Annotated in this window: 54 protein-coding genes and 2 tRNA genes (1 of these 56 only partly in view); 29 read left to right on the top strand and 27 right to left on the bottom strand. The window is 62.3% G+C overall.

Annotated elements, in window-relative coordinates; all coding sequences use genetic code 11:
- Positions 1–125: ATP-binding protein (locus ABMA59_RS18560; RefSeq protein WP_349007100.1), on the top strand; the 125-nt coding region annotated here is incomplete at its 5' end.
- A gap of 47 nt (positions 126–172) precedes the next feature.
- On the opposite strand, the gene ABMA59_RS18565 is transcribed toward ABMA59_RS18560, so the two are convergent.
- The 5 genes from ABMA59_RS18565 to ABMA59_RS18585 all read right to left on the bottom strand — a co-directional run bounded on the left by ABMA59_RS18565 (position 173) and on the right by ABMA59_RS18585 (position 7,941).
- Positions 173–2,731, bottom strand: coding sequence for an McrB family protein (locus ABMA59_RS18565; RefSeq protein WP_349006874.1), 2,559 nt, complete (start codon positions 2,729–2,731; stop codon positions 173–175).
- Positions 2,732–3,844: 1,113 nt separating this feature from the next.
- Positions 3,845–4,735 (bottom strand): hypothetical protein, encoded by an 891-nt coding sequence (locus ABMA59_RS18570; RefSeq protein ID WP_349006875.1) that lies wholly within the window; start codon positions 4,733–4,735, stop codon positions 3,845–3,847.
- Between the two features lie 932 nt (positions 4,736–5,667).
- Positions 5,668–6,219, bottom strand: a complete 552-nt coding sequence (locus tag ABMA59_RS18575) for an aromatic-ring hydroxylase C-terminal domain-containing protein (RefSeq protein WP_425475950.1) — start codon at positions 6,217–6,219, stop codon at positions 5,668–5,670.
- A gap of 541 nt (positions 6,220–6,760) precedes the next feature.
- Positions 6,761–6,836, bottom strand: a tRNA-Val gene (locus ABMA59_RS18580).
- A gap of 193 nt (positions 6,837–7,029) precedes the next feature.
- Positions 7,030–7,941 (bottom strand): alpha/beta fold hydrolase, encoded by a 912-nt coding sequence (locus ABMA59_RS18585; RefSeq protein ID WP_349006876.1) that lies wholly within the window; start codon positions 7,939–7,941, stop codon positions 7,030–7,032.
- Positions 7,942–7,988: 47 nt separating this feature from the next.
- Here ABMA59_RS18585 and ABMA59_RS18590 point away from each other — a divergent pair, with 47 nt between their 5' ends.
- Positions 7,989–8,441 carry a MarR family winged helix-turn-helix transcriptional regulator gene (locus ABMA59_RS18590; RefSeq protein WP_349006877.1) on the top strand — a complete coding sequence of 151 codons (453 nt, stop codon included), beginning with the start codon at positions 7,989–7,991 and terminating at the stop codon, positions 8,439–8,441.
- Between the two features lie 27 nt (positions 8,442–8,468).
- Here ABMA59_RS18590 and ABMA59_RS18595 read toward each other — a convergent pair whose 3' ends face one another.
- Together ABMA59_RS18595 and ABMA59_RS18600 are read right to left on the bottom strand one after the other, a co-directional pair.
- Positions 8,469–9,080 carry a pyridoxamine 5'-phosphate oxidase family protein gene (locus ABMA59_RS18595; protein ID WP_349006878.1) on the bottom strand — a complete coding sequence of 204 codons (612 nt, stop codon included), beginning with the start codon at positions 9,078–9,080 and terminating at the stop codon, positions 8,469–8,471.
- Between the two features lie 15 nt (positions 9,081–9,095).
- Positions 9,096–9,446: a gamma-butyrobetaine hydroxylase family protein gene (locus ABMA59_RS18600; protein ID WP_349006879.1), complete on the bottom strand. Its 351-nt coding sequence runs from the start codon at positions 9,444–9,446 to the stop codon at positions 9,096–9,098.
- Between the two features lie 239 nt (positions 9,447–9,685).
- Here ABMA59_RS18600 and moaA point away from each other — a divergent pair, with 239 nt between their 5' ends.
- From moaA to ABMA59_RS18655, 11 genes are all read left to right on the top strand, one after another.
- The gene (gene moaA, locus ABMA59_RS18605) at positions 9,686–10,675 is read left to right on the top strand and encodes a GTP 3',8-cyclase MoaA (RefSeq protein ID WP_349007101.1); all 990 of its coding nucleotides are present in this window, start codon (positions 9,686–9,688) and stop codon (positions 10,673–10,675) included.
- 138 nt (positions 10,676–10,813) lie between these two features.
- Positions 10,814–12,166: an adenylate/guanylate cyclase domain-containing protein gene (locus ABMA59_RS18610; RefSeq protein WP_349006880.1), complete on the top strand. Its 1,353-nt coding sequence runs from the start codon at positions 10,814–10,816 to the stop codon at positions 12,164–12,166.
- Positions 12,167–12,265: 99 nt separating this feature from the next.
- Complete coding sequence (locus ABMA59_RS18615; RefSeq protein ID WP_349006881.1) at positions 12,266–12,622, top strand: hypothetical protein; 357 nt, start codon at positions 12,266–12,268, stop codon at positions 12,620–12,622.
- Between the two features lie 134 nt (positions 12,623–12,756).
- Positions 12,757–13,677, top strand: a complete 921-nt coding sequence (locus tag ABMA59_RS18620) for a DMT family transporter (RefSeq protein ID WP_425475943.1) — start codon at positions 12,757–12,759, stop codon at positions 13,675–13,677.
- A 40-nt stretch (positions 13,678–13,717) separates the two neighbouring features.
- Complete coding sequence (mobA, locus tag ABMA59_RS18625) at positions 13,718–14,353, top strand: molybdenum cofactor guanylyltransferase MobA (RefSeq protein WP_349006882.1); 636 nt, start codon at positions 13,718–13,720, stop codon at positions 14,351–14,353.
- Positions 14,350–14,862 (top strand): molybdopterin-guanine dinucleotide biosynthesis protein B, encoded by a 513-nt coding sequence (gene mobB, locus ABMA59_RS18630; RefSeq protein WP_349006883.1) that lies wholly within the window; start codon positions 14,350–14,352, stop codon positions 14,860–14,862. The genes mobA and mobB overlap by 4 nt, the downstream gene beginning before the upstream one ends.
- Positions 14,863–15,091: 229 nt before the next feature.
- On the top strand, positions 15,092–15,883 hold the full coding sequence (locus ABMA59_RS18635; RefSeq protein WP_349006884.1) for an ABC transporter substrate-binding protein: 792 nt from the start codon (positions 15,092–15,094) through the stop codon (positions 15,881–15,883).
- Positions 15,884–15,961: 78 nt separating this feature from the next.
- On the top strand, positions 15,962–16,672 hold the full coding sequence (locus ABMA59_RS18640) for an ABC transporter permease (RefSeq protein WP_349006885.1): 711 nt from the start codon (positions 15,962–15,964) through the stop codon (positions 16,670–16,672).
- Positions 16,669–17,496, top strand: a complete 828-nt coding sequence (locus tag ABMA59_RS18645; RefSeq protein ID WP_349006886.1) for an ABC transporter permease — start codon at positions 16,669–16,671, stop codon at positions 17,494–17,496. Before ABMA59_RS18640 ends, ABMA59_RS18645 begins: the two co-directional genes overlap by 4 nt.
- 48 nt (positions 17,497–17,544) lie before the next feature.
- The gene (locus tag ABMA59_RS18650; protein ID WP_349006887.1) at positions 17,545–18,414 is read left to right on the top strand and encodes an NAD(P)-dependent oxidoreductase; all 870 of its coding nucleotides are present in this window, start codon (positions 17,545–17,547) and stop codon (positions 18,412–18,414) included.
- Positions 18,411–19,136, top strand: a complete 726-nt coding sequence (locus ABMA59_RS18655) for a DNA alkylation repair protein (protein WP_349006888.1) — start codon at positions 18,411–18,413, stop codon at positions 19,134–19,136. The genes ABMA59_RS18650 and ABMA59_RS18655 overlap by 4 nt, the downstream gene beginning before the upstream one ends.
- Positions 19,137–19,161: 25 nt before the next feature.
- Here ABMA59_RS18655 and ABMA59_RS18660 read toward each other — a convergent pair whose 3' ends face one another.
- The 4 genes from ABMA59_RS18660 to ABMA59_RS18675 all read right to left on the bottom strand — a co-directional run bounded on the left by ABMA59_RS18660 (position 19,162) and on the right by ABMA59_RS18675 (position 21,755).
- A complete protein-coding gene (locus ABMA59_RS18660) occupies positions 19,162–19,653 on the bottom strand; it encodes an Lrp/AsnC family transcriptional regulator (RefSeq protein WP_349006889.1) in 492 nt (163 codons plus the stop codon).
- Between the two features lie 109 nt (positions 19,654–19,762).
- Positions 19,763–20,392, bottom strand: coding sequence for a uracil-DNA glycosylase family protein (locus tag ABMA59_RS18665; protein ID WP_349006890.1), 630 nt, complete (start codon positions 20,390–20,392; stop codon positions 19,763–19,765).
- Complete coding sequence (locus ABMA59_RS18670) at positions 20,379–20,990, bottom strand: glutathione S-transferase (protein ID WP_349006891.1); 612 nt, start codon at positions 20,988–20,990, stop codon at positions 20,379–20,381. Before ABMA59_RS18670 ends, ABMA59_RS18665 begins: the two co-directional genes overlap by 14 nt.
- 132 nt (positions 20,991–21,122) lie before the next feature.
- The gene (locus tag ABMA59_RS18675; RefSeq protein WP_349006892.1) at positions 21,123–21,755 is read right to left on the bottom strand and encodes a pyridoxamine 5'-phosphate oxidase family protein; all 633 of its coding nucleotides are present in this window, start codon (positions 21,753–21,755) and stop codon (positions 21,123–21,125) included.
- Positions 21,756–21,908: 153 nt separating this feature from the next.
- Here ABMA59_RS18675 and ABMA59_RS18680 point away from each other — a divergent pair, with 153 nt between their 5' ends.
- A complete protein-coding gene (locus ABMA59_RS18680) occupies positions 21,909–22,859 on the top strand; it encodes a LysR family transcriptional regulator (protein ID WP_349006893.1) in 951 nt (316 codons plus the stop codon).
- Here ABMA59_RS18680 and ABMA59_RS18685 read toward each other — a convergent pair.
- A complete protein-coding gene (locus ABMA59_RS18685) occupies positions 22,851–23,462 on the bottom strand; it encodes a thermonuclease family protein (RefSeq protein WP_349006894.1) in 612 nt (203 codons plus the stop codon). The two genes, ABMA59_RS18680 and ABMA59_RS18685, sit on opposite strands and share 9 nt — an antisense overlap.
- A gap of 84 nt (positions 23,463–23,546) precedes the next feature.
- Between ABMA59_RS18685 and ABMA59_RS18690 the strand changes: the two genes are divergently transcribed.
- Complete coding sequence (locus tag ABMA59_RS18690; protein ID WP_349006895.1) at positions 23,547–25,073, top strand: sensor histidine kinase; 1,527 nt, start codon at positions 23,547–23,549, stop codon at positions 25,071–25,073.
- Between the two features lie 145 nt (positions 25,074–25,218).
- A complete protein-coding gene (locus ABMA59_RS18695) occupies positions 25,219–25,662 on the top strand; it encodes a cupin domain-containing protein (RefSeq protein ID WP_349006896.1) in 444 nt (147 codons plus the stop codon).
- Between the two features lie 42 nt (positions 25,663–25,704).
- Here ABMA59_RS18695 and ABMA59_RS18700 read toward each other — a convergent pair whose 3' ends face one another.
- A complete protein-coding gene (locus tag ABMA59_RS18700; RefSeq protein ID WP_349006897.1) occupies positions 25,705–26,916 on the bottom strand; it encodes an MFS transporter in 1,212 nt (403 codons plus the stop codon).
- A gap of 141 nt (positions 26,917–27,057) precedes the next feature.
- Positions 27,058–27,927 carry a glutathione-dependent disulfide-bond oxidoreductase gene (gene yghU, locus ABMA59_RS18705; protein WP_349006898.1) on the bottom strand — a complete coding sequence of 290 codons (870 nt, stop codon included), beginning with the start codon at positions 27,925–27,927 and terminating at the stop codon, positions 27,058–27,060.
- A 199-nt stretch (positions 27,928–28,126) separates the two neighbouring features.
- On the opposite strand from yghU, the gene ABMA59_RS18710 reads away from it, so the two are divergent.
- The 4 genes from ABMA59_RS18710 (at position 28,127) to ABMA59_RS18725 (ending at position 30,304) form a co-directional block, all read left to right on the top strand.
- On the top strand, positions 28,127–28,405 hold the full coding sequence (locus ABMA59_RS18710) for an acylphosphatase (RefSeq protein ID WP_349006899.1): 279 nt from the start codon (positions 28,127–28,129) through the stop codon (positions 28,403–28,405).
- Between the two features lie 136 nt (positions 28,406–28,541).
- Entirely contained in the window at positions 28,542–29,048 is a 507-nt protein-coding gene (locus tag ABMA59_RS18715) for a DUF992 domain-containing protein (RefSeq protein WP_349006900.1), read from the top strand.
- Between the two features lie 51 nt (positions 29,049–29,099).
- Positions 29,100–29,699, top strand: coding sequence for a YdeI/OmpD-associated family protein (locus tag ABMA59_RS18720; protein ID WP_349006901.1), 600 nt, complete (start codon positions 29,100–29,102; stop codon positions 29,697–29,699).
- 161 nt (positions 29,700–29,860) lie between these two features.
- The gene (locus ABMA59_RS18725; RefSeq protein ID WP_349006902.1) at positions 29,861–30,304 is read left to right on the top strand and encodes a hypothetical protein; all 444 of its coding nucleotides are present in this window, start codon (positions 29,861–29,863) and stop codon (positions 30,302–30,304) included.
- Between the two features lie 95 nt (positions 30,305–30,399).
- Here ABMA59_RS18725 and ABMA59_RS18730 read toward each other — a convergent pair whose 3' ends face one another.
- Together ABMA59_RS18730 and ABMA59_RS18735 are read right to left on the bottom strand one after the other, a co-directional pair.
- Positions 30,400–31,437 carry a glycoside hydrolase family 25 protein gene (locus ABMA59_RS18730; RefSeq protein WP_349006903.1) on the bottom strand — a complete coding sequence of 346 codons (1,038 nt, stop codon included), beginning with the start codon at positions 31,435–31,437 and terminating at the stop codon, positions 30,400–30,402.
- 162 nt (positions 31,438–31,599) lie between these two features.
- Positions 31,600–33,114, bottom strand: a complete 1,515-nt coding sequence (locus tag ABMA59_RS18735) for a protein adenylyltransferase SelO (protein WP_349006904.1) — start codon at positions 33,112–33,114, stop codon at positions 31,600–31,602.
- 265 nt (positions 33,115–33,379) lie between these two features.
- Here ABMA59_RS18735 and ABMA59_RS18740 point away from each other — a divergent pair, with 265 nt between their 5' ends.
- A complete protein-coding gene (locus ABMA59_RS18740; RefSeq protein ID WP_349006905.1) occupies positions 33,380–34,006 on the top strand; it encodes a glutathione S-transferase family protein in 627 nt (208 codons plus the stop codon).
- A gap of 56 nt (positions 34,007–34,062) precedes the next feature.
- On the opposite strand, the gene ABMA59_RS18745 is transcribed toward ABMA59_RS18740, so the two are convergent.
- Positions 34,063–34,230, bottom strand: coding sequence for a hypothetical protein (locus tag ABMA59_RS18745; RefSeq protein WP_349006906.1), 168 nt, complete (start codon positions 34,228–34,230; stop codon positions 34,063–34,065).
- Positions 34,231–34,392: 162 nt separating this feature from the next.
- Between ABMA59_RS18745 and ABMA59_RS18750 the strand changes: the two genes are divergently transcribed.
- The 3 genes from ABMA59_RS18750 to ABMA59_RS18760 all read left to right on the top strand — a co-directional run bounded on the left by ABMA59_RS18750 (position 34,393) and on the right by ABMA59_RS18760 (position 37,051).
- Positions 34,393–34,468 (top strand) — tRNA-Thr (locus ABMA59_RS18750).
- Between the two features lie 109 nt (positions 34,469–34,577).
- Positions 34,578–35,357, top strand: a complete 780-nt coding sequence (locus tag ABMA59_RS18755; RefSeq protein WP_349006907.1) for an NAD kinase — start codon at positions 34,578–34,580, stop codon at positions 35,355–35,357.
- Between the two features lie 182 nt (positions 35,358–35,539).
- Positions 35,540–37,051 (top strand): DEAD/DEAH box helicase, encoded by a 1,512-nt coding sequence (locus ABMA59_RS18760; RefSeq protein ID WP_349006908.1) that lies wholly within the window; start codon positions 35,540–35,542, stop codon positions 37,049–37,051.
- 364 nt (positions 37,052–37,415) lie between these two features.
- On the opposite strand, the gene ABMA59_RS18765 is transcribed toward ABMA59_RS18760, so the two are convergent.
- The 5 genes from ABMA59_RS18765 to ABMA59_RS18785 form a co-directional block, all read right to left on the bottom strand.
- The gene (locus ABMA59_RS18765; protein WP_349006909.1) at positions 37,416–38,075 is read right to left on the bottom strand and encodes a YiaD family glycine zipper/OmpA-like lipoprotein; all 660 of its coding nucleotides are present in this window, start codon (positions 38,073–38,075) and stop codon (positions 37,416–37,418) included.
- Between the two features lie 143 nt (positions 38,076–38,218).
- Positions 38,219–38,608: a hypothetical protein gene (locus ABMA59_RS18770; protein ID WP_425475944.1), complete on the bottom strand. Its 390-nt coding sequence runs from the start codon at positions 38,606–38,608 to the stop codon at positions 38,219–38,221.
- Positions 38,609–38,934: 326 nt separating this feature from the next.
- Positions 38,935–40,066, bottom strand: a protein-coding gene (prfB, locus tag ABMA59_RS18775; RefSeq protein WP_349006910.1) for a peptide chain release factor 2 whose coding sequence is annotated in 2 segments (ribosomal slippage) — positions 38,935–39,999 and positions 40,001–40,066 — 1,131 coding nt in all. Because the reading frame shifts where the segments join, the coding sequence is not laid out codon by codon here.
- Positions 40,067–40,193: 127 nt separating this feature from the next.
- The gene (locus tag ABMA59_RS18780; protein WP_349006911.1) at positions 40,194–42,635 is read right to left on the bottom strand and encodes a penicillin-binding protein 1A; all 2,442 of its coding nucleotides are present in this window, start codon (positions 42,633–42,635) and stop codon (positions 40,194–40,196) included.
- A 208-nt stretch (positions 42,636–42,843) separates the two neighbouring features.
- Positions 42,844–44,094: an N-acetylmuramoyl-L-alanine amidase gene (locus ABMA59_RS18785; protein WP_425475945.1), complete on the bottom strand. Its 1,251-nt coding sequence runs from the start codon at positions 44,092–44,094 to the stop codon at positions 42,844–42,846.
- A 383-nt stretch (positions 44,095–44,477) separates the two neighbouring features.
- Between ABMA59_RS18785 and ABMA59_RS18790 the strand changes: the two genes are divergently transcribed.
- Together ABMA59_RS18790 and ABMA59_RS18795 are read left to right on the top strand one after the other, a co-directional pair.
- A complete protein-coding gene (locus ABMA59_RS18790; protein ID WP_349006912.1) occupies positions 44,478–44,876 on the top strand; it encodes a RidA family protein in 399 nt (132 codons plus the stop codon).
- A gap of 674 nt (positions 44,877–45,550) precedes the next feature.
- Positions 45,551–48,613, top strand: a complete 3,063-nt coding sequence (locus ABMA59_RS18795) for an Rne/Rng family ribonuclease (protein ID WP_349006913.1) — start codon at positions 45,551–45,553, stop codon at positions 48,611–48,613.
- Between the two features lie 132 nt (positions 48,614–48,745).
- Here ABMA59_RS18795 and ABMA59_RS18800 read toward each other — a convergent pair whose 3' ends face one another.
- From ABMA59_RS18800 to ABMA59_RS18820, 5 genes are all read right to left on the bottom strand, one after another.
- Positions 48,746–49,696: a glutaminase gene (locus tag ABMA59_RS18800; RefSeq protein WP_425475951.1), complete on the bottom strand. Its 951-nt coding sequence runs from the start codon at positions 49,694–49,696 to the stop codon at positions 48,746–48,748.
- The gene (locus tag ABMA59_RS18805; RefSeq protein ID WP_349006915.1) at positions 49,696–50,841 is read right to left on the bottom strand and encodes a pyridoxal phosphate-dependent aminotransferase; all 1,146 of its coding nucleotides are present in this window, start codon (positions 50,839–50,841) and stop codon (positions 49,696–49,698) included. The genes ABMA59_RS18800 and ABMA59_RS18805 overlap by 1 nt, the downstream gene beginning before the upstream one ends.
- A 286-nt stretch (positions 50,842–51,127) precedes the next feature.
- The gene (gene ldtR, locus ABMA59_RS18810; RefSeq protein ID WP_349006916.1) at positions 51,128–51,643 is read right to left on the bottom strand and encodes a transcriptional regulator LdtR; all 516 of its coding nucleotides are present in this window, start codon (positions 51,641–51,643) and stop codon (positions 51,128–51,130) included.
- 224 nt (positions 51,644–51,867) lie between these two features.
- A complete protein-coding gene (locus ABMA59_RS18815) occupies positions 51,868–52,290 on the bottom strand; it encodes a DUF6163 family protein (protein WP_349006917.1) in 423 nt (140 codons plus the stop codon).
- A complete protein-coding gene (locus ABMA59_RS18820) occupies positions 52,287–53,333 on the bottom strand; it encodes an enoyl-CoA hydratase/isomerase family protein (protein ID WP_349006918.1) in 1,047 nt (348 codons plus the stop codon). The genes ABMA59_RS18815 and ABMA59_RS18820 overlap by 4 nt, the downstream gene beginning before the upstream one ends.
- A 192-nt stretch (positions 53,334–53,525) precedes the next feature.
- Here ABMA59_RS18820 and ABMA59_RS18825 point away from each other — a divergent pair, with 192 nt between their 5' ends.
- From ABMA59_RS18825 to dinB, 3 genes are all read left to right on the top strand, one after another.
- A complete protein-coding gene (locus ABMA59_RS18825) occupies positions 53,526–54,353 on the top strand; it encodes a DUF2066 domain-containing protein (RefSeq protein ID WP_349006919.1) in 828 nt (275 codons plus the stop codon).
- Positions 54,354–54,428: 75 nt separating this feature from the next.
- Positions 54,429–55,460, top strand: a complete 1,032-nt coding sequence (hemB, locus tag ABMA59_RS18830; protein WP_349006920.1) for a porphobilinogen synthase — start codon at positions 54,429–54,431, stop codon at positions 55,458–55,460.
- Positions 55,461–55,642: 182 nt separating this feature from the next.
- Positions 55,643–56,394, top strand: the 5' portion of a protein-coding gene (gene dinB, locus ABMA59_RS18835; RefSeq protein WP_349006921.1) for a DNA polymerase IV. 496 nt of this gene lie beyond the right edge of the window; 752 of the gene's 1,248 nt are visible here — the first part of the coding sequence; its start codon is at positions 55,643–55,645; the stop codon falls past the right edge of the window.

Below are 56,394 nucleotides of genomic sequence, written 5' to 3' on the forward strand. Positions count from 1 at the left end.
TCGATCGCCTAACTCACCATTGCCATATCCTGGAGACCGGAAACGACAGCTTCCGCTTCAGGAACAGTTCGGCAAAACCCGTCAAACCCGCGAAGGAGAAAACCAAAAACTTGACCCCGACCTGACCCAGACCCATCATCCACCCGGGTCAGTTCTCAGTGGAAACCCCGGGTCAGTTCTTCGCGGAAATCAACAGGATCACCTGGTGCCGCATTACTTCGTCCACATCGGCGCGGGTTTCGCAGCCGATGAAATAGGCGTGGCCGATCTGATGCTCGCGATCGAAAAGATACTCGATCCGATCATTGATGGTCGCAAGGAGTATGGCTAGGTCGATCCCGTCGACCGGCTTGAGCAGTGACGGGTCCGGCATCAACTCGCGGAACTCGAACCGACGCCGGAGTGCGGTGTCGAGGAGCGCAATTGATCGGTCGGCGGTGTTCATGGTGCCGATTATGTGGAGGTTTGCGGGTACGCCGAACCTCGCATTGCTGTAAGGCAAGGTGAGTCGCATGCCCTCGTCCATCCCGAGGCGCTTGTTCGGCTCGATCAACGTGATGAGCTCACCGAACACTTTGGAGATGTTGGCGCGGTTGATCTCGTCGATGACGAGGACATGCTCCTCGGCGCTAGTCTCCGCCGCCTCGGCCATCTGGCGGAGGATGCCGGGCTGTGCCTTCAGGGTGAAGCCGACGCCATCGGTTAGCGGCTGAGGGCGCAGCCCCTCAACGAAATCTTCGTACGCGTAATTCTGGTGGAAGGTGACGAAGCCGATCTGCCCCTGACCCTTCAACTCCTCATAGGCTTGGCGTAGTTCCTGCCGTCGCACTGGGTCGTTCAGCAGCGCATCGTTGTCAGCAAGACCGCGGCACAAGCGTACCGCTTCGGCCATCGTGCGGTAGGTTTTGCCCGTGCCGGGCGGACCGTAAATTATCAGGTTGAGCGGCGAGCGTTTGACCGGATCCGGTGGCGGTGCCTCATCGGCCGGTAGCCCGCCCCAATGCGACAGGTTTCGCAGGAACCAGGCATAGTCCTGCTCCTCGCCGTAGAATGCGAAGCGGATCAGCCGCTGCGCCATTTCGTTGGTAGGATACACCTCCCAGATCGTTGGTTGATAGGTGTAATGATACCATTCGCGGGCTTCTAAACCCGTCTCCCAGGCGATCGAAATCCGCTCTCCGTCGCCAGCATTCGCCGCGATCGTGCCGATGGCCTTGATTGACATTACAGATACCGAGCGACCACGATTGTCAAACGGCAGACCGTTCTTACGAACATAGGTCGCCTTGATCGCAATCCGGTCGCCCGGCTGCATCCGCAGCACTTGCTCACGATGACGATCGCTGGGACTGTCTATCTCCCAGACACCCTCCGCGATGAAGCGATCGAACTGATCGCTGGTTCGGCCGAAGGATGCTCCCACGAACCAGTAAGGTCCGTCTTGAAGTATCTCGGCTTGTTCGGCGGCGGGTTGCGGTGCCGCAGACGGCGCCTCTTCCTCGCCATCCCACTTGTACTCCAGCGCAACCCAGACGAAACCCTGCACGTCGAACAGGTCGGCGGGATTCCAGCCCAACTCGCCCGCAAATAGTGCGAACATGGCGCGCATGAGCTGCAGGAACTCGTCGAGGTCAGTCGAAGTGAAATCGTTGTGGGCGAAGAGTTTGCGACCGAAGAGCCGTTGACCCATCGCCTCGATGCGGCTGACCTTAAACCAGCTCGCTGCCTCGGGATGAACAGTACCGACGACGCTGATGGCGACCGCCAATACCTCGCCCCTCCGAAGGCCGGCGATGCCGTCAACCTTTAGTTTCTCCAAGGCTTTAGCGCCGTCAACGATTGTGGCGAGCGGATCATCATCGCTCCGCGCCATCCGCGCGACGACCTCATAGAACCGGTCGCGCAGGGCGGGATCTGCCTTCTGGACCTCGTCTAGCGTTCGCCAGCTAAGTGGTGCGCCCTGTACTTCTACGCTCAGTGCGCGATAAATCTGCTCGCCGGCAGCGCGATGTTCGACAGGCGATGCTGCAATAGTGCGAACCTTATCGATCATCTTGTCTTTATAGCGACGCTCGACCGTCCAATAATCCCCGTCCTCCCGGCGAAAATCCTCGAACCCCTTCATGCGGGAGAGGAAGGTATCGCGCAGCGCCTTAAAGGCAGGCCAATCGATCACGACGAAGCCGAGCGCATCAAGCGCGACCTTGCACTGAGCGCCGCCCGGAAGCGCATCGCTCCTGATATAGCCTAGCGCATCACGAACTATCGCTTTGCTGGGATAGCGCTTGCCGCGATGGAGCAGCCAGAATTTCGCCGGGCTGCCGAGCCCTTCATGGCTGGCGATGAAGGCTTCTACCGAACCCGCGGCGTCGCAGCGATCGATCGCCGCAAGGATGTCCTGGGTGGTCAGGCCGTGCGTCGTGTCTCCATGCGGGACGGTCTTTGCATCTAGGAAACGCTGATAGAAATTTAGCGTTGCCCGAAAATGAGCAAGATTGTCGTAGAGATTTCCGTCGACCTCGAACGGGGAGGGATTGGGACGATCTGCTCGTTCGTCGGCTTTTGAGTATCGCAGCGAGGCTCGAAGGGTCGCCAACGTTTGTCCATCCGGCAAGCTATCGATGTTGCCGTATGCCTTCTCGATCCGCCGCATATCGGTCATCTGCGTACTGACCGTTGTCTTCGAGTAGCCTCTGGCTTCCATCCACGCCTTAAATTCAGCCTCTCTCACGTCGTACTCCTATCCTGCGTGAGCCCGGCTCGAGGAGTTCCACGAGATCGAAAGTCGAGAGTTTGCCCAGGACCCTGGTCACGACGCGAACGTCGATGTTGACGGTTGCGGTGCCACCGGCGCCGCGGATCTAGATCGCTCATGTTTACCTCGCAACTGCCGCAAGGAGGGAAAAGGCGGTAAATTTGTCAAGCGGCGATCCGTTTACAAATCTCGACCTCAAGTGTGACCAAACCTCGCCTTGCAATACGCGGCATCGGCGGTGACAGGCACTGGGTTGAAAAATCATTCTCAGCCGCAGATGCTTTCGCAGCCGCCGCGGCGGAGCTTTTGAGCAAGTCTCTTAAGGCCGCGCTGTTGGCCGCAACATTCATTGATGAACGTCGTCTCGCTCACATCACGTCGACAGGCCCACCGTCACTGCGATCACCGCGTGGTGGAACGATCCGGAACCCGGAAGGCCTGCAAGCTGCCTTTGTCCGAGCGTAGCGGAGAGACGACCAGTTCGCGAAAAGCATCTCCCTTCAGTTGGCTCAGTCGCCCCAGATTTTCGCTCGCCTGGTGCCAGCCTCGAGCAAGTTGTTGCGGAGAGCGCGATGAAAGCGGTCGATCTGTTCATGGACCGCCGCCGCATCGACCAATTATTTGATCTCTGGCGACGCAACTGATGACATAAATGGTCAACTACCACCAGTTCTCCCAGACATCGGAAGAACGAGTCGACTAGCCCAGTTGGGTTCCCGCGGTTGAGATGCTCGTAGTGTTGCGCAGCCGAGAAGGTGCACCCGTGATCGGCGTCTAGCCAAATCGCCATATCATGGACCTGTCCGTCTTCCCTCCGATGGCGCTCATTAAGCGCCAAGTTTGCTAGAGGCTGCTACACGGTCCTGCCCGATCCGCACGCCCGTAGAGGGGGCTGCATCAACAGCGCGACGGTTGCTTTGGAGCGTAGCAGTTTGTGATCATTGGCACTATCAGCAGCCTTATGCCAACAAATTAATCTCTCCAGCTCACGGAGATCGCCAGAACGCAAGATCGCTTGGTCTTTCCCAACATCGCCGTCACAGACCTCGAAGAGTGAACCTCTTTCCAGGTCACCGCCGTACCATCACGCTACTGCTCGGCCAAAATTAAAACCAGCTTCTCGATCAGTTTTGAGCGCGCTCGCTCAAAATTTTCTCCGTCCATTTTCGGGGGACGATGTCGACCAGTAAATTTGATTTCGCTCGCCGCATCGCGTGACCACAGATCCCCTATGGCACTTTTGGAAAGCTTAACGTTCGCTTCCTCAGCCACATCTGTGAGGAGATCGTCAAATCGCCGATATGGCAGTTTATACCGATTTTCCTGAGCATCATCAGCGATGATCTTAATGAGTGGGAGGAAAGTTGTCAGTCCAGTTTTCCGCGATGGGGGCAATTCTGGCGACACTTGCACAGCTCGGCCAAGCCAAGTTTGTAGCGTATGTTTGTCAATTAGGACTCGGCAATTTCGCTTTCCGATTGGAGTTGTAGCCCACATAACCCCGCAATAGAAAATTCTCCGGAGCTGCGATGCAAAAGCCGTAAGTGACGGCTCGAGCAGATCACCCTCGGGTGTATAAAGGCGACAGCCAACGTGTCCATTTTCTAACGCACCACGCAGTCGAGATCGAACCTTTCTGTATTGCCGATCAATGCGTCTCCAGTCGCGGCGCTGCTGAAGCGTTTGAGGCGTTACTCTCTCGGAGATAAGTGGGTGCTTTAAGCTACCGCCGTAGTCGTAACGATAGAAAGCCCTCCGTTTTTTTTCGTACTGAAAAGGGAAGTGCTTTAAACTAAGCGAATGTACCCAATCTTGCGCGAACATTTCGCGGCCCACCTGGTCGATCGCCTTGTCGAGGTTGACGAATCCAAATGGTTCGGCACGCGAGCCAATTCTAAGAAAGCGCAAAACTCTCCGCGCCGAAGGCAAACTGCTGACATCAGAGGCGGAAGGAGGATGATCGGTGGAGTCGTCGTTCATTCGCTCCCCTTAAGCAAAGACACCCTCAACACCGCTTCGCTTCCATCTGGCCCAGCCCTCAAGATATCGAATTGTGGACAGGGCGGATCTGAACTCCCCCTTCAGTTAAGCAGTTTGTGACAAGAAAGGAAACAGCTTGGAGACCTAGCCGCGGGCCCGCTGGTGCGGCGCCGCGTTTCTATCGCTCACCGCATAAGACGGCCGGCATAGGGCAAGCGATCGAAATCCTTGGCGTTGTATTAGGAAGCATTTCGATACTGATTGCCGCGGCAGACGCACTTTTTCTCTTCACATGCACCGCGTGCTTGCCAATACCGTCACGCAATTGTGCTCAACGAACTGCGAGCCAGTAGGCGTAGCAGACATCAGGCCTGTGCTTGTCCACGTGTCGGCAAGTGACGATGGCATTTGCCGCCGACGCACAAATCCCTCTGATCACAGAGCTGCCTGGGAGGGTGCGTCTCCTTTCTTTCGTGACGAAAGAAATGTCCCAACCGCCTCTCCTTTCTTTCGTGACGAAAGAAACATTCAAGCGCGCATGCCCAATTTCGCCCCTCCCCCAATCGAAACGATCGTATCTAAATCTACAGATGCCCATATCTACATGTATAAGTTGATAATCATACATAATACACTGTTTCAATATCGTATATACATCGTATATACAATATCGTATATACATCGTATATACAAGCTCGGCGTGCTTTCCATTCCTGCCAGACCGTATTCACCACCATCTCCAGCACCATCATACAGTCTGTTTGAAAACTGCGTCGGGTCGGTCCGCGGTCTTTTCGGGGCCTGGTACGTGGCCCAGTTTTCGTTCGTCGCCAATGGCGGGATCGCCGCCAGCGCTTCATGCGCGCTCAACCTTCGCGACAATGACGTCTAGATGGTGTTTGAACGACCTATGGTATGTTGACGCTGAGCCGTCACGCCCATGAGCCCTCCACATGTCCTGCAGTGTTGAGCCATTGAGACACAGTTCGAGCGGCACCAGCAACATCCGACGGGCTATTGCATGCCCAAGCGACAAAGCCATCGTGACGCACGAACATGGCGTGCAAGCCTAGCGTGTTATTGGAGTTGCATCGCAGATAAGAGATCTGATCGAGATACCGCTCAGCAAGCGCCTGCAAGGAAGCGCCTTGCCCGAAATTTAGCAAAAGCCCCGGCCCCTGTCGAAGATGTTCGTTCAGACGCGTCCCGTCTGTCAGCTCGAAATCAGGGGCGCTGCGTCCGATAAGAAGATGGTCACCGTCCATCTCATAGCGTACGGATACGCCCCAAACGCGTTTGGCGAAGTACGTTGTGCCATCGGCTGTCCCAATCAGGTCGCGGACGATGGTACGCAGTGCGTGCGCGCTTCGGCTCGGCCGCATGAGAGCGACCTGCGCACGCGACCGGTCGAGTATCTGTTCGGCGAGCGGCTGTCGCTCGCGCTGATAGCTGTCGAGAATTCCGGCGGCGACATTGCCACGGATGGTCGCTGCTGGCTTCCAGCCAAGGTTCGGCGACCGGCCTCACCGGCGATCAATTAGATCCGTCGATGATCGTCAGAAATCCGTCTGTGCCTGAGGCTAACTGCAAGCCTCCCGCGCCATGCCATATCTCCGACCGAAATGGGGCCAGTTCACCGACAGAATGAGATGGCCTGGCTAAGTAATGCAACCAGGCCACCGCATTGGGGGGCGTCAAGGTGGACGACATGGCATGGTTCGGTGTTCTCGGATGCTTCCGGACGATCCGCCACAGGCCAAACTTCTGCGAGGAAAATCCGTTCGGCACGCCAGAGAAATGGTCGCCGGTTCTCTGCGAGCCTACTGATGCCGAAACTTTGTTAGCTTTGATGCAGAATTTGAGACTGTCGTAGGTATGCCAGTCTCACGAATTGAAGCCCTACGATCGCCTGGAAAGGGCTTCAACATACACCAGAGGAGTTGCTAGTTGGTTGCTAGATGCCTCACACAACCGCCACAACTTCGTGGATTAGCCAGAATTTCGGTGAAAATTCAATGCTTTAAGTGGTGGGCGATGACGGGCTCGAACCGCCGACATCTTCGGTGTAAACGAAGCGCTCTACCAACTGAGCTAATCGCCCGACGCGTGGCGGTGTTTATGCGCTTCGCCGTTGCCGCGCAAGAGTGCAGTCGCGCTTGCGTCCGTCGTGGATGAACGCGCGGGTGCGGTGCGGCCCGCATAAGAGACCGCCCCATTCGCGGCGCCGCAGCCGGCTACTCTCCTATTTGAACAGCGACAGAGACGGCCTTCGCTATTTTGTCCCAGCAGGTCGATCAGCTTGCTATGGCAAGCCGCCCCTGGGTGCCCGCGAACGACACGACCCGCGAAACGACGTCTGGATTGGAGAGAATCCGCCGGTGGCCGAGCCCCGGCGCCCAGTGCATCGTGACATGGCGGCCGGCCGCGCCATAGTCGCGAGCGTCGTCTGCCGGCACTTCTCGGTCGTCCGGCGCGTGCACGACAAGGGTCGGGATCGGCAGCCGCGCAAGCTGGCCGGCACCGGAGAAATCCTGCAAATCGCGTCCGGCAAGGCGTTCGATGCGAGCAACCATCGCCTGGCGGGAATGGGGACCCACTCCGACCTCTCGGCTGAAGCCATCCACAATATCCGCAAGCGAATTCGGCGCCGCGATCAGGATGAGGCGACCTGCGGCAAGTGGGGCCGCGGTCTTCACCGTGCCAGCGGCGGCGGCAACCGCGACCGCGCCTCCGAAGGAATGGCCGGCGACCGCGTCGAAAGGACCGAACCATTGTGCCGATGTGGCAAGCGCCTCGACCGCCTTCATGACAGTCAACCGCCGGCCAGAGGACTGGCCATGACCGGGAAGGTCGATGGAAAAGACCCGGAAGCCCCCGGCACGAAATCCTTCCACGATGGCCTTCATATATTCCGTGCGCGAGCGCCAGCCATGGACGACCAGCACCCTGCCCGCTTCGTCCGCATCGGCTTCAGGCCGGAATTCGTGGACCGCCACGCAGTCCGATCCGACCGTCAGCCGGTGATGGCGCGCGCTCTGCATGAATTTCGCCGCGCGCGAAACCGCCTTGCGTTCGCCATGGGTCTGCTTGCGCGGACTGGGCGTGCGCGCAAAAAGTTCGAAGGCCGCGCGGCCGGCAATGCCCGGCACAAATCGCTCACCAACGCCGAACAGCGCCCGGATGACCTGCCAACCCAAAGATGCCATAATCGCGGACCATCCAATAGTTCAAGCGTGAACATATTAGTTCAAGAATGAACAATAATCAAGAACTGCCCTGGGACAATCCGCGATTCCGCAATTGGGTCGCGGTCGCGCGCGCTTGCCACGCCGTGGAACGGGCGCTGGGCGCGGCCCTGCTGCCGCTCGACCTGAAGCCGGCGCAACTCGACGTGCTGATGAATCTTTACCGGCATCCTGGGATCTCGCAGCACGACCTTGCCCGAAAACTGCTGGTGGGACGATCGAACATCACCATGCTGGTGCCGCAGCTTGAGAAACGCCGGCTGCTGCGGCGCGAAGGAGATGAAAAGGACCGACGCATCCTGCGGCTGAGTTTGACCGCCGAGGGCGAGGTGCTGTTGATGCAGGCGCTGAAAGTTCATATGGCGCTGATCGAGAAGGCGATGGCAACCGCCTCGCCTGCCGAATGCGACTTGGTCGGCGACCATATGCGCCGCATCGCGGAAGTGCTGAAGATCGACTGAGCGTCCCGGTGCAGCCGAGCCGCTGCCCTACCACATGGTTTTGCGCGCCCGCTCCGGCCATTCCCGGTCATAAGCGTCGCCGTCGATCCTGGCTTCGCTGGTCTTTTGCAGGATGCGGCCCGGTGTCGGCAGCGATTTTTCGTCGACGTGTTTTTCCGGATTCCACAGATCGGACCGGCGGATCGCGCGGGCGCACTGGAAATAGACCTTTTCGATGCCGATCACGATGACCGAGCGCGCCGGTTTGCCCTCCATCGTGAAACTGGCACAGAGGTCCGGATCGATGCTGACCTCGGCGCGACCGTTGACGCGCAGCGTCGTGCCCGATCCGGGAATTAGGAACAGCAGTCCCGCTCTGCCGTCGCGGATGATGTTCTTAAGCGAATCGGCCCTGTTGTTGCCGCGCCGGTCGGGCATCAGCAGCGTCCTGTCGTCCCGGATGCGTACGAAGCCAGCGACATCGCCGCGCGGACTGCAATCGAGCCCTTCCGGTCCGGCCGTCGCCAGCGCCACGAATGGCGCCGCCTCGATCAGCACGGCATATTCCGGGATCAGCCGGTCGAGTTCCTTGACCAGCGACGCCTCGCCCGGCTGGCCGTACAGCGCCTCCAGTTCCTCGACGGTTTTCAGAATCGACATAGGCTGCTCCCGGTCCTAGTCGCGCGACAGGCGCTTTTCGGCCAGTTCGTCGAGATATCCCTGCCAGCGCTCATCCTTGTCGTGGCCGAGCGTGTGGAGGTACTGCCAGGTGAAGATGCCGGTATCGTGAAAATCGTCGAAGGTGATGCGCACGGCGTAGTTGCCGACCGGCTCGATCTTCAAAATCGCCACATTGCGCTTGCCCGGCACGGTGACGCGCTGTTCCGGCGAGTGGCCCTGGACTTCAGCCGACGGCGAAAGCACGCGCAGCAATTCAGCCGGCAGTTCGAACGGCCGGTGGTCGGGAAAGGTCACCGTCAGCAGTTTCCGGTCTTTTGAGACGCGAAGTTCGGTTGGAGCGGTCATGATCTTTCCTTCGCATGGCGGCGTCACCGGTTACGCCGAATTTTTCCGGAGCGAAAGCCGCAGGCCGAAATGCAGTCACACCGAACCGAAGATGGGACCACACCATCGTATGCATTGCGCCGCCAAGCGACGAAATGATACCAAGCGGAACCGAACACTTGAATGACGGTGTGAAACCACCGACATCAAGTGCACGTAGGGAGAAGTCTTTGTTTCATTCGCCGACGCAGCATGCCGACATGATCGATCCGTTCGGGCGGGCGATCACCTATCTGCGCGTGTCGGTCACCGACCGCTGCGATTTCCGCTGCACCTACTGCATGGCAGAAGACATGACCTTCCTGCCGAAAAAGGACCTACTGTCGCTCGAAGAGCTCGACCGGCTGACCACCGTCTTCATCGAGAAAGGCGTGAAGAAGCTGCGTCTGACCGGCGGCGAGCCGTTGGTGCGCAAGAACATCATGCATCTGGTGCGCCAGATATCGCGCCATCTGCAAAGCGGCGCGCTGGAGGAATTGACGCTAACCACCAACGGTTCGCAATTGTCACGCTTCGCCGCCGAGCTTGCCGATTGCGGCGTGAAGCGCATCAATGTCTCGGTCGACACGCTCGATCCGCAGAAATTCCGCGCGATCACCCGCTGGGGTAGTCTCGACCGCGTGATGGCCGGCATCGATGCCGCGCAGGCCGCCGGCATCCATGTGAAGCTCAATGCGGTGGCGCTGAAGAATTTCAACGAGTTCGAAATTCCTGAGCTGCTGCGCTTTGCGCATGGCCGGGGCATGGACTTGACCGTCATCGAGACCATGCCGATGGGAGACATCGAGGGCGACCGCACGGACCAGTACCTGCCCCTATCGCTGCTGCGTGCGAAGCTGGAGCGCCAGTTCACGCTTACCGACATTCCCTTCAAGACCGGCGGTCCTGCCCGCTATGTCGAGGTTGCCGAAACCGGCGGCCGGCTGGGCTTCATCACGCCGATGACCCACAATTTCTGCGAGAGCTGCAACCGGGTGCGCCTCACCTGCACCGGCACGCTGTATATGTGCCTCGGCCAGGAAGACGCCGCCGACCTGCGCGCTCCCTTGCGCATGTCGGAGGGCAACGAACGCGTCGCCGATGCCATCGACGAAGCCATTGGCCGCAAGCCGAAAGGTCACGACTTCGTCATCGACCGCCGCACCCGCCGCCCGGCCGTGTCGCGCCACATGAGCGTCACGGGCGGCTGACCGCCCCATCATAAATTTTGACTGGACTTGAGCCGGCTTACGACGTTAGCCGCAGCCATCGGCTCCGCATAGGGTGCGATTCAGGCGGCCAAGGCCCGGACCGCGCGCGTCCAGTGACGGTCCAGAATGGCGGTATCCATGACAGCCCTCGAAAACGATTCATTGGCGGAAAGGCAGCGCCAACGGCTCGCCTCGCTGCTGACGCGTGCTGAGCGCCAAGGCGCGCGTTGGCAGTTCTGGGTAACATCAGGCACCTTGCTCGGCGTTGCGGTCCTGTTCGTCGCACTCGACAAATGGGACGCGGCGTTCAGCTATTCGATCTCGACGCTGGTCTTCTTTTTCCTGATCAACCTGCTGAACTACGTGCTTATCCGCCGAGGCATGCGGCCGATCTGGCTGGGCTTCGTGCTCGGCACGCTGAACATCGTCATCCTCACCATCGTGGTCATCGCGCCCAACCCGTTCCACGACCAGGCGCTGCCCCACGCCATGACCTTGCGCGAAGCGGGCTTCAAATATCTGCTGATCTTCGTCTGCCTCGGCGCCTTGACGTTGTCGCCGCGCCTCGCCGCGTGGCTGGGGACGGTCGCGGCCATCTGCTGGACCGCCGCCGTGCTCTGGGTCATTTCCATGCCGGGCACCATCGTCGCGCCGCCTCCAACCGATGGCATCGGTGTCGGCGAGCGCCTCCGACTCTATCTCAATCCGAATTTCGTCGACGTGGTCGACCAGGCGACCAACATCGCCGTGATCTTGATCATCGCCGGCATAATTGCATCCGTTGTGGCGCGCACACGGCGGCTGGCTGAAGACTATACGAAGGCCGAACGCGCCCGCTTCAACCTCGCCCGGCATTTTTCGCCCAACGTCGTCGATGCGCTGGCCTCGATCGACGAGCCGTTCGGCCCGGTCCGCCGGCAGGAGGTCGCGGTGCTCTTCGCCGACATTGTCGGCTTCACCAACTATGCCGAGGACCACAAGGCCGAAGAAGTTTTCAACATGCTGCGCCAGTTCCATGGCCGCATGGAGCAGGTCGTGTTCGACCATGGCGGCACGGTCGACAATTACATCGGCGACTGCATCATGGCGACGTTCGGGCTTCCGCGCCCCGCCGATGACGATGCGGTGCGCGCCTTGCGCTGTGTTCGCGCAATGCGTGAAGCGCTGGAGAAATGGAACAGCGAGCGCCGCGCCGGCGGCCTCGATCCCGTCGATGCGCGTATCGGTTGCCAGTATGGGCCGGTCGTCATTGGCGCAATCGGCAGCGAGCGCAACCTGTCCTTCACCGTCATCGGCGACACCTGCAACGTCGCAAGCCGCCTGCAGACCATGTGCAGGGAACTCGGCGCATCGGTCTGCATCGGCGACGCTCTGGTAAAGCGTGTATTGGCGGCCGGCGACAGCCAATCGATCGAAGGTTTCACCGACGCAGGTCTGGTTTCGGTGCGCGGCCGTGAAGCGCCGATCGAGGTCTGGACCCTGCCCACCTGAGTCACGGCAACGCCTGCGCATTCGATCGGCACAATTTACGCGCGCGGACTTGCGGCATAGTCTTTGCTCGGTGCCGATCCGGCACGTTCGGGGGAAATCATGCGCAGTCTGTTTCTTGCATCGGCACTCATCGCCGCCGTCGCCCTGCCCGCAGCCGCCCAGTCCGTCGCCGGCAAATATTCGGTCGCCGGCACCAATTTCGACGGCTCGACCTATACGGGAGAGGCTGAGATCACGCAGCTCAGCCAGACCACCTGCGCGATCAGATGGAACACCGGAGGCTCGGTCTCGAAAGGCGTCTGCATGCGCAACGAGGATGCCTTCGCTGCCTTCTACGCCCTGGGCAAGACGTTCGGGCTGGTGGTCTACAAAGTGATGCCGGATGGGTCGCTGCATGGGGTGTGGACCATCACCGGCCAGAACGGCAGCGGCACGGAAGTTCTGACGCCGAAGTGACTCCGCCCCAGGGGCAGGTCCTTGAGATGTAGTCGCCGTTCCGGAGTACAAACCTCGTGGACCAGCGCATTGACATTGCTGTCGCCCCGCCCGGTGGATAAGCGGGGGCTGACCGCAATCCGAACAGGCGTTCCGTGGCCCTGTCCCACAACCATGCCAGCGCGCTTTTCATGATGGTGTCCATGGCTGGATTCACCGTCAACGACGCTCTCGTCAAGCTTGCCTCGACCGAGGTGAACATGGGCCAGGTCATGCTGGTGCGCGGCTTCTTCGCGACGCTTCTGATTGCAGCCCTCGCCTGGCACCAGGGTGCGCTGCGGAAGCTTCGGCTGCTTCTTCACCCCATGGTCCTCCTGCGTTCCTTTTGCGAACTCAGTTCTACGATCTTCTTCCTGCTGGCGCTGGTGCATCTGCCGATCGGCAACGTCTCGGCGATCCTGCAGGCCCTGCCGCTTGCCGTCACCATGGGAGCCGCCCTGTTCTTCGCCGAGCCTGTCGGTTGGCGACGCTGGCTTTCGATCGGTGTCGGGTTCGTCGGCGTGCTCATCATCGTCAGGCCAGGTGTCGAGGGCTTCAGCATCTATTCGCTGGCGGTGCTTGCTTGCGTCTTCTGTGCCGCCGTGCGCGATCTGTCGACACGCGCCGTGCCGAAGGAAGTTCCGACGCCACTCATCTCGGCGATGACATCTTTGATGGTGACGGCGGCCGGCGCGGCTCTTGTTTTTCTGTCCGGTGGCTGGAGGCCGATATCGTCGCCGGAAGTGGGACTGCTCGCGGTAGCCGCCGGGCTGCTTATTGTCGGATATCAGTTCATCATCGTGGCCATGAGAACCGGCGACATCTCCTTTATCGCGCCGTTCCGCTACACGGCGTTGCTTTGGGCGATTTTCCTCGGCTTTTTGCTCTTCGGCGACGTGCCGGACCTGCCGATGATCCTCGGTTCGGCCATCATCGTCGCATCCGGGCTCTACATGCTCTACCGCGAGCAGGTGGTCGCCAAACGCCTGCCGATCGCCAGCAGTACCTCGCCCGGAATGGCACCCGAGGGATTGTGACGGCCTTGCCGGCAAGGCGGCTTCGGGCTACCGCGCTACGATGACATCAGGTTCGGCCGATATTGCTGGCATCATCCTCTGTGGCGGACGTTCCAGCCGCATGGGCGGCGGCGACAAGAGCCTGCTGACACTGGCCGGCTCGACCATCTTGTCCAGAATCATCGGGCGGCTCGAACAAATCCACCCCCTGGCGATCAGCGCCAATGGCGACCCCTCCCGCTTTTCGGATTTCGGCCTGCCCATCCTTGCCGACACGGTGCCAGGATTCGCCGGCCCCCTGGCCGGAATTCTGGCCGGCATGCAATGGGCGATCGAGCAAGGCCATGGCCGATTGCTCACTGTCGCCGGTGATACGCCGTTCTTCCCCATCACCTTAGCCGACCGCCTCGTCGAGGCTGCGGCGGCGTCGCCCGCAAGCATCGCCGTCGCCGCCAGCAACGGCCGCCGGCATCCGGTCTTCGCGCTGTGGCCGACCGCGCTGCGGGACGATCTCCGGCGTTTTCTCACCGAAGCTAAGACCAGCAGAGTCAACAGCTTCATAGACATGCATGATCCTATCGACGTCGATTTCCCTTTGATCGCGTGCGACGGCCGGTCCATCGATCCGTTCTTCAACGTCAATACGCCGCAAGACCTTGCCGAGGCCGGGCGGATCGCGCAGATGTTCGACCCATGAAAAACCGTGTCCTCGGCATCACCGGCTGGAAGAATTCCGGCAAGACCACGCTCACCGAGCGTCTGGTCGCCGAGTTGACGCGGCGCGGCTGGAAAATCTCCACGATCAAGCACGCCCATCATGCCTTCGACATCGACCAGGAAGGCACCGACAGCTTTCGCCACCGCGCCGCCGGCGCAACGGAAGTGGCTATCGTTTCCGGCGTCCGCTGGGCGCTGATGCACGAATTGCGCAACGACGCCGAGCCCGACATGGAAGCCGTCCTTACCCGGTTGTCGCCCTGCGACCTCGTCCTGGTCGAAGGGTATAAGCGCGAAACCCACAGCAAGATCGAGGCGCGGCGGCTGGACGCCAAGAACCGCGCACCGCTGGCACCAGGCGACCCCAACATCGTCGCCATCGCCGCCGACCATGTCGTCGAAGGCACCACGCTACCGACCTTCGGCCTCGACGACGTGAAGGGGATCGCCGACTTCGTCGAACGTGTAACCGGTCTCGTCCGACCCTGACGCCTGTCGCGTACACGGAGAAGTGGGAGCGCAACGCTGTCTACGCGCGTCCTTCCACCATTTCCACAAAACTCTTACGCAGCGTCGCTGCCTGGCTTGCTGGCACTGCGGTTTTGCGATTGCTTTTTCGGCAAAAACAGTGGGAATATCAACGAATGCGGGCGCGTAGCCGCGCTGCAAGCGGCCCGGCTCCAAAGAACGGGACCGGTCCATAACAGAGAGGAACACCATGCGTATTACAAAGCGTATCGCTCTTGCGATATCGGCGGCCGCCTTGATGGCGTCGCTCGGCGCGGCAGGCGCCCAGGAAATGAGCCTGAAGATCGGCACCGAGGGCGCCTATCCGCCCTTCAACAACCTTACCGCCGACGGCAAGCTGGAAGGTTTCGACATCGACATCGCCAACGCCCTCTGCGAAGAGATGAAGGCGAAGTGCGAGTTCGTCACCCAGGACTGGGACGGCATCATCCCGGCGCTGCAGGCCGGCAAGTTCGACGCGATCATCGCGTCCATGTCGATCACGCCGGAGCGCGCCGAGAAGGTCGACTTCACCAACAAATATTACAACACGCCTTCCGCCGTCGCCGGTCCGAAGGACAGCACCATCACGGCGATAACCAAGGAAGGCCTGGCGGGCAAGACGGTCGGCGTCGCCACGTCGACCACGCACTTCAACTATGCCTCGCAGACCTACACGGACTCCGAGATCAAGGGCTATCCGTCCAGCCAGGAATTCCTGCTCGACCTGTCCAATGGCCGTCTCGATGCTGTCGAGGACGACATCAGCGTCCTGGAAGCCTGGCTGAAGACGCCGGACGGCGCCTGCTGCAAGATCCTCGGCCAACCCTCCCCGCAGCCGGTCGAGATCTTCGGTCCGGGCGCCGGCATCGCGGTGCGTAAGGGCGAAAGCGCGCTCGTCGACAAGTTCAACGCCGCCATCAAGGCGATCCGCGCCAACGGCAAGTACAAGGCGATCAACGACAAATATTTCAGCTTCGACGTCTACGGCGCCGAGTCCTGATAGGCGTTTAGGCCGGACGACATCGCTGTCGTCCGGCCAATCCATGCCCGAAGCTGACAATCGGAGCCCGCCGTCCTCATGAAGAGCATCTGGACTCTCCTCAGTTGGGGATCGGAAGGATGGCTCGACGAAATCGCCTATGGCGTTTTCATCACGGTGTCGCTCGCTGCCGCCACGCTGCCGGTCGGTCTCCTGATCGGTTTCTTCGTAGCTCTCGCCAAACAGTCGAGTGAACCCTCGCTCAGGCTTGCAGGTAATGTCTACACCACGATCTTCCGCGGCCTTCCCGAACTCGTCACGCTTTTCCTTGTCTACTACGGTGCGCAGATCGGTATCCAGACGGTCATCCGCACCTTCGACCCGGGCGCTACCGTCGACGTCAACAGCTTCATCTCCGGCATGGTGGCGCTGGGGGTCGTGTTCTCCGCCTATGTCAGCGAAGTTTTCCTTTCAGCGTTCCGCGCCGTCCCGCGCGGCCAATATGAGGGTGGTTATGCCATCGGGCTGACCAATGGCCAGACCATGCGCCTTGTGGTGCTGCCGCAACTGATCCGCATCGCCCTGCCCGGCCTTGCAAATCTCTGGCTGATCTTGCTCAAGGACACAGCTCTCGTGTCGGCGATCGGCCTGAACGATATCCTCCGCTGGACCGGCGTAGCGGCGCGCGTCGAGCGGGAGCCGTTCCTGTTCTACTCCTTGGCCGCCTTCCTCTATCTCGCACTGACGATCATTTCCTCTTTCGGAATCAACAAGATCGAGCAGGCGGTCGGCGAGGAGCCCGCGCGATGAGCATCGCCGCCCAGACTTCCGCCGAGCTCGCGCCGCCCAAGCCTCGGCGTGGGTGGCCGCGCGAACGCGTCATCGGCTATGTCTTCGTCGGGCTTTGGGTGCTGGCCGGCATCGGCATGCTCGGCTATCTGGCCAATGCCTGGAACCTCGCATGGTTCGAGAAATACATCCCGACCTACATTTCCGGCCTCAAGGTGACGCTGTCGCTCGTCGTCGTCTCGGTGGTGCTCGGCGCTCTCCTGTCCCTCCCGATCGCCTATGCCCGCATGTCGAAGAACAAGGTGCTGTCGGCGCTTGCCTATGGTTATGTCTATTTCTTCCGCGGCACGCCGCTGCTTGCTCAGACATTCCTCATCTACTATGGCATCGGCTCCTTCAAACCGCAGTTGGAAGCGGTCGGACTATGGTCGTTCTTCCGCGACGCCTGGTATTGCGCAATCCTCGCCTTCTCATTGAACACCGCCGCCTATCAGGCTGAAATCCTTCGCGGCGCGATCCGCAGCGTGCCGCGCGGCCAGTGGGAGGGCGCCGCCTCGCTCGGCCTGCACAAGATGCAGACGCTGTGGAAGATCATCCTGCCGCAGGCCCTCATCGTCGCACTTCGCCCTTACGGCAACGAGATCATCCTGATGGTCAAGGGCTCCGCCGTGGTGGCTCTGATCACCGTGGCCGACCTGATGGGCGTGACCCGCCTCGCCTATTCGCGCAGCTTCGATTTCCAAGCCTATATCTGGGCGGCCGTGGTTTACCTCGCGCTCGTCGAAACCCTGCGCAACGCTATTGACTGGATCGAGCGGCTCATTACACGACACCTCAGGCGTTAACGCGCCGTTGAAGGTTACAAGCAGACATCGCTCGAAGAGGATCGCCCCATGGCGTCAGTCGCATTCCTTGGTCTCGGCGTCATGGGCTACCCCATGGCCGGACATTTGAAGAACAAGGGCGGACACGACGTGACTGTCTATAACCGCACGGCCGCCCGCGCCGAAAAATGGATCGCCGAGCATCGCGGCGAGAGTGCTTCCACGCCGGCCGAAGCCGCCGAGGGCAAGGATTTCGTGTTCTCCTGCGTCGGCAACGACGACGATCTGCGTGAAGTGACGATTGGCGCCGCCGGCGCTTTCCAAGCGATGAAGAAGGGATCGATCTTCGTCGACAACACCACGGCTTCCGCCGAAGTCGCCCGCGAATTGGCCGAAAAGGCCACTGCGCGCGGTTTTGCCTTCCTCGACGCGCCGGTTTCAGGCGGCCAGGCAGGCGCGGAGAACGGAGTCCTGACTGTCATGGTTGGCGGCGAACAGGCCGAGTTCGACCAGGCGAAGCCGGTGATTGACGCTTTTGCCCGCATGGTCGGCCTGATGGGTCCGTCCGGCGCGGGCCAACTGACCAAGATGATCAACCAGATCTGCATCGCCGGGCTGGTGCAAGGACTGGCCGAGGGTGTCCATTTCGGCAAGCAGGCGGGGCTCGACATCGAGAAGGTGATCGAGGTTATCTCCAAGGGAGCCGCCGGCTCGTGGCAGATGGAAAATCGTCACAAGACGATGAACGCCGGCAAATACGATTTCGGCTTCGCCGTCGACTGGATGCGCAAGGATCTGAAAATCTGCCTTGAGGAAGCCGACCGCAATGGCGCGAAACTGCCGGTTACCGCGCTGGTCGACCAATTCTACAAGGAAGTGCAAGGCATGGGCGGCAAGCGCTGGGACACCTCCTCGCTGCTGGCGCGGCTGGAGAAATGACACCGGCGCCGGCCGGCCTGTCGCCTGCTTCCACCGCCGCCGAGATCATCGCACATCTGCGCGCGATGGGCTCGGAGGAAAACCGGCAGGGCATGCTGCGCTACGGGATCAAGATAGACCGCGCGCTGGGTATTTCGCACGGTGTGCAAAGGGATATCGCCAAGCGCATAACGCGCAACCACGAGCGCGCCTTCGAATTGTGGAGCAGCGGCATCATGGAGGCGCAGTTCATCGCCTCCGTCACCGCCGATCCGAAGCGGCTTACCGTCGAAGATGCAAGGGTTTGGGCGGCGTCCTTCGATTCCTGGGATATCGTCGACGGCGTCTCCGACCTCTTTGCCGACACCGATTGCTGGCGGGAACTGATCGAAGAATTCGCCAAGGACGAGCGCGAATTCGTCCGCCGCACGGCATTTGCCATGCTGTGCTGGGCAACCGTACATCGCAAGAAGGAGCCTGACGCGACCTTCGAAAGCTACCTGCCACTAATCGAACAGCATTCGACGGACGGCCGCAATTTCGTGAAGAAAGCCGTCAACTGGGCGCTGCGAACCCTGGGCAAGCGCTCGCCGGTGCTTCACCCGCCTGCCCTGGCGCTGGCCGGAAAGCTCGCAGCCTCGCCGGACAAGTCGGCGCGCTGGATCGGCAAGGACGCGGTACGCGAACTGAGCGCCCCGAAAACGCTGGAGCGATTGACCGCAAAGGCCAAGCCGCTGAAGTGAGCGCTTAGGCCGCTGCGAACCGGGCTCAGGCCGCGTTCGACCCGGACTCCTTGTCCAGCACCATGTAATCCAGCGGCAGTTCGGTCGTGTACTTGATCTGCTCCATGGCGAAGGACGACGACACGTCTCGAATCTCTATCTTGGCAATCAGCCGCTTGTAGAAGGCGTCGTAGGCGGCGATATCCGGCACGACGACGCGCAGCAGGTAATCAATGTCGCCGCTCATGCGGTAGAACTCGATGACCTCCGGGAACTCCTGGATCACCTCCGAAAACCGCCGCAGCCATTCATGGCTGTGCGAATTGGTGCGGATCGACACGAAAACGGTGACCCGCGCATTGATCTTCTCAGGGTCCAGAACGGCGACGCGGCGGCGGATGACGCCCTCTTCCTCCAGCTTCTGGATGCGCCGCCAGCATGGCGTCGTCGACAGGCCCACCTTCTTGGCGATATCGGCGACGGCCAGCGTCGCATCCTCCTGAAGAAGACGAAGGATTTTCCGGTCCAGACGGTCCATAGTGGGCTCCGAGAGAAAAATATTCCGCTGAACTTAGCATTCCGAGAACGCCGCACAAGCAAGATTTTAATGCCATGCGCACCCAAACGAGCATGGGCTTGCGCCGAAATCATGCAAGACGCTGCGCGATTTCCGTCTTGAGGCACGGCAGCAAATCCGTTTCGAACCACGGATTCTTCCTGATCCATCCGGTGTTTCGCCAGGATGGGTGCGGCAGCGGAATAATCTTCGGACCACCCGACCTCTCGAGAATGCCGCGCCAGTCCTTCACCGTCTCTGTCAGCGAGCGCGCTTGCCCACCGATGTGCCAAGCGTGTGCATAAAGTCCGATGGCGACGACCAGCTCTATCTGCGGCATCAGCGAAAGCAGAGGTGTCCGCCATACCGGCGCGCATTCGCGGCGCGGCGGAAGGTCGCCGCCTTTCGCGTCCTGGCCGGGAAAGCAGAACCCCATCGCCGCTATCGCGAACTTGTGTGAGTCGTAAAAGGTCTCGCTGGAGATACCCAGCCAGTCGCGCAAGCGATCGCCGGAAGCGTCCGAAAACGGCATTCCGCTCAAATGCACTTTGGTGCCCGGAGCCTGGCCGGCGATGAGAATCTTCGCCGTCGCCGAGGGTGTCACCACCGGGCGCGGCTCGTGCGGCAGCGGCCGCCCGGCCGGGTTGTCGACGCAAATGCGGCAGGCGCGGATGCACGCCGCCAGCCGCTCAAGTTCGCCTGCGCGGTCAGGCTGAAGCACTCGGCCTTGCCCTCAGCGCCTGATGCCAGCGCAACACCGCGCCGCAATCCTCGGGGATGGTGATGCGCGCCGGTTTCATAAAATCCAATGCGATCAGGCCCGTGATATCGGCGATGCTGAAAGTGTCGCCGGCAGCGAATTCGTGGGTAGCGAGATGATCGTCGAGGATGCGCATGAATTCGACGGCGCGCGGCCGGTTCGCCTCGCCCCATTCCGGCACCTGCGGTATTTCCCACTCCTTCATCGCCGGATGCGTGTGGCGGAATGCCTGCGCCACGGCATGGAACAGGTTGAGTTCGATGCGCCGTTGCCACATCTCGACCACCGCCTTGCCCAAGGCGCCGCGGCCGAACAGCGCCGGCTCCGGATGCAGTTCCTCGAAATAGCGGCAGATGGCGACCGATTCGGTCAACACCGTACCGTCGTCGAGTTCCAGCACCGGCAGCCGCTGCAGCGGGTTTTTCGCCGTTACCTCCGCGCCCTTGTGACCCATGGCGCCCATGTCCACGGGCACCAGCGGCACCGCGATGCCTTTCTCGGCGAGAAAAACGCGTACCCGGCGCGGGTTCGGCGCACGGCCGCCGTCATAAAGTTTCACGAGCATGCTCCCATAACGAGACCTGCGACGTCATGGCGACGTCGCAATCTCCAGCCCCAGGCGTCGAGCCCAGCCTCAAAAGGACCGCGTTCATCAGACCCAGGATAATCGCCAAATCTGAGAGACGACAAGTCAGAGGTCTGCATGCGCATCGTCCTTCGACACCGAATTGGCCTTCAACGCCCGGTTTTCGGCCTCGAGTTCGACAATCCTCTGCTGCAGGACGGAGACGCCCTGCTCGATCTGGGCCTGGGTAAAGCGAGGCGTTATGTGCTGCGGGCAATTCCAGTCGAATGCATCGAGATGAAACATCAAGGCCCTCTCGACCTTCGCCTCGTAGGAAGGCAACACCACCTTCGCCACCACGTCGGGATCGTTTGAAACCTCCGCATGCGCGAAAATCTTCAGCCGGCGCCGCCCCACATAGTCCATGAGGATCAGCGATGTGCGATCGTTCGCCGCCAGGTTCCCGACCGAAATATACTGGCGATTGCCGCGAAAATCGGCGCACGCCAAGGTACGCTCGTCCAATACTCGCAGGAAACCCGGCGGGCCGCCGCGATGTTGCACATATGGCCAGCCGTTTTCCGAGATCGTGGCCATGTAGAAGCTGTCGCGCTGGGCGATGAAGGCCGCCTCATTCGCGGTCAGGCGATCGAAGGCGCGGTCGCCCGCGAAATTCGACCAGAAATCCAGGCTGCCATTGGCCTGCTGGGCCGCCTTGACGGCCGGCGTCGAAACCATGTCGAGAAAGCCGTAGGGCATTGAAATTCCCTTTCGCGGATACGCGGTTGCTCATCGATACAGCGCCTAACGGTTCCGTTCGGTCGCCCAACAAGCTCCGGATAAATAGCTTCTTTCGCAGTAGGATATAATGCGATAATTCTGAGAGATACTATCTCAAAAATGGCAAGAACAATGGACCGCTTCGAGGGAATGTCAATCTTCGTGGCGACGGTTGAGACAGGGAGCCTCACCGCGGCGAGCCGCCGGCTGAATGTTCCCCTGCCTTCCGTCAGCCGGAAGCTTGCCGAATTGGAGTCGCATCTCGGCACACGTCTACTCGCCAGGTCGACGCGGAATCTGACGCTGACCGATGCCGGCGCCGATTATTTCCAATCCTGCAAACGGATCCTCGACGAAGTGGCCAACGCCGAACGCATGGCGGCGGGCGAGCAGAGTGTGCCTAAGGGAGAACTGGTCTTGACCGCGCCGATCGTTTTCGGACGTCTCCACGTCCTGCCCGTGGTCAATGATTTTCTGTGCCGCTACCCGGATATCCGCATCAGGATGTCGCTCTCCGACAGGAACGCCCATCTGCTGGAGGACAACATCGACGTGGCCGTGCGCATCGGCGCGCTCACCGATCATTCGATGATGGCGACGCGCCTCGGCGAGGTACGCACCGTGGTCTGCGGGAGCCCCGCCTATTTCGAGCAGCATGGTGTTCCCAACAGTCCTGGCGATCTTGTCGGACGGCCATGCGTCAGTTTTTATGCATGGGGGCCCGCGACCTCTTGGACATTCGGCCAGGGCACGAAACGCCGCGAACGCGCCGTGGAAGTTCGTCCGCGGCTTTCGGTGAACACAGCGGAGGCGGCGCTGGATGCCGCGATGGCAGGCGTCGGCATCACCCGGGTTCTTTCCTACCAAGCGGCACGCGCCGTAAGGGAAGGTCTTTTGCACGTGGTCCTGGAAGCGTTCGAACCGGAGCCGCGGCCTGTATTCCTGCTATATCAGGGACAAGGCACCTTGCCGCTCAAGATGCGCACTTTCCTGGACTTTGCAGCGCCACGCCTACGCAGCCGCATCAAAGAGGCGTCCTTGACGCCAATGAGACGATCGAAAGAGCCGCAAGACTCAGGATAGTCCAAAGACGGTGCGAAGCCAGCTCCACACCGTCGAGGCCGCCCCATGGTCGTTCTCGGCCAGGCTGCCATGGGTGTCGCGCCATTGCCTCGGCCGTTCGAAGTCGCCTGCCCACAGGCCGCGCCCGGCGCGCCGCGCGGCCAGTTCTTCCACCTCGAACCCACCAAAGGCCACGGCCCATCCTTGCTCCACCAGAGACCGGTTGAGGTCGATGGTGCCGGCCTCGCAGTCGCCAAGCAGCCTTCCGTAGCGATCGCGCTGCCAGCCGGCACATGTGACCGCCTGCCCGCCGACCAACTTGCGCAGCGCTTCGCGTGCCTCCCGACCGCAGGCATATTGCTCGCCGCCGCGAAAACAGGTCTGCGAATATTCCGGCGCGTCGATGCCGCGCAACCTGATCCTTTCGCCGGCAATGGTGAGGGTGTCGCCGTCGTTAACGACTGCCGCTCCCGCCATGCGCAAGGTTGCGGCTCGGTCGAGCAGTGCCACCAGAAGCGCCAGCAGGCCAAGGATCAGAACGGCGAGGAACAGGTCGAAAATCCTGCGACCTATGCTGCGCGGAACGGAGCGGCTGACGCCGCCGGCGCGCAAAAAGCGACTCATATGGCAAACAGTCTCTTAATCATTCCGAACTAGCCTGCAAGACATTCATAAATCCAAGGCCAGCGCGCGAAAAACCAAACCGGAATGCCGTCCACGCACACCAATACGGCGGACAAGATCATTGTGGACCGGCGCAAACCGCATCGCAACAGCGACGTGGCACGGGCCGTCCGGCGGATTCGCGACCGCCTCGCGCAGCAGCCCGGCAATGTCGGCTTCGACCGCGAATTGCTGAAACTGCATGCCAGTTCGACCATTTCCGCCGCCGTGGCGGTGCCCTTGCTCGTGCTGCTGATCGCCATGGGCGGCATCCTTGCCGGCATGAACCTGTCGATCGCCATCTGGGCCCTGATCACGGTGGCCTGCTACGCCGGGCTCGGCTTCATCGCAAAACGCGTCGACCGCACAGCGACCGACGATATCGACGTCAATTGGACGAAACGCGCTTTCCTCATCGCCCATTTCATCTCCGGCCTCGGCTGGGCGTATCTTGCCGCCCTGCAATGCGACCAGTGCCATGTCGCGCAGTTTCCGGTGGTCAAGGCCGTGCTGATGCTGCTGGCGGTTGCCGCCTCGGCGCTGATCGCCGCCTCGCTGCGCGGCGCGCTGGTCGCTACCTTCGCATTGCCGGTCCTGCTCTACGCTGTGCTGGGCGCCAATCTGCGCCAGCCGGTTGAAGCGCTGATGGCGGCGCTCCTGGTGCTCTCCCTGCCTTTCTTCTCCTATATCTCCGGGCATATCTACCGCTCGTCGTTGATGCTGCTTTCCTTCCGCACCGAGAAGGACGCGCTGATCGCCGAACTGGAGACCGCCAAGGCCATGTCCGACGAGGCACGCCACCGCGCGGAAGAGGCCAATCTCGCCAAATCGCGTTTCCTTGCCTCCATGAGCCACGAATTGCGCACGCCGCTCAATGCCATCCTCGGTTTCTCCGAGGTGATGGGCAGCGAGGTGCTGGGGCCGATGACCAACGTCACCTACAAGGACTACGCCCACGACATCCATTCGTCGGGCCAGCACCTGCTGACGCTGATCAACGAGATCCTCGATCTTTCGCGCATCGAGGCCGGCCGCTACCAGCTCAACGAGGAGGCTCTGTCGCTGGTCCTCGTCGTCGAGGACTGCTGCCATATGATGACGCTCAAGGCGCGCGGCAAGGACATCCGCATCGTCGAGGAATTCGAGCAGGGCATGCCGCGTCTGTTCGCCGACGAGCGGGCCGTGCGCCAGATCACGCTCAACCTGTTGTCCAACGCCGTCAAATTCACCTCGACCGGCGGCGAGATCCGTGTCCGCGTCGGCTGGACGGCGGGCGGCGGCCAATATCTCTCGGTCAAGGACAATGGCCCGGGCATCGCCGAGGAGGAGATCCCGGTCGTGCTTTCGGCCTTTGGGCAAGGAGCAATCGCCATCAAGAGCGCCGAACAGGGCACCGGCCTCGGCCTGCCGATCGTCCAGGGCCTGATCGAGTTGCACGGCGGCAACTTCGACATCCGCTCCAAGCTGCGCGAGGGCACCGAGGTGATCGTCGTCTTCCCCGCTTCGCGCGTCATGGAGGCCCTGCCTGCCATGCCGACCCAGGGTGCTGCGGCGGGCGGGCGCAGACGCTAGGCGGCGGCGATTTGTGGTGCCGCAAAACCCCGTTGTGCGTTTGTTAGGGACGCTCACCGAAGGCACCAGCGACCGGCATCGGCGACCTTGCGTTGCAGCTCACACCGCGCCACAAGGCAATCGGGCCAAAGTTTGGGGGATGAGAGTGGCTAAGCAGTTTCGCAATATTGTTGCCGGGTTGGCGCTTTTCGGCGCAGCCGCCTTCGCCGGGCCGGCGCTTGCCCTCGATCCCGCGCCGCAGCCGGTGGTCGTCACCCCGCTCGCCTCGACCAACGTCACTGCCGCCGGCCAGCCGATCGTGCTGCCCGCCAAGGACGCGCGCGTCATCGTCTCGCAATTCGAGATCGCGCCCGGCGCCTCGTTGCCAGTGCACAAACATCCCCATCCCCGCTACGCCTATGTGCAGGCCGGAAACCTGCGCGTCACCAATGTCGAGACCGGCCAGAGCACCGACTACAAACCCGGCGACTTCATCGTCGAGATGATCGGCCTCTGGCACCAGGGCGCCAATGTCGGCACCGACACGGTCCGTCTGCTGGTCATCGACCAGGTCGAAGGCAACGAGCCGAACACGATCTTGAAGCAGTAGTTTTTCCGAGCGGCCGACCGAGCCGGCCGCCGGAAAAGAGGCTCACGCCGCCGCCAGCGCCGGCTGCGCCTTGGCGAACGGCCGGAACGTCATGGCGATCAGCATGGCCGCCAGCCCCATGCCCCACGAGCCAATATACAGCCAAGCATAGCTGTCGAAACGGTCGTAGATGAGGCCGCCGAGCAGCGGTCCGGTCGACATGCCGAGGCTGCCGGCCATGGCGGTGCCACCGATGATGGTTCCCATCATGCGCATCGGGAAATTCTCGCGCACGATCACCGCGTAGAGCGGCATGATGCCGGCATAGATGAAACCGACCAGCACGGCGACCGCATAGAAGCCGCCGAGCTGGCTGACGAAGACATAGGCCAGCACGCCGAACGCCTGCGCGAACAGCCCAAGCACCAGCACGCGCTGGGCGCCGAACCGGTCGCCCATCAGGCCGAAGGCGATGCGCCCGCCCATGCCGGCCAGCCCCTCGACGCTATAAATGGTGACGGCGGCGATCATCGGGATGCCGCAGGTCACGGCATAACTGACGGTATGGAAGATCGGCCCGGAATGGGTGGCGCAGCAGAAGAAGTTGGCGAGCAACAGCACGATGAATTGCGGCGAGCGCACCGCGTCGCCGACAGTCATGTCCGATTGCGGCCCGCCCTCATCAGTCATCTCGGCGTTGCCTTCCGCGAGCGCCGGCGGGCTGCGTACCAGAAGTGAGGCCGGGATCATCAGCACTGCGGCTATTGCCGCGATGATAAGCAGCGAGGTGCGCCAGTCGTGGATGGTGATCAGCCAGGCTGCGAGCGGCGACATGGTCATCGGCGCCATGCCCATGCCGGCCGACACCAGCGAAACGGCAAGCCCGCGCTGCGTGTCGAACCAGCCGGTGACGGCCGCCATCATCGGCGCGAACACCGCGGCCGTGGCGCCGCCCACCAGCATGCCGAACACAAGCTGAAACTCAAGGAGCGTACTTGCCTGGCTGGCCAACGCCAGGCTGCCCGCCAGGATGATCGATCCAGCCAAAACCACCGGGCGCGGCCCGAACCGGTCGGAAAGATTTCCCCACACCATGCTCGCCGCCGCCAATGCCAAAAAGCCGATGGTCATGGCGCTGGAAATGCCGGTCACCGACCACCCAGTGTCCTTCGACATGGTCAGCAAAAAGACCGGCAGCGAAAACATGGCGCCGATGGCCACGCAGCCCAGCAGGCCGCCCGCCGCGACGATGACCCAGCGATAGGAATGGTTCATGGAACTCTCCCGAATTGGCGCGGCTCGATGCACGCTCCGCCAAGGAACGCGCCGACATTCGCCATGCCGACATTTCGGAAGAATTTTTGTCCAATCCGTCGCCGCTGTCACGAGAAGCAGCGGCGGAAGGCGGAAAGACCCTTACTCGGCCGCGACCTTGTCCTGCGTATTGGTCTCGAAATCGCTGGCGTCGTGGCGCTCGCGCAACTGGCTGGAAGGATGGCCGCTGGTGCGGTTCACCATGCGCCCGCGCTTGGCTGCCGGCCGCGCATAGATCTGGTCGGCCCAGCGGATGACGTTCTTGTATTCGTGCACGGCCAGGAATTCTCCGGCGTCATACTGCCAGCCTTTGGCCATGCCGCCATACCAAGGCCAGATCGCAATATCGGCAATGGTGTATTCACCGCCCGCCACATATTCGTTGTCGGCCAGCCGGCGGTCGAGAACGTCGAGCTGGCGCTTGGTCTCCATGGCATAGCGGTCGATGGCGTATTCGATCTTTTCCGGCGCGTAGGCGAAGAAGTGGCCGAAACCGCCGCCGACGAAAGGCGCACTGCCCATCTGCCAGAACAGCCACGACAGAGTTTCCGCCCGCGCCGGTTGTTCGGTCGGCAGGAAGGCGTTGCCGAACTTTTCCGCCAGATACATCAGGATTGCGCCGGATTCGAACACGCGGATCGGCGTCTTGCCGCTGCGGTCGACCAGCGCCGGGATCTTCGAGTTCGGATTCGCTTCAACGAAGCCGCTGCCGAACTGCTCGCCCTTGCCGATATTGATCAGCCATGCGTCGTATTCGGCGCCTTTGTGGCCAAGCTCCAGAAGCTCCTCCAGCATGACCGTGACCTTGACGCCGTTCGGCGTTCCCAGCGAATAAAGCTGCAGCGGATGCTTTCCGATCGGCAGTTCCTTCTCATGCGTGGCCCCGGCGATCGGCCGGTTGATGTTGGCGAAGGCGCCGCCATGGCCCTGCTTCCAGCTCCAGACTTTTGGCGGCGTGTAGCTATCGGACATTGTTTCGATCCTGCTTTGATGATGTTGAGGATGGAGGGCCGGTCACGGACAGATAGGTCGCGGACCTGCTGGCCGCCAGTTTGCGCCAACACGAAACCGCGGCTGGCTCAGCCTGTTCCTGCTGACAAGAGCCGGAGCGCCGTCACGCAGCCGAGCGGGGCGCCAAGCTTTCGCCACGCTCAATCCGTCTGATGCCGGCATGACGAGACAAACCACCCTCGCCCACATCACCGGCCGCGTCCAGGGTGTCGGCTTCCGCTTCTGGACGCAAGAGCAAGCGCTGGCGCTTGGGCTTTCAGGCTGGGTTTGCAACGAGCCCGACGGATCGGTCAAGGCGCTGCTGGCCGGCACGCCGGATGCCGTCGCCGAGATGCTCGAGCGCCTGCATCGAGGGCCGCCTGGCGCGCGGGTGACGAAGATAACCACGACACCGATGAACGCAGGCGATAAGGAAGACGGCTTCCGCATCCTTCGCTAGCAGCCGCCCGGCTACCTTGGCATCGCTGCGCTTTACCCTGTCCAAGCGTGCCGCTTCGCCGCTCTTCCGCCTTGATGGCGTTTCAGCGTAGGATACTCGGTGGGCTGCCCGTCCGTCGTTCCCAATGGAGAGTTTCATGAAGACCATTCTTGCCGCCGTTCTCGCGCCCGCGGCGCTGCTGGCGGGGACGTTCGCCAACGCCGCCGATTTCAGGACCTATCAGGAGCCGGACGACCGCGACGGCGTGAAGATCGGTACGCTCTCCTGCGACATCGGCGGCGGCGCGGGCTATGTGCTGGGCTCGGCCAAGCAACTCAATTGCGTGTTCCATTCCTCGATCGGCGCCCGCGCGACGGAGAATTATACCGGCACGATCCGCAAGATGGGCGTCGACCTGGGCTTCACCACACAGGGCAGGCTGGTCTGGGCGGTTTTCGCCCCGACCGCCGGTTATCATCGCGGCTCGCTCGCCGGCCTCTACAAGGGTGTCACCGCGGAAGCCTCGGTCATCGCCGGCGTCGGCGCCAACGTGCTGGTCGGCGGCACGGCCGGTTCGATCCAGTTGCAGACGATAAGCGTGACCGGCCAGTGGGGCCTCAACCTCGCCGCCACCGGCACGTCGGTGACGCTCACCCCGAGTTGAGGCAGGCGCAGGGGCTGAACGCTTCGCCTCGTCGAACCGGAACCGGAAAAAATGGCGCCTGTTCACGTCGATCCCGCCAAGGTTCATCAGTTTGAAGATGCCGACGCCTTCTACGGATGGCTCGGCAAGAATCATTCGACCGCCGACGAGGTCTGGATAAAAATCCACAAGGTAGCATCGGGGTTGAAATCGATCACGCCGAAGCAAGCCATCGACGTCTGTCTCTGCTGGGGCTGGATCGACGCGGTGCGCAAGGGCCTTGATGACAGAAGTTTCCTGCAGCGCTACACGCCGCGCGGCAGGAAAAGCATCTGGAGCAAGATCAACGTCAACAACGTCGCCCGGCTGATCGAGGAAGGCGGGATGACCGAGCACGGCTTGCGGGAAGTCGACGCCGCCAAGGCCGACGGGCGCTGGGACCGCGCCTACGCGAGCGGCACGGACATGCAAATCCCCGCCGATCTGCAGGCCGCGATCGACGCCTGCCCCGAAGCCCGCTCCATGCTGGCAAAACTCGGCGCGCAGAACCGCTTCGCTCTGGCCTTCCGCATCCACAACATGAAGACCGAAGCCGGGCGCAGGAAGAAGATCGAGACATTCGTCGCCATGTTGAAGCGCGGCGAGACGATCTATCCGCAAGGTAGGAAGTGAGGCTTTCCGCCGGAAGCACGTGGCCTTAGTCGGTCAATCCGGGCACCCAGGCGCCGCGAACGCGGTGGCTAATTTGTGATCGAAAAACCTCGGCCGCCCTCCTGTCCGTACCGATTGGCCGCGCTAGCTTTCCATTGATCTCTTCAATGAAGGAGCCTGCCATGAAGCACCTCATCCCTGACGAGATCATATCGACCGCCGAACTGATCCCGTTGATCCGCAAGCCTCTCACTCCGGGCGAGCGTCTCGAACTCTGGGCGAAAGCGTTGGAACGCCATGCCGGACCGTTGAATGCATTAAGACGGCTGGAAGACCTGCCGTCCAATGAACTCCGTGCGTATCGCGGCGACAACACGCCGCTGACGGTCGCATACAACGACCCGATCCTGCGGGCCGAAGGTCTGAGCGGCGACAGTCTCGGCGACGCAATGGATTTCTTCGAGCTGAGTCCTCGAAACACCCATTGGTTGCTCTGTGATTGTTATTACCACGGCGCCATGACCGGCACCGGCCTCGCCAAACTTGTTCGCTATTACGCGCGCAGCAGCGAACGGCGAGCCAAGTGGGCCGGGATATTCAGAGGGATGCTGGGCTGGGCATCCTGAAGGCGTCTGATCGCGATCGACCCGAAGCCGGCCGCGAGCGCGGCCGGTCGCCGTTGGTCTGGCGGAAATCGCGCTATCCGTCCGGCAAAGCCTAGCTATTGCGCGTCGGCCATCACAGACTGGCCGCCCGCCCAGTTGCGCCACTGGCGTTCGCTGCCGTTGAAGACGTTGAGGTCAATCTTCCCCTTCACGCCGTGCGACAGACCGGACCCCGAATACTGCCAAAACAGCCATTTGCGGCCGGGATAGACCTTTGACGGGTGCTGCGCCACGGCCCGCAGCCAGAACGGATAATCCGGAAACGCGCCGCGCAAATTGTCGGCGTAAAAGTCCGGCGCCGTGTAGATGATCGGGCGCTGGCCGTAGTGGGCTTCCAGCTTGTCCATGAACACCTGCATCTTTTCTTGGACGCGCGCCCGAGACAAACGCCGCTTGCAGCGCGACTCGCCATTGTATTCGACGTCGATGACCGGTGGCAGCGCGCCTTCCACCCTCGGCACGTTGCGGATGAACCAGTCGGCCTGCTCGCCCGCGGTGCGGCACCAGTAGAAGAAATGGTAGGCGCCGCGCTTCAGCCCGGCTTCGTCGGCGGCCCGCCAATTGGTGCGAAACATCGGGTCGAGATGGTCGCCGCCGTCGGTGGCCTTGATGTAGGCGAAGTTGGCGCCCTGGCTGCGCAGTTTCATCCAGTCGATGGAGCCCTGCCAGCGCGATACGTCGACGCCATGCACCGCATATTGGCCGGGCGTGGTCTTTCCGAAATTGATCGGTTTCGCATCGCGGAACCGATGGCGATAAATCGTGCCGCGTGCGAGCGGAGCCGGACGCGCCGCCGGCTTCGGCGTCAGTATCTTCGACGGCTTTTGCGGCGCCACCAGCGCGATCGCCTCGACATCGGTCTCAACAGCCATTTGCGGGCGGGCAACGGCCACGGCGGTCTCCCCAACCGCCGTTTCCTCCAGAAGCGCGGACACGGTATCCGCCTCGCCGATCACTGCCTCGGGCCGCGCGACAGAGGCTGTCGTTTCGGAAGAAGGTTCCTGGATCTGGAGGCCGGCAACGCCGCCGCTGGACGTGCAGCCGGCGAGGCAAAGGGCAGCGAGAACGGTGATGACGACGCTTGGCGACCGCATTTGGACCTGTACGCAGAAACAAAACAGACCGAAGGCGGACGCCCCCGACAAAGCCGGGTTCAATTGCTAACGAGAAATTACCAATAAAGTTTGAATCGATTTTTTACCACGACACCAATTTACGCTTTGCAATGACTGCCGCTTCGACAAACGGCGCCACGTCTATGTTCCGCAAAAAGTCTCCAGCACACGCTCTTCCGGCTTTGGCGGGTCCACATAGGCCGAATGCGCGGGCTGCTCGTCGAATGGTCTTGCAAGCACCGAAAGGAGTTCCTCGAAAGGCGAAAAATCCGAACGATCCACCGCCGCGCGGATGACCTCCTCGACCCTGTGATTGCGAGGGATGTATTTTGGATTGACCGAGCGCATCATCTCCTGCCGGCCGACATCGAACTCCGGCTCGCGCGCCAGCCGCTCCTTCCAGCGGACGGCCCAACCGTCGAATTCCTCCGGCCGTTTGAACAGCTTTCGCGTCCCCCCTTCTCCGGGCACCGCGGCAAAATCGTCGCCAAGCCCACGGAAGACCAAGGTAAAATCCGCTTCGTTGGCCGACATCACCTCCAGCAGCCCGGCCGCCAGCGGCAGATCCTCCGGATGTTCGGCGGACAGCCCAAGTTTCCGGCGCAAGCCCTTGTGAAAGACGCCGTCATAAGTCGCCTGGAATTTCTTGAGCACGGCCTCAGCCAGCGCGACGGCCTCGTCCTCGCTGGCGGCGAGCAGCGGCAGCATCGCCTCGGCCAGCCGCGCCAGGTTCCAAACCGCGATGCGCGGCTGATTGGCGTAGGCATAACGGCCACCGGCGTCGATGGACGAAAATACGGTGCCAGGATGATAGGAATCCATGAAGGCGCAGGGCCCGTAGTCGATGGTCTCGCCGGAGATCGACATATTGTCCGTGTTCATCACGCCATGGATGAAACCCACCAGCATCCAGCGCGCCACCAGGCGTGCCTGCGCGGCAACAACATTTTCGAGCAGTGCGAGATAGGGAGTCTCCGCAGCCGCGGCCTCGGAGTAGTGGCGCTCGATTGCATAGTCGGCCAGCGCCTTCAGCGCTTCGTGATCGCCACGCGCCGCAAAATACTGGAAAGTGCCTATGCGGAGATGGCTGGCCGCGACGCGGGTAAAGATCGCGCCAGGTACCGCGCCCTCGCGGAACACCATCTCGCCGGTGCTCACCGCAGCCAACGCCCGCGTCGTCGGAATGCCGAGCGCCGCCATGGCTTCGCTCACCACATATTCGCGCAGCACCGGTCCAAGTGCGGCCCTTCCATCACCGCCGCGTGAGAAGCGCGTCCGCCCCGAGCCTTTGAGCTGGATGTCGCGGCGCTTGCCGCCACGGTCGATCGCCTCGCCGATCAGCAGCGCACGGCCGTCGCCGAGTTGCGGCACGAAATTGCCGAACTGGTGCCCGGCATAGGCAAGCGCCAGCGGCTGCACGTTCTTCACGGACGCGTTGCCGGCAAGCACCGCGATGCCGCCCTCGCTTTCGAGGAAACCGATGTCGAGATTGAGGTCCTCGGCCAACTGCCGGTTCAGCCTGATCAGTTTCGGCGCGCGTACGGGCGAGAGGTCGGCGCGCTGGTAGAAGCGGTCCGGAAGCTCCGCATAGCTGCTTTGGACAAAACCGGCTGCCAGGTCGGCCTGGCGCGGGGCCTCGATATTCACCTGATCCATGATCGTGCCCGGCGCTCCTGCGTCCGTGTCTCGTTCCCACCATATTGGAAGTCGCGCCGTATTTGGCAACTTTCCGCCCCGGACGCTGGCTCACTCACGATTTCCGTAGGAGACATTTCCTGCGGAACGGTTCGCCGCCGATAGCGGCGATCACCACCACGCTCGGATGTCCGGTTCTGGCAGCAGCAGTGTCCTGGCCCATCCCGCAACGCTTGCCTTCGCCACCACGCCCATAGCACTGTCCCGCATCCTGTGGAGCAAAACCATGATCCTCATCGGCCAGTATGATTCGCCTTTCGTCCGCCGCGTCGGCATCGCGCTGACGCTTTACGGCGTGCCGTATGAGCACCGGCCATGGTCGACCTTCGGCGAGGCCGACAAGATCCGGCCCTATAACCCGCTGCTGCGCGTGCCGACCCTAGTTCTGGACGACGGCGAGACGATCGTCGATAGCCATATGATCATCGACCATATCGACAGCCTCGTGCCGGCCGAACGCCGGATGTTTCCGGTCGAGGAGCCGGCTCGCCGACGTGCCTTGAGAGTCGCCGCCTTGGCAGCGGGCCTGTCCGACAAGGCGGTCAGCCTGTTCTACGAGACTCGGCTGCACGACAAGGTGTCGGACCTCTGGGTGGAACGCTGCCGCTCGCAGATATCAGCCGTCCTCTCGGTGCTGGAAACCGACCGCGCCGCGCGTCCGGGCGACTATTGGTTCGGCGAGACGATCGGCCACCCCGACATCATCGTCGCAACCATGCTGCGCCATCTATCCGAGGCGCATCCCGGCCTGGTTCAGTCCGCCGACTTTCCGACGCTGATGGCGCATTGGCAACGCCTGGAAGCGATGCCGGTGTTCCAAAAAATCCAACAGCCCTTCATCGCGCCTGCATGACAACACTTTGAAATCACACCTTGCCGAAAGGCGCTTTGACGCCAGACCGATGGGAATCAGCCCATGCCCGTCTCATGGCGCAGGTAGAAGGCCAGCGCGACGAATCCAAAGGCGAACGCGATGCCTTTCCAGTCGACATTTGCCGTTTTGAGCTCCTTGGCGAGCTTGAGCAACACCAGGCAAAGCACCGCCAGCCCGATCGCGATGAACACAAACCTGATCATTCGCAGCCTCCCCAAACGCAAACCGTCAAAAAAGATATGGGGTCGCAAGCCAGCGCATTTAAGGTCTGTGCGCCTGTCCGGCCCGATAAAGCTGGCTTCCGGTAACCGATTTCAGACTTTTGTCTTTACTGCCGGCCCACATATGATTAACCGAAGGCGCATGCCCTTGTAGCTCAGCTGGTAGAGCAGCGGTTTTGTAAACCGAAGGTCGCGGGTTCAAATCCTGCCGGGGGCACCAGAACTTACCTCCGCCACCCGAAGCCAACGCCGTCAGTTCTCTCCGCTTTCCCCTCCCGCCCCGTCATGCTAACCCGCTGTCGCGGGCGTATCCGCCGGGGAAAACACCGTTGCATCAGCAAAGACCGCGCAAGACCTTTGCCTTTGTCGCGTCGGGAGCCCCGGACGCCGAGGAAGCGGTGGCGATGCTCTCGAAGGCCTATGGCCAGATGCCGGTCGAGGACGCCGATGTGATCGTCGCCCTCGGGGGCGACGGCTTTCTGCTTCAGGTGCTGCGCGAGACCATGGGCACCGGCAAGCAGGTCTACGGCATGAATCGCGGCACGGTCGGTTTCCTGATGAACGAGTTTCGCGCCGACGGGCTGGAGGAACGCATCGAGACCGCCGATGCGGAGACAATCCGGCCGCTGGAGATGGAAACGGTTTCCGCCGACGGCACCACGGCGCGCGCGCTCGCCATCAACGAAGTGTCGCTGTTCAGGCAGTCCTATCAGGCCGCAAAAATCCGTATCACCATCGACGGCAACGTCCGCATGGACGAGTTGATTTGCGACGGCGTCATCGTCGCGACGCCCGCCGGCTCGACTGCCTACAATCTCTCGGCGCAGGGCCCGATCGTGCCGCTCGATGCGCCACTGCTGGCGCTGACGCCCGTCTGCCCGTTCCGGCCACGCCGTTGGCGCGGCGCGCTTCTGTCAAACCGTTCAACCGTGCGTTTCGACGCGCTCGAACAGCCGAAACGTCCGGTAAACGCGGTGGCCGACCATACGGAGATCAAGTCGGTGATCTCGGTCACGGTGCGCGAATCCGCCTCGCTCACGGCCACCTTGCTGTTCGATGCCGGTCACTCCTGGGACGAGCGTATCATTGCCGAGCAATTTCGCTATTGACCGTGTTGCAAAGCAAAAACCACAACACCATATATTGAAGAAGCGTTATCGGTCAAAAAACGGCTGATAATATTGACAAATCAGGATTCAGGCCGTAACGCGAGGCGACGATCCGCGAGAGGCGTGATCTTTGCTGCGGTACTGCAAACCGCGCCTTCTAACAGCTAAAGCAGCCGAAACACTTGTCCTCAGACACCGCGACCGCTCAAGAAGCGATTACATTTGCCGATCTCGGTCTTTCGCCGAAAGTCCTTTCTGCCGTCACCGACGCCGGCTACACCACACCGACGCCGATCCAGGCCGGCGCCATTCCGCATGCCTTGCAAGGCAAGGATGTGCTGGGCATAGCCCAGACCGGCACCGGCAAGACGGCTGCATTCGTGCTGCCGATGATCACCCGCCTCGAGAAGGGCCGCGCCCGGGCACGGATGCCGCGCACCTTGATCCTCGAGCCGACGCGCGAGCTGGCGGCTCAGGTGGAAGAGAACTTCGTCAAATACGGCAAGAACCACAAGTTGAACATCGCACTGCTGATCGGCGGCGTTTCGTTCGACGAACAGGACAAGAAGCTGGAGCGCGGCGCCGATGTGCTGATTGCCACGCCCGGTCGCCTGCTCGACCACCGCGAACGCGGAAAGCTCCTGCTCAACGGTGTCGACATCCTCGTCATCGACGAAGCCGACCGCATGCTCGACATGGGTTTCATTCCCGACATCGAGCGCATTTGCGAGATGATCCCGTTCACCCGGCAGACGCTGTTCTTCTCCGCAACCATGCCGCCGGAGATCACCAAACTCACCGAAAAATTCCTGCATTCGCCGGTACGGATCGAGGTTGCGCGGGCAGCGAGCACGGCGTCCAGCATCACCCAGCGGCTGGTGAAGTCCGGCAACAAGCCGTGGGACAAGCGCGAAGTTTTGCGCAATCTTATCAAGGCGGAAGCCGACAGCCTCAAGAACGCGATCATATTCTGCAACCGCAAGATCGAGGTTTCGGAACTGTTCCGTTCCCTGGTCAAGTATGATTTCGACGCCGGCGCGCTGCATGGCGACATGGACCAGCGCGCGCGCATGCAGATGCTGGATAACTTCCGCTCCGGCAAGCTGAAGCTGCTGGTCGCGTCCGACGTCGCGGCGCGCGGGCTCGATATTCCGGACGTGAGCCACGTCTTCAATTTCGACGTGCCGATCCATTCGGAAGACTATGTCCACCGCATCGGCCGCACCGGCCGGGCCGGGCGGTCCGGTAAGTCTTTCACCATCGCCACAAGAAACGATACCAAGTATCTGGATGCAATTGAGAAATTGATCGGACAGAAGATCGAATGGCACGACGGCGACCTGTCGACCGTGGTCGCACGCGAGGAGAGCGAGGACGCGCCGCGCCGCGAACGCGGCCGCGACAGGGATCGCAAGCCCCGCGAAGCGCGTGGCGGACGCCGGCCGGAGGATCATAAGCAGACCAAACGGCCGGAGGAATCGCCTCAACCTACGGTGGCAGCCAATGACGATCGCGCCGAAAGGCGGGATTCGATCCGGCAGGAAAACGCGGCTCGCCAGGCGGCCGCGCACGCACGCCAGGACCCGCGCCGCGACACGCGGCGTCCCCGCCCTCACAATGAGGACGACGACCGCGCGGTGCTGGGTTTTGGCGCCGATATGCCGGCTTTCATGCTGGTTGCGGGAAAAGTCTGATTCTTTTCCGCTCGGCTGCACGGTAGAATACGCGGGGACTGGCGGCGCGCTCCCACGCAGCGGCAAGTCCGGAATATGTCGTGATTTCAGTGACTTGGCGTTTTTCAGGCCAAAATTGGCATTTTTGAGCTGACGCAGCCCCCTCTTGAGCTTGCCGCTACGGCGTTTTGCGCGTCACCGCCTTGCCCTGCTGCTCTTTTCAAGCCGATAAACGTGACGTCATTTCGGACGCCGCGGGTTACCGCCAGCGGCAAAGCCTGATCGGAAAATCGGCCTCAAAAAAGTGCGACAGCCGACGCCTTCCGGCAACCAATCGGTCGCCGGAAGGATGCCAAGTCAGCAGACGGTGTCGGAGCTTCCAGCCCTATTCCGTCAGCGGCGAAAGCTGAATCTCGACGCGGCGGTTCTGCGCCCTGCCCTCCGCCGTAGCGTTGGAGGCGATCGGCCTTGTCTTGCCGAAGCCGGTGACCGCGAAACGACGCTGGTCGACACCCTGGGCATTCAAATAGTTGGCGACGGCAAGGGCGCGGCGCTGCGACAGATCGAAATTGTGGCTCTCGCTGCCGGTGGAGTCGGTAAAGCCATAGACGTCCACGATCGTCTGCTTGTAGCGCTTGAGCACCAAGGCCACCGAATTCAGCACCGGATAGAAAGCCGGCCTGATCGCGTCCTGGTCGACATTGAAGGTGATGTCCGACGGCATGTTCAAGATGATCTGGTCGCCGACGCGGGTCACGCTGACGCCGGTGCCCTGCAACTGGGCGCGCAGTTCGGCTTCGTTCTTGTCCATGGTCGCGCCGATGGCGCCGCCAGCCAAAGCGCCGATGCCCGCGCCGATCAGCACTGCGTTGCGCTGGGCGACTTTGCTGCCGCCGACCGCGAGGCCGGCCAGCGCGCCGAGGCCGGCGCCAAGCGCCGCGCCGCCCGCCGTGTTGGAAACCTTCTGCTCCCCGGTATAGGGATCGGTGGTGCAGGCTCCGAGAAACGCTGCGGCGGCAACGACGGCTACGATCTTGTTATACATTGATAAATCCCTCTCAGGCCGCGACTGTTCCCGCGACGCGAATCCCTTCGCGTCGTTGTACCATGAATTGCGGCGAAATCCCGAACGGGTTCGACCCGCAATCCCTTCAGCAGGCGTCAAGGCTTAAGAGGAAACTTGCCGTCTCAAAAACCTTTCGGCGGAACGAAGAGGCAGATCGTCCGCGAATTGTCGGCTCCCGCTACCGAACACCAATGGTATTCGCCATCGGGTGAATTCTTCAGCCGCGCATCCTGATAGCCGAGCACTTCGCCCGTGCCCTCAATCACATAACCTTCCGGACGCTCGCCGATCGAGGTCTGCGGCACTTCACGGCAATCGTAGCCCGAGCAGCAGGAGAAAGGATAGCTCCAGCCGTTCGGCTTAGCCGCGGTCGGCGTGGCGTCGTGCGCCGCAGCCGACATTCCGCCCACCACGACCCCGGAAGAGGACACAATCCAGACAGTAGCGGCGGCGACAACGGCGCGCGCGATACGACCAAGGGCTGATTGGGGGCTGGCTGCGATGGTGGGCATGGCTCATTCCTGTCAAAACGAGGCTCTCAAGCACTAGGCTTGCCCGTTCCCGGAACGTGTCTTCCCTTCAGCCGGTTCCCATCCGCTCATATAAGCCGCGACCGGCCATCAATGCTTTTTCCCCAACCCAGGTTACAGGTTGAGCCGATTCCTTCGCCGGCGCAAGATAATGCTGCGGTGCACAATGACGCAGGCTCTCGCTACACCGACCACCGGACAGCCAAAAGTCTGCGCCGCCATGGTTAACGATGGGTTAACGGCAAACTGAAACCGGCGCAGCAGGCGGCGGCCGCTGCGCAATCAGACAGCGGCCGAATGCGGCACCATCAGTCGATATCCGCGACCGGCTGCCCTGCCCCGCCCTCGATGCGGTGCGAGAGCGACGCCTCCATGAAGTCGTCGAGGTCGCCGTCGAGCACGTCCGACGGGCTGGTGCTTTCGACGCCGGTGCGAAGGTCCTTCACCAACTGGTAGGGTTGGAGCACGTAGGAGCGGATCTGGTGGCCCCAGCCGATATCGGTCTTGGACGCCTCGGTGGCATTTGCGACCGCCTCGCGCTTCTTCAGCTCTTCCTCGTAGAGGCGCGAGCGCAGCATTTCCCAGGCTTTTGCACGATTCTTGTGCTGCGAGCGTTCGGCCTGGCAGGCGACCGCAATACCCGTCGCCAGATGCGTGATACGGACTGCCGAGTCCGTCGTGTTGACGTGCTGGCCGCCCGAACCGGAAGAGCGATAGGTGTCGATGCGCACGTCGGATTCCGACACGTCGATCTGAATGGAATCGTCGACAACCGGATAGACCCAGATCGACGAGAACGACGTATGGCGGCGTGCATTGCTGTCATAGGGCGAGATGCGCACCAGACGGTGCACGCCGGATTCAGTCTTCAGCCATCCATAGGCGTTATGGCCCTTGATCAGCAGCGTGGCGGACTTGATGCCGGCCTCTTCGCCGTCATGCATTTCAAGCACTTCGACCTTGAACTTCCGGCGTTCCGCCCAGCGGGTATACATGCGCAACAGCATGTTCGCCCAGTCCTGGCTCTCGGTGCCGCCGGCACCGGCGTGGACTTCCAGATAGGTGTCGTTAGCGTCGGCCTCGCCCGACAGCAGCGTCTCGATCTGGCGCGCCCTGATCTCGCCGGAAAGCGAGCGGATCGCGGTCTCGGCCTCGGAGACGACGCCCTCGTCGCCCTCTTCCTCGCCGAGTGCAATCAGGTCGACATTGTCGTTGAGCGCCTGCGTCAGCCGCTTTATCGAGGTAATGCCTTCGTCCAGGCTCTGGCGCTCGCGCATCAGCTTCTGGGCTTCCTGCGGGTCGTTCCAAAGCGCGCCGTCCTCTGCGCGGACGTTGAGGTATTCCAGTCGTTTTACAGCGACATCCCAGTCAAAGATGCCTCCTCAGCAGGCTTATGGCCTGCTTGATTTCGTCGACGAGTTTCTCTGTCTCTGCACGCATGGCAGTGTTCTTGCCTTTCTGATTGCGCGGGAAATGGATCGGCGCGGACCATAGGGACGCCCCTTGCCCGTGTAAAGCAACCGAACCGGAATTTCCCGCCGATTGTTGGGCCGGAGCCGGGCGGCCTTCAGTAGAGGCCGCCGCCGCCCTGGCTGATCGCCTTGCTCGCCTGCGGCGACAGCTTTTCAGCCGAGATCGACTCGCCATCGTCCATGCCGATCACCCAATAGCTGTCGGCCGGGCCGGTGCCGGGCTTGAAGGCCTCCATGATCGTGCCGGCATCGCCTTCGCGCGCCTGCATGCCGGTCTTGCGGTTGATGGCGATGAGCTTCATGCCCTCCGGAACCTGGAAGTCGACGATCGGCGTGTCCTTCAGGATCTCGGCCATGAATTCCTTGAAGATCGGCGCGGCCAGGCCGCCGCCGGTCGCGCCTTTGCCAAGGCCCTGCGGCTTGTCGTAGCCCATATAGAGCCCGACCACGAGGTTGGGCGTGAAGCCGATGAACCAGGCGTCTTTCTCGTCGTTGGTCGTACCGGTCTTGCCGGCGATCGGGCGGCCGAGCTCGGAAATGGTCACCGCGGTGCCGCGCTGCACGACCCCTTCCATCATCGAGGTGATCTGGTAGGCGGTCATCGGATCGAGGATCTGTTCGGCATTGTCGACCAGTTCCGGCTCCGGCTGATTCTCCCAATCGGCGGCGACGCAGTTTTCGCACGCGCGCTCGTCATGCTTGAACACGGTCTTGCCGTAGCGGTCCTGGATGCGGTCGATCAGCGACGGTTTGATCTGGCGGCCGCCATTGGCCATCATCGCATAGGCCGTGACCATGCGCATCACGGTGGTCTCGCCGGCGCCCAGCGCCAGCGCGATATGCGGCGGCATCTTGTCGTAGACGCCGAAGCGCTCGGCATATTCGGCGACCAGCTTCATGCCCATGTCGTTGGCGAGCCGCACCGTCATCAAATTGCGCGAACGCTCGATGCCGGAGCGCAGCGTCGCCGGGCCGGCGGTCTTGCCGTCGTAGTTCTTCGGCGTCCAGACCTCGTTACCGATTCTGATGGTGATCGGTCCGTCCATGATCACGGAGGCCGGGGTGTAGCCGTTGTCGAGCGCGGCCGCATAGACGATCGGCTTGAACGACGAGCCGGGCTGGCGCTGCGCCTGCGTAGCGCGGTTGAATTCGGATTCCGAATAGGAGAAGCCGCCGACCATCGCCAGCACGCGCCCGGTATGCGGGTCCATCGCGACCAGACCGCCCGAAACCGCCGGAATCTGGCGCAGCGAATAACCGTTCCCGTCGGTCTTCTTCTCGACGAGGATCACATCGCCCGGCTTCAACACATCGCCGGGCGTGCTGGCACGCGCCTTCTTGCCGTCGACGACGTGCTGGCGCATGGCGAAGGCCATGTCCTCCTTGGCGATCGTGCTGGTCTCGCGCTCCTCCACCAGGGCTCCCGAAACCTGGCGCCCCGGCTGCAGGCCGATGGTGAGGTCAGAATTCGACGAATCCAGCACCACGGCAAGCCGCCATTCCGGCACGTCGTCGAGCTTCTTGACCTCGCCCAGCGCAACACCCCAGTCGCCGGTCAAATCTATTTGGGTGACGGGGCCGCGGTAACCGCGCAGGGTGTCGTATTTCAAAAGGCCGTTCTGCATGGCGCGGCGCGCCACAAGCTGCATCTTCGGGTCGAGCGTGGTGCGAACCGACAGCCCGCCCTCGTAGAGCGCGTTCTCGCCGTAGCGGGCGATGATTTCGCGGCGCACTTCCTCGGTGAAATACTCGCCGGCGAAGAGGTAGGTACCGTTGCGGCGCGGCTTGACGCCGAGCGGCTCGGCCTTAGCCTTGTCGCCTTCCTCGCGGCTGACGTAGCCGTTCTCGACCATCTGGTCGATGACCCAGTTGCGGCGCTCGATGGCGCGCTGCGTATAGCGGAACGGATGGTAGTTGGAGGGGCCTTTCGGCAGCGCCGCGAGATAGGCCGCCTCGGCCACCGTAAGCTCGTTCACCGATTTATCGAAATAGGTCAGTGCCGCGCCGGCGATGCCATAGGAGCCGAGCCCGAAGAAAATTTCATTGAGATAGAGCTCGAGAATGCGGTCCTTCGAATAGGCCTGCTCGATGCGGAACGACAGGATCGCTTCCTTGACCTTGCGGTCGAGCGTTTGCTCGCGGGTGAGAAGGAAGTTCTTGGCGACCTGCTGGGTGATGGTGGAGCCGCCCTGCATCGGGCCGCCCTTCGCATAGACCACGGCCGCGCGGATGACGCCCTCGAAGTCGACGCCGGGGTGCTTGTAGAAATTCTTGTCTTCCGCGGACAGGAACGCTGCCTTCACGCGATCGGGGATGGCCTGGACCGGCAGATAGAGGCGGCGCTGGCGCGCGAACTCGCCCATGAGCGAGCCGTCCACGGCATGGACGCGGGTGGTGACCGGCGGCTCGTAGTTGGCCAGCACCTCGTAGTCCGGCAGATCCTTGGCGAGGTTGCCGACATAGACCGCGACACCACCCGCCACCAGCAGCGCCAGCATGGTGCCGATGCCGAAAAAATAGCCGATGAGACGAATCATTTCCGCTCCAATACGAGGCTCGGCAGTTCTTGTTGAAACGCTGCGGTTTCGGCAACCAGAACCGGGCATTCCGAACGCGCTATATAAACCCTTGTCGCGTCCATGTGGATAAAATACGGCAGGACCCGCCTGCCGGACTGCCGATCGTCAAAAACCGCGTGCGTGTGGCGCCCCTGCAACGCTCTCCCGCAGGTTGCGCTCGCGATCGTCATCCACCCGCCGCCTTCGACGCCGCGAATTCCGATATCGCGTTGGCGATGGACGTCACTGCCTTGCCACGCCATTCGACGCTGCGCAACTGGGCCTCGTCTTTCTCGTTCGAAAGGTATCCGAGTTCCACCAGCACGGACGGCACGTCCGGCGCTTTCAGGACCTTGAACCCCGCAAAGCGGTGCGGATTGTTGATCAGGCCGACCGAATTCGACAGTTCGCCGACCAGCGTGCGGGCGAAGCGGATCGAGAAGGCGTGGGTCTCGCGGCGGATCAGGTCGACGAGGATGTCGGCGACCTCATGGTTCTCGTCGGGGATGTCGATGCCGGCGAGTTGGTCGGACAGGTTTTCGCGGTCGGCCAGCGCCTGCGCCTCGGCGTCGGAGGCCTTGTCGGAAACCGTGTAGACAGTGGCGCCGCGGATGCCTTTCATATTGATCGTGTCGGCATGCACGGAGATGAACAGATCCGCTTCCCGCTGGCGGGCTATGCGGACACGGTCGTCGAGCCGCAGGAACTCGTCGGTGGAGCGGGTCAGGCTGACGCTGAAGCGCCCCTCCGATTGCAGCTTGTTTTTGAGTTCGATGGCGAAAGCCAGCGTGATGTCCTTCTCGACCGTGCCGCTGACGCCTCTGGCGCCGCCATCGACGCCGCCATGGCCGGGATCGATGACGATGGAGAAGGGTTTTGCCGGCCGGTCGACGGATTCGCCGACGCGGGCACCCTTCGACGCGGCGATCGTCGCCCCGGTGGTCGTCGCCTGGTCGGCAAGGGCCGCCTCGAACGCGCGGTCGCTGGCGGCCGCGATATCGACTGCCAGGCGGAATCCCGATCCGTCCTCCTCCTTGATCACCTCGGCCTGCTGGACCTCGAACGGACCCTTGGTGGCGAAGACGACGCGCGACTTGCCGTCACCGATGGCGCCGTAGCTGACATTGCGGATCAGGCCGCGCGGCTTCATCGCCTTCGGCTCGAACACGAAGCGGGTTTCCGGCAGTTCGATCACTAGCCGGTGCGGCCCGCGCAGCAGGAACCATCGCAACTCCGGCTCGACGTCGAAATGCATGACGACGCGCATGTGGGTCGCATCGCCCGCCATCTTGAAGTCGCGGGCGTCGAGTTTTGCGGCTGAAGCCGTGGAAAGCGTGGCAATCGCGGCCAGCAAGGCCACCGCCAGCAGGGCGCAACAACGCCCGGCCGGCGGGAACATTCCCAAGGCTCTGCGGATGGCTTGGGCGGCGATACTCATTCCAATACCCGTCTTCGTAACTGGACCGATCTCGTTTCGTGTCCCCGGCACGAAACCCGTCGATTAACGATTGGTATCCAGATAAGGTTAACAAGCCTTTTCGGACCGCAGTCTGGGCAAATGCCTGAACGGTTCAGACTGCCCCCGCAGGTTACTCCGTCGCCGGCATTTTCGCCAATCGCAATCAATTTTGCGAAAATCGGCACTGTCGGAGCGCGCCTTGCCTGCCGGGCCGCGATCTCTCCGCAAAAATATACGTCACGCATCAGTTGAGATACGAGACGTATATACCGATATGCCTCCCATACGGAGCGTATGTGAGTTCTCGCACCAGGACTAAGCCAGAGAACCGGAACCCCAACACCCAATTCAGGAATAGGACAATGAGCAAACGCGACGCGGTCTTCCCCGCTGGCCGGCAGGCGCTCTACGAGATCAACCGTTATTCGGCGGCGATCCGCTCAGGCGATCTTCTGTTCGTTTCGGGCCAAGTCGGCAGCCGCGACGACGGCTCGCCGGAGCCGGATTTCGAAAAACAGGTGCAACTCGCCTTCAGCAATCTCACGGCGGTGCTGAACGCGGCCGGCTGCACTTTCGACGACGTCGTCGACGTGACCAGCTTTCACACCGACCCGGCCAATCAGTTCGAGACGGTAAACGCCATCCGGTTTAAGGTGATCGGCAATCCGCCCTACCCGAACTGGACCGCGGTGGGCGTCAACTGGCTTGCGGGTTTCGATTTTGAGATCAAGGTCATCGCGCGTATTCCTCAAGACGTTTGATCGGTTTCGGCGGGCGTCTAGAGCAAATTGCAGGCCCGGCTTGAGACGCTCGCCCGAGCCACCTTTCATTCTCGTCGAGGCGGATTCCTTGCCGAGGTTCGATGTACTGATTGACTGCCGGCAAAGCCGCGAACGAACGCCTTTGGCGGACACGGCCGCGCGACTCCTTTCATTTCGTCGGCAACCGGAATACGGGGTTGCCTAAAAGTCGGTCAAATCATAAAAGCGGTGCTGGTACACTGCAATGCTTGGAGCCTCCTTCTGTTACCTTAGGGAACGTGGTAGGCCGGGAGTAAGGTAAATGCGGCCGGACGCTCCCTCCGCGCAGGCAGTACCGTCATAGATTTCGTCCCGGAGGTCGCTGCGCGCGGCTTGTGGAACGTGAGGGAAACGGCGCGGAGTTCACTTCGCGTCGGCTCGATGTGAGCAAATAGCTGGTCCGGGCTTCCCGGGCCTTGGTTCAAGAGGATCCGCTACGCACGCAATGACCATAAGCGCACTTACGGAAAGGTCCGCAGCGTACCGCGCCGACAAGGCAGCGGGCGGCACCACCGTTGCGCGGCGGCGGCGGCAGGCGGACAGCAATATGACCGAAGCGCAGTATCCGCCCGTCCCGAGGCAGCGCCTTGCGCTGTCGCGCGGCGGAGGGCGTGCGCTCGGCAGGATAAAAAATAATGCCCAACAAGATGCTAATAGATGCCTCCCACCCGGAGGAAACACGGGTTGTCGTCGTACACGGTAACCGTATTGAAGAATTTGATTTCGAATCGCAGGACAAGAAGCAGCTAAAAGGAAACATCTATCTCGCCCGGGTCACCCGGGTCGAACCGTCCCTCCAGGCCGCCTTTGTCGAATATGGCGGGAACCGGCATGGTTTCCTTGCCTTCAGCGAAATCCATCCCGACTACTACCAGATTCCGGTGGCCGACCGGCAGGCGCTGCTGCGCGCCGAGGCCGAGGCGGCCGAAGACGAGGACGACGAGAGCGAAGGCAAGGAGCGCGACCGCGCCGGCGGCCGCAACCGGCGGCGCCGCGGCCGCAATCGCGGCGGACGCAACGGCGAGGAGGGATCGCGCGAGGCGTCGTCGGAGGACAATGCCGGCGGCGATAACGCTGAAAACACGGGCGGCGATGAAGCTGGCCTAGGCGATGACGAAGGCGGCGCCGAGGGCGAGGCTCCAACTCACGCCGACGATCTGCCGACCGAAATCCTTGAGGCCGGGGCGGACGAAACAACCGCCAAGGCCGGCGCGAGCGTGGAAGGCGGCGAGGTCGAAACCGCGTTCCAGCCCACCGAAGAAGAGGCGCCGGGTCGCGAAGAGCACGCCGGCGATAGCCAGCACGGCAGCGGAAAGGGCGAGAACGAGGAAACCGGTAGCGGCCCCGGCAGCATCGCCGCCGCGGTCGAAGCCGATGTGGTTTCCGAAGAGATCGAGAAAAGCCAGGACGACCAGGCAGAAGCCGCGCCCATCGAAAATCGCGGCATGGTCGAGGAACTACCCGACTCCGCAAGCGAAGAGCACGAGATCGAATCCGTCGGCGCCGACGATGCGTTCGAGGAAGTCCAGACAAGGCGCAAGCCGATGCGCCGCCAGTACAAGATCCAGGAGGTCATCAAGCGCCGCCAGATCCTGCTGGTCCAGGTCGTCAAGGAGGAGCGCGGCAACAAGGGCGCGGCGCTGACGACCTATCTGTCGCTCGCCGGCCGCTATTCCGTGCTGATGCCCAACACCGCGCGCGGCGGCGGCATCTCGCGCAAGATCACCAATGTGCAGGACCGCAAGCGCCTGAAGGAAGTCGTGCAGGATCTCGAAGTGCCGCAGGGCATGGGCGTCATCCTGCGCACCGCCGGCGAGAGCCGCACCAAGGCGGAGATCAAGCGCGACTACGAATATCTGATGCGGCTGTGGGAGAACGTTCGCACGCTCACGCTGCAATCCACGGCCCCTGCCCTCGTCTATGAGGAAGGCAGCCTGATCAAGCGTTCGGTGCGCGATCTCTACAACAAGGACATCGAAGAGGTCATCGTCTCCGGCGACGACGGTTATCGCGAGGCCAAGGACTTCATGCGCATGCTGATGCCCAGCCATGCCAAGGTGGTCCAGCCCTACCGCGACAGCGTGCCGATCTTCGTACGCACCGGCATCGAGGCGCAGCTCGACCGCATGCTGCAGCCGCAGGTAACGCTGAAATCCGGCGGCTACCTGATCATCAACCAGACCGAGGCGCTGGTCGCCATCGACGTCAACTCCGGCCGCTCGACACGCGAGCACTCGATCGAGGAGACGGCGCTGCACACCAATCTGGAAGCGGCCGAGGAGGTCGCCCGCCAGCTTCGCCTGCGCGACCTTGCCGGCCTGATCGTCATCGACTTCATCGACATGGAGGAGAACCGCAACAACCGCGCGGTCGAGAAACGCCTCAAGGACCATCTGAAGAACGACCGCGCGCGCATCCAGCTCGGCCGCATCTCGCATTTCGGCCTGATGGAGATGAGCCGCCAGCGCATCCGCGCCAGCGTGCTGGAATCGACGATGAAGCCCTGCCCACATTGCGGCGGCACGGGCCACGTGCGTTCGGATTCGTCGGTTGCGCTGTTGGTGGTCCGCGCCATCGAGGAATTCTTGCTCAAGGATTCGCGCAGCCACATCATCGTCAAGACGCCGGCGTCGACTGCGATGTACGTGTTGAACCACAAGCGCAGCACCCTGACCGAGATGGAAGCCCGTTTCGGCCTGACCATCACCATCGAGGCCGACGAGACCGTGGCGTCGCAGAACTATGCGATCTTCCGCGGCGCCATCGCCGAGAAGCCGCTGACGCCGATCGCCGCCCCCGCCGCTCCGATTATCGAACCGGAGGAGGAAGAGGATCCGGTCATCGAGGAGGAAGAAGAAGATCAGGAAGAGGAGATTGCCGAGCAGTCCGAGCGCCGGGAGCAGCCGCAACGGCAGGCCGAGGGTGACGGCGAGCGCCGGGGCAAGCGCAAGCGCCGGCGGCGGCGCGGCGGCCGTGATCGCGACCGTGATCGCGATCATTCCGGCCAGCAACAGACACCCGCAACGGCAGTCGAGGCGTCCGAGGAAGGTTCGGAATTCGAGGCCGACGACAGCGACGAGGCGGCTGGTGATGCCCCTGAAACGGCGGTCGCGGCGGTTGTCGCGGAGGCACCCGAGACCTCCGACGAAGGTGACCGTAAGAAGCGCCGGCGCGGCAAGCGCGGCGGACGGCGCAACCGTGGTGACCAGGACGATCAGGCGGGTGATGTCGCCGCGGACTCGGCCGGCGATGACGCCGCGGTCGACGAGCCATCGGAGGCCATCGCCGTTGCGGCCGAAGAAGTGGTCGCCGAGGCAGAAGCAGCGGACATCGCTGAGCCGGTCGTCAAGAAGCCGCGCCGCAGCCGCAAGAAGGCCGAGGCAACAGCGGCTGATGCGGGGGGCGAGACTGCCGCCGAAGAGGTGAAGAAACCGGCCAAGCGGGCTTCCCGGAAGAAGGCCACCGCGCCGGAAACCGTCGAGGCCGAGGCGGTTGCCGCTCCCGTCGAGGCGGCTGACACCGCGGAACCCGCGCCTGCCGAAGCCGAGATCACCGTCGAGCCTGCGGCGGAAGAGCCTATCGCCGTGGCGCCGGCTCCGACGCCCGAACCCACGCCAACCCCGGCTCCTGCCCCGTCGGAACCGGTTCCCGACCGGCCGAAGAAGTCGGGATGGTGGCAGCGCAAGGGTTTCTTCTGAGCGTATCTTGTCGTGACGCAGGATGTTTCGGCATCCTGCCCTCACGTGAACACGGCATGAGTCGGTTCAATCGTTGAAAAATCCCGGCAAAAATCCCGGCGTGGCCCATCGGCTCCGCCGGGATTTTTGCTTTCAGGGCGAAAAGATCGACCAGCCCATGGTGCGGGCGAGCTTTTCCAGCGCGATCGATCCCAGATGCGAATTGCCGTTGGCGTTGAGCCCCGGCGACCACACAGCCAGCGAGCCGACACCGGGCACGATGCCCAGAATGCCCCCGCCGACCCCGCTCTTGCCCGGAATACCGACACGGAAAGCGAAGTCTCCCGACCCGTCATAGTGGCCGCAGGTCAGCATCAGCGCATTGATGCGCCGCGCCCGGCCGGGCGAGACGACCGAGTGCCCCCCGTCCGGATTGCGCCCGTCGAAGGCAAGAAAGCGGCCTGCAAGCGCCAGTTGCCGGCAGCTTATGGCGATGGCGCAGTGGTGGAAATAAACTCCGAGCGCCAGTTCGGCCGCGTGGTCGAGATTTCCGAACGAGCGCATGTAATTGGCGAGCGCGAAATTGCGGAAGCCGGTGGCGCGTTCAGATGCTGCCACCTCACGGTCGATGTAGATTGAATCGTCGTCGGCCAGGAACTGGATGAACCGCAAGATCTCGCCGATCGCCTCGCGCGGCTCGTGGCCGGCAAGCAGCACGTCGGAGACAACGATCGCACCGGCATTGATGAAGGGATTGCGCGGGATGCCGCGCTCGTGTTCGAGTTGCACGATCGAGTTGAAAGGGTTGCCCGACGGCTCGCGGCCGACCCGCTTCCACAGCGCGTCGCCCACCTTGCCAAGCGCCAGCGTCAGCGTGAACACCTTAGACACGCTCTGGATGGAAAACGGCTCGTCTGCGTCGCCGGCTGAGATAACCCGCCCATCCTCAAGCGCCACGGCGATCCCGAATTTTGCCGGATCGACCTTGCCGAGTTGCGGGATGTAGGTCGCCACCGCGCCGCGATCGGAGCGGACAGCCATTTCGGCGGCGAGGTCGCCGAGGACCGTCTCCAGGTCAGGATGCTCCCGCACGGTCGTTTCCATCAGCGCAGCCATCGCCCGATACGGTCCAAGGCTTCAGCCATATCTTCATGGCTTCCCGCATAGGAGAAGCGCATGAAGCGGCTCCCCTGCCCGGTGTCGAAATCACGGCCGGGCGTCGCCGCGACATGTGCCTCCGCCAGCATTTTTCGCGCGAAAGCCATGCTGTCATTGGTCAGCCGCGAGACATCGCAAAAGGCGTAGAAGGCGCCGTCCATTGGCGCGGCGAGCGCGAAGCCGAGTTCGGGAAGGCGGCGCATCAGCAATTCGCGATTCCCAACATAGCGTTGCTTGACGCGGTCGAGTTCGGCGCTGGCGCCGAACGCTTCGCAAGCCGCGATCTGCGACAGTTCCGGCGGAGAGATATACAGGCTTTGCTGGATGCGCTCGACCGCCCGTACCAGCTTTTCCGGCAGCACCATCCAGCCGATGCGCCAACCGGTCATGCAGTAATATTTGGAGAAGGAGTTGATCACGATCACGTCGTCGTCAAGCGACAGCGCGGTCGCGTCCAGCCCGACATAGTTCAGCCGGTGATAGATTTCGTCGGAGATAACCGCGATGCCGAGCCGCCTGGCCTCCGCAAGCAGCGCCACCATCTCAGCATGCGGGACGATCGCGCCGGTGGGGTTTGCCGGGCTCGCAAAAAGCAGTCCGCGCAATGGCTTGCGGGCATGTGTTGCAGCAAGCTGGCAGGCAGTCAGGTAGGGAGCCTCCTCCATCTCCACCTCGACGACATCGAGACCGAGCGCTGCCATGATGTTGCGGTAGGCGGGATAACCGGGCGAGGCGATGGCGACAGCGTCGCCGGCATCGAACATGGCTAGGAAGGCGAGATTGAAGGCCGCCGAGGACCCGGTGGTCACGGCAATGCGTTGCGCCGGCACATCGACGCCGTAGTGCTCGCGATAATGACCGGCGATCGCCTCGCGTAGCGCAGCCGTGCCGAGGGCGTCGGTATAGCCGATGCGCCCGTCACGCAGCGCCCGCGCCGCGGCTTCGCGCACGGCAACCGGTGCCGGATCGGAAGGCTGGCCCACCGCCATCGAGATCACGGGAGCACCTTGCGCCTTCAGTCGGTTCGCCTCGGCCAGAATGTCCATGGCGTGGAACGGCTCGACCTCGCCGCGCCGGGAAAGCGATACCATTCTCGTCCGTGCTCCATGACTGCCGAGGCTGCCGCGCCGCACAAATGCCCGAATGATCTTGGGATCACAAGGCCTCGCGGCGTGGCCGCCAGACTATCTGGAGAAGTCTCGGACCGCGCTGGAAAGCTGCGGGGCCGGCAATCCGACCGGATGCGCCGCCGCTGCCCAATGGCCGGTGGAACGTGCGCGCACAACGGGCACGCAACCAACCGATTGCGATCCGCGTGTCCCCGTACTGTCGCGACCGGCGGCGCACGCTGCGTGCCGCCATCGGCCGGTAAGATGATTACATACGGTAGGCGATGGTATCGTTCCAGAAGCGATCGAGCCGCTGCAGCGCGCGGTTCATCTGCTTGAACTCTTCCGTGTTTATGCCGCCGACCTGCTCGATCGAACCGACGTGACGCTCGTAGAGCCCGCCTACCACCTCGGCAATCGCCGCGCCCTTCGGCGTCAGGCTGACCCTGACCGAGCGGCGGTCGATGCGCGAGCGCTGGTGGTTGATGAAACCGAGGTCGACGAGTTTCTTCAGATTGTACGAAACGTTCGAGCCGAGATAGTAGCCGCGCGAACGCAGCTCGCCGGCGGTCAGCTCGGAATTGCCGATGTTGAACAGCAGCAGCGCCTGGATGGCGTTGATATCGCTACGGCCGTTGCGGTCGAACTCGTCCTTGATCACGTCAAGCAGACGGCGGTGCAGCCGCTCGACGAGTTGAAGTGATTCCATGTATAGGGAGCGGATAGCCTCACGGCGATCGTCGGATACAGTAGCGGCTTTGGCCGCTGAACGCGGGTTGATCATTGTATTCGCCTCTCGTTTGTCGCCGGGTGATGTTTTGTTTTTCTCACCTTGGTCGCGACCCTATCGAATACACATAAAATTCGACTTAAACGCCAGCCTTAACAAGGCGTTACCGGCAATAGGTTTCAGCAGAGGGTTAACAAATATCCAGCCGCAACCGAAAAATTAACCTAAAGCCTTATCGATCCGGCGTGAGCGCAGCGCCGGAATGCGCGAAACGCCGGCTATTGCGGGACGGTGCGCTTCTGGAAATGGATGACCAGCCTGAAGGTCGCATAAAGGCAGGCGGCGAAGACATGCGAGGCGACGACCGCGTAGTGCCGGCCGAACAGGTCGGGAAAACCGGCATACATGACGATCTCGGTGGCTGCGCACAGGAACCAGATCACCGGCCCCCAGGACGCCAGCATCCACAGGCCGGCCGCCGCGAAAGGGAAGAACACCGCCAGCGTCACCGTGACCACCTGCCAATGCACAGGCATCAGATCGAGGCGCCAGAGCGGCGAGTCGTAATAACCGAGCAGCCGCACCCAATAGAGCACGCCGAACATAAGGCAGTAGACCGCGATGATACGCTGGAACCAGGCGAACAGGGATTCGACCACCGTCGGGCCAAAGGTCTGCGGCCTGGCCGAGACGTCGCTCACAGCTTGAGATCTCCACCGGGCAAGGGTGCGAAATAGGCCTCGACGGCGGCGTCGCCGACCCCGGCAAGCGTCGGCGGCTGCCATTTCGGCGCGCCATCCTTGTCGATGATGGCGGCGCGGATGCCTTCGGGGAAATCGTGGCCAGCGACCATGCGGTTCAATATACGGAACTCCATGCGCATGCACTCGTCCATGTCGAGCATGGCGCCGGTGTTGATCTCCCGGAATGTGACCGCGACACTGGTCGGCGATGCCTTGCCGATGGCCGCCAGCGCGGTCTCGGCCACTGTCTCGCCTGCTTCGCGCGCCTGCTCCAATCCGACAAGCAGGTCGCCAAGCTTCTCGCGCGAAAACAATCTTGCGATCGAAAACAGCGTGCCTTCGTCGGTCTCGGCCCGCGGGGCGCTTGCATAACCCTTCAGGCATTTGTCGGGCGCGACGCCCTTGCACAATTCGTCGAACACGTCGCCGATCGCGGCCGACTCGACCGTGTGGGTGGCGATGCCGGCCCTCAGCGCATCGCCCGAACGGATACGCGCGCCGGTCAGGCCGAGATACATGCCGTAGCTCGCCTTGAGGCGCGACAGCAGGAAACTGCCGCCGACATCCGGAAAGAAGCCGATGCCCACCTCCGGCATGGCAAACAGCGCCTTCTCCGTCATCACCCGGTGCGAGCCGTGGCAGGAAATGCCGACGCCGCCACCCATGACGATGCCGTCGATCAGCGAGACGCAGGGTTTTGGGAACCGCGCAAGTGCTGCGTTCAACCGGTATTCGTCGGCGAAGAACTGCACCGGCCGGTTTCCCGCCCGCATGGCGCGATAGGCATCGGCGATATCGCCGCCCGCCGAGAACGCCCTGCCCTCGGCCTTGATCACCACGAGCGCGACATCCTTGTCCCGCTCCCAGGCGGAAAACGCCTTCGACAGGGCAAGAATCATTTGATGCGTGACCGCGTTCAGCGCCTTCGGGCGTGTCAGCGTGATCACGCCGGCGACGCCGATCCTCTCGAAACGGATTTCGTCTGCTCCGCCAAAATCCATGCTCGTCCCGATTCTCGTCCCCTCTTCACCGCCCAAGCAGTGCTAAGGACGACAAGGCAGCGCGTCAACGCCGGCGGCAGCGCTGTCCATACCGTTCGCGTCGAATGAGCAGCCCGACGCGCCGGATCGGGTTGCCGTTTGCAACCGGATCGTGCGACAAGCGCCGCGGCGGGACATTGATTGAGGCTCCATATGCGGGCAGCGCCCACCTTCCTGTTCCTGGCAACGCTTTTCGCAGCCATCTGTGCCAGCGTTCCATCCCGCGCACTCGACCTGACATCGCTCTATACCACCCGGGCAATCGTCACGGGCACCGGCGAAACCAACCGGAGGCCGGGTTTGGAAGAATGCTTTCGCAGGGTGCTTGTGAAGGTGAGCGGTGACCCGAAGCTGGCCGAGAACCCGTCCGTGCAGGCGGCGCTGTCGCGGGCGGGATCATTCATCCGCGATTTCCGCTACCGCGACCGCATGGAGGATGTTCCCATTCATGACGAGCAGGGAACCTACGACCGGCCTCACGATCTTACCTGTGCCTTCGACCGCGCCCGCATCGACGCTTTCCTGCAGAAGCTGGGGCACAAGCCGTGGCTGGCGGAGCGCCCGCGCATCATGGTCTTCCTCGCGGTGAAGCAGGTCGCCCGGTCCTTCGTCGTGGCGCGCAACAGCGGCGACGGCAACTACATGCGCCAGTCGCTTACAGCCGCCGGGGAGCCGCTTGCGCTGCCCGTCGATCTGCCGGACGCCGCGACCCTTTCAAGTGCTGCGCTCAATGCCAACACCCTGCCGAAGGTCGACCTCGCCGACCTCGACGCCATCGCCGCCCGCTACGACGGCGCGCATGCGCTTGCAGGCGGGTTGACCTGGAGCGAGGAGGAGCGCGGCTGGATAGCCGAGTGGCGCATCGACCACGATGGCAAGGTCTATGAATGGACGCAGCGCGGCGTCAGCTTCGACGACGCATTCCGCAAGGCGATGGCCGGAACGCTGCAGATCCTTTCCGGCAACGGCCAGCCGCAATAATCCCGTCCGGCGCGCAACCGGTCGCATTGGTCGCCATCCCCGTCCATGCTAAGAGGCCGCCCTGGAGACAGCGCCATGAACAAGCACGCCCCCGCCCTATCCGTCGGCACCCGCAGCGTCGACGAGATCACCCAGAGCCGCCGGCTGCGCCGCATGCGCAAGGCCGACTGGTCGCGCCGGCTGGTGCAGGAGAACCGGCTGACGGTAGACGATCTGATCTGGCCGATCTTCATCATCGACGGCGAGAACCGCCGAGAGGATATCCCGGCCATGCCCGGCGTCTCCCGCATGTCGATCGACATCGCCGTCAAGGAAGCCGAACGCGCCGCGAAACTTGGCATTCCGGCGCTGGCGACCTTCCCGAATGTCGACCTCTCGTTGCGCGACCAGACCGGTTCGGCGATCCTCGACCCAGACAATCTGATCAACCGGACAACCCGCGCCATCAAGGCAGCCGTGCCGGAGATCGGCGTCATCACCGACGCCGCGCTCGACCCGTTCACCAGCCACGGCCATGACGGCATCTTGCGCGAAGGCATTATCGTCAACGACGAGACCGTCGCCCAGGTCGCGGCCGCTGCCGTGCTGCAAGCGCGGGCGGGCGCCGACATCATCGCGCCCTCCGACATGATGGACGGCCGTATCGGCGCGATCCGCGACGCGCTCGATGACGCCGGCTTCCAGGACGTGGCGATCATGTCCTACGCGACCAAATTCGCCTCCGCCTTCTACGGCCCCTACCGCGAGGCCATCGGCACCAAGGGCCTGCTGAAGGGCGACAAGAAAACCTACTATCTCGACCACGCCAATTCGGACGAGGCCGTGCGGGAGGCGGAGCAGGACCTGGCCGAGGGTGCCGACATGCTGATGGTAAAACCCGGCCTGCCCTATCTCGACATCATCCGCCGGCTGAAGGACGAGTTCGCCATGCCGACCTTTGCCTACCAGGTGTCGGGCGAATATTCGATGATTCAAGCCGCAGCCGCCAATGGCTGGATCGACGGCGAGAAAGCCATGCTGGAATCGCTCACCGCCTTCAAGCGCGCCGGCTGCGACGGTATTTTGACTTATTTCGCGCCGCGCGTGGCGGAGATGCTCAAGGGCTGAAGCCAGGTCGAACTTCAGGGATCTCAAGCATTCGCACGACACGGCCTCCGCACATCGCGAATGCGACTCAATTCTTCGAAATCGTTTCAAGCGATCCTGCCTTGACGAACTCAAGGAACAATGTTCCTATTTTGTTCTTGTCGAAGTCGGACCTTCTGCGACGGTTGTGACGGAAAATTGGCGTGAGCGCGTCGGGCACAATCCTTCATGCGGACTTGGATGCGTTCTACGCCTCGGTGGAGCAGTTGCTCAATCCAGCGCTGCGTGGCAAGCCGATCGCCGTGGGCGGCGGGGTTGTCCTCGCGGCCTCCTATGAAGCAAAGGCATTCGGCGTTCGCGGCGGCATGCCCGGCCGCAAGGCTCGCGAATTGTGCCCGGACCTGATCTTCGTCGGCGGTCATTTCCATGAATACCAGCGGCTTGGCGATGCCGCCATCGGCGTGCTCGGCGATTTCACGCCGCTGGTCGAACGTATCTCGATCGACGAGGCTTTTGCCGATGTGGCCGGCTGTACGCATCTGTTCGGCTCGCCAGCCGAGATCGCCGGAACCATCCGAAAACGCATCCGTTCCGAACTCGGATTGCCCATTTCGGTCGGCGTTGCGCGGACCAAACATCTGGCGAAGATCGCGTCACAGGTCGCCAAGCCCGATGGATTGGTCGTCGTCGATCCGACCACGGAGCTGGAATTCCTTCATGACCTGCCGGTCGATCTCATGTGGGGTGTCGGCCCGGTCACCCGGCAAAAGCTGGCAGACATTGGAGTCGGTACGATCGGCCAGCTCGCGCACACGCCGGGCTGGTCGCTCGAGCGCCTGCTCGGCACCGCAGCCGGAGACAAACTTGCCGCGCTGGCCTGGAACCGCGACCCAAGGGGCGTTCAGACGCATGGCCGTGCGCAGTCGGCAGGCGCACAGTCGGCGCTCGGCCGAAA

The sequence above is a fragment of the Mesorhizobium yinganensis genome, from assembly GCF_040081985.1.
In the GTDB taxonomy this organism is placed as follows: domain Bacteria; phylum Pseudomonadota; class Alphaproteobacteria; order Rhizobiales; family Rhizobiaceae; genus Kumtagia; species Kumtagia yinganensis.

What these genes read in the sequence shown, in the direction of transcription:
- ABMA59_RS18710 (WP_349006899.1), top strand. Translation starts at nt 28,127, where the DNA reads ATGACGAGACAAACCACCCTCGCCCACATCACCGGCCGCGTCCAGGGT.
- ABMA59_RS18595 (WP_349006878.1), bottom strand. Translation starts at nt 9,080, where the DNA reads ATGTCGATTCTGAAAACCGTCGAGGAACTGGAGGCGCTGTACGGCCAG.
- ldtR (WP_349006916.1), bottom strand. Translation starts at nt 51,643, where the DNA reads ATGATCAACCCGCGTTCAGCGGCCAAAGCCGCTACTGTATCCGACGAT.
- ABMA59_RS18675 (WP_349006892.1), bottom strand. Translation starts at nt 21,755, where the DNA reads ATGCCCTACGGCTTTCTCGACATGGTTTCGACGCCGGCCGTCAAGGCG.
- ABMA59_RS18720 (WP_349006901.1), top strand. Translation starts at nt 29,100, where the DNA reads ATGGCGCCTGTTCACGTCGATCCCGCCAAGGTTCATCAGTTTGAAGAT.
- ABMA59_RS18765 (WP_349006909.1), bottom strand. Translation starts at nt 38,075, where the DNA reads ATGTATAACAAGATCGTAGCCGTCGTTGCCGCCGCAGCGTTTCTCGGA.
- moaA (WP_349007101.1), top strand. Translation starts at nt 9,686, where the DNA reads ATGATCGATCCGTTCGGGCGGGCGATCACCTATCTGCGCGTGTCGGTC.
- ABMA59_RS18600 (WP_349006879.1), bottom strand. Translation starts at nt 9,446, where the DNA reads ATGACCGCTCCAACCGAACTTCGCGTCTCAAAAGACCGGAAACTGCTG.
- ABMA59_RS18700 (WP_349006897.1), bottom strand. Translation starts at nt 26,916, where the DNA reads ATGAACCATTCCTATCGCTGGGTCATCGTCGCGGCGGGCGGCCTGCTG.
- ABMA59_RS18795 (WP_349006913.1), top strand. Translation starts at nt 45,551, where the DNA reads ATGCCCAACAAGATGCTAATAGATGCCTCCCACCCGGAGGAAACACGG.
- ABMA59_RS18785 (WP_425475945.1), bottom strand. Translation starts at nt 44,094, where the DNA reads ATGAGTATCGCCGCCCAAGCCATCCGCAGAGCCTTGGGAATGTTCCCG.
- ABMA59_RS18590 (WP_349006877.1), top strand. Translation starts at nt 7,989, where the DNA reads ATGAACAATAATCAAGAACTGCCCTGGGACAATCCGCGATTCCGCAAT.
- ABMA59_RS18650 (WP_349006887.1), top strand. Translation starts at nt 17,545, where the DNA reads ATGGCGTCAGTCGCATTCCTTGGTCTCGGCGTCATGGGCTACCCCATG.
- ABMA59_RS18770 (WP_425475944.1), bottom strand. Translation starts at nt 38,608, where the DNA reads ATGCCCACCATCGCAGCCAGCCCCCAATCAGCCCTTGGTCGTATCGCG.
- ABMA59_RS18800 (WP_425475951.1), bottom strand. Translation starts at nt 49,696, where the DNA reads ATGGAAACGACCGTGCGGGAGCATCCTGACCTGGAGACGGTCCTCGGC.
- ABMA59_RS18645 (WP_349006886.1), top strand. Translation starts at nt 16,669, where the DNA reads ATGAGCATCGCCGCCCAGACTTCCGCCGAGCTCGCGCCGCCCAAGCCT.
- ABMA59_RS18585 (WP_349006876.1), bottom strand. Translation starts at nt 7,941, where the DNA reads ATGGCATCTTTGGGTTGGCAGGTCATCCGGGCGCTGTTCGGCGTTGGT.
- ABMA59_RS18685 (WP_349006894.1), bottom strand. Translation starts at nt 23,462, where the DNA reads ATGAGTCGCTTTTTGCGCGCCGGCGGCGTCAGCCGCTCCGTTCCGCGC.
- hemB (WP_349006920.1), top strand. Translation starts at nt 54,429, where the DNA reads ATGAACAAGCACGCCCCCGCCCTATCCGTCGGCACCCGCAGCGTCGAC.
- ABMA59_RS18570 (WP_349006875.1), bottom strand. Translation starts at nt 4,735, where the DNA reads ATGAACGACGACTCCACCGATCATCCTCCTTCCGCCTCTGATGTCAGC.
- ABMA59_RS18740 (WP_349006905.1), top strand. Translation starts at nt 33,380, where the DNA reads ATGATCCTCATCGGCCAGTATGATTCGCCTTTCGTCCGCCGCGTCGGC.
- mobB (WP_349006883.1), top strand. Translation starts at nt 14,350, where the DNA reads ATGAAAAACCGTGTCCTCGGCATCACCGGCTGGAAGAATTCCGGCAAG.
- ABMA59_RS18730 (WP_349006903.1), bottom strand. Translation starts at nt 31,437, where the DNA reads ATGCGGTCGCCAAGCGTCGTCATCACCGTTCTCGCTGCCCTTTGCCTC.
- ABMA59_RS18725 (WP_349006902.1), top strand. Translation starts at nt 29,861, where the DNA reads ATGAAGCACCTCATCCCTGACGAGATCATATCGACCGCCGAACTGATC.
- ABMA59_RS18615 (WP_349006881.1), top strand. Translation starts at nt 12,266, where the DNA reads ATGCGCAGTCTGTTTCTTGCATCGGCACTCATCGCCGCCGTCGCCCTG.
- ABMA59_RS18820 (WP_349006918.1), bottom strand. Translation starts at nt 53,333, where the DNA reads ATGGATTTTGGCGGAGCAGACGAAATCCGTTTCGAGAGGATCGGCGTC.
- ABMA59_RS18715 (WP_349006900.1), top strand. Translation starts at nt 28,542, where the DNA reads ATGAAGACCATTCTTGCCGCCGTTCTCGCGCCCGCGGCGCTGCTGGCG.
- ABMA59_RS18680 (WP_349006893.1), top strand. Translation starts at nt 21,909, where the DNA reads ATGGACCGCTTCGAGGGAATGTCAATCTTCGTGGCGACGGTTGAGACA.
- ABMA59_RS18745 (WP_349006906.1), bottom strand. Translation starts at nt 34,230, where the DNA reads ATGATCAGGTTTGTGTTCATCGCGATCGGGCTGGCGGTGCTTTGCCTG.
- ABMA59_RS18655 (WP_349006888.1), top strand. Translation starts at nt 18,411, where the DNA reads ATGACACCGGCGCCGGCCGGCCTGTCGCCTGCTTCCACCGCCGCCGAG.
- mobA (WP_349006882.1), top strand. Translation starts at nt 13,718, where the DNA reads ATGACATCAGGTTCGGCCGATATTGCTGGCATCATCCTCTGTGGCGGA.
- ABMA59_RS18640 (WP_349006885.1), top strand. Translation starts at nt 15,962, where the DNA reads ATGAAGAGCATCTGGACTCTCCTCAGTTGGGGATCGGAAGGATGGCTC.
- ABMA59_RS18660 (WP_349006889.1), bottom strand. Translation starts at nt 19,653, where the DNA reads ATGGACCGTCTGGACCGGAAAATCCTTCGTCTTCTTCAGGAGGATGCG.
- ABMA59_RS18690 (WP_349006895.1), top strand. Translation starts at nt 23,547, where the DNA reads ATGCCGTCCACGCACACCAATACGGCGGACAAGATCATTGTGGACCGG.
- ABMA59_RS18610 (WP_349006880.1), top strand. Translation starts at nt 10,814, where the DNA reads ATGACAGCCCTCGAAAACGATTCATTGGCGGAAAGGCAGCGCCAACGG.
- ABMA59_RS18780 (WP_349006911.1), bottom strand. Translation starts at nt 42,635, where the DNA reads ATGATTCGTCTCATCGGCTATTTTTTCGGCATCGGCACCATGCTGGCG.
- ABMA59_RS18735 (WP_349006904.1), bottom strand. Translation starts at nt 33,114, where the DNA reads ATGGATCAGGTGAATATCGAGGCCCCGCGCCAGGCCGACCTGGCAGCC.
- ABMA59_RS18790 (WP_349006912.1), top strand. Translation starts at nt 44,478, where the DNA reads ATGAGCAAACGCGACGCGGTCTTCCCCGCTGGCCGGCAGGCGCTCTAC.
- ABMA59_RS18825 (WP_349006919.1), top strand. Translation starts at nt 53,526, where the DNA reads ATGCGGGCAGCGCCCACCTTCCTGTTCCTGGCAACGCTTTTCGCAGCC.
- ABMA59_RS18805 (WP_349006915.1), bottom strand. Translation starts at nt 50,841, where the DNA reads ATGGTATCGCTTTCCCGGCGCGGCGAGGTCGAGCCGTTCCACGCCATG.
- yghU (WP_349006898.1), bottom strand. Translation starts at nt 27,927, where the DNA reads ATGTCCGATAGCTACACGCCGCCAAAAGTCTGGAGCTGGAAGCAGGGC.
- ABMA59_RS18635 (WP_349006884.1), top strand. Translation starts at nt 15,092, where the DNA reads ATGCGTATTACAAAGCGTATCGCTCTTGCGATATCGGCGGCCGCCTTG.